The organism is Uliginosibacterium sp. 31-16 (assembly GCF_030730865.1).
In the GTDB taxonomy this organism is placed as follows: domain Bacteria; phylum Pseudomonadota; class Gammaproteobacteria; order Burkholderiales; family Rhodocyclaceae; genus Uliginosibacterium.
The window spans coordinates 795598-852390 of record NZ_JAVALZ010000002.1 but is presented as its reverse complement, the minus strand read 5'-3'; the positions used below and the strand labels follow the sequence as shown (position 1 = coordinate 852390).

Annotated in this window: 52 protein-coding genes, 1 pseudogene and 2 riboswitches (1 of these 55 only partly in view); of the genes and pseudogenes, 23 read left to right on the top strand and 30 right to left on the bottom strand. The window is 59.9% G+C overall.

The window, feature by feature from the left end; genetic code table 11:
* The first annotated feature begins 16 nt into the window (after positions 1-16).
* Positions 17-844 (top strand): serine hydrolase, encoded by an 828-nt coding sequence (locus Q9Q94_RS11640; protein WP_305980228.1) that lies wholly within the window; start codon positions 17-19, stop codon positions 842-844.
* Positions 845-1022: 178 nt separating this feature from the next.
* Here the strand turns inward: Q9Q94_RS11640 and Q9Q94_RS11635 are convergent, their stop codons facing one another.
* The 4 genes from Q9Q94_RS11635 to Q9Q94_RS11620 all read right to left on the bottom strand — a co-directional run bounded on the left by Q9Q94_RS11635 (position 1023) and on the right by Q9Q94_RS11620 (position 4293).
* The gene (locus Q9Q94_RS11635; protein ID WP_305980227.1) at positions 1023-1613 is read right to left on the bottom strand and encodes a disulfide bond formation protein B; all 591 of its coding nucleotides are present in this window, start codon (positions 1611-1613) and stop codon (positions 1023-1025) included.
* Positions 1614-1694: 81 nt separating this feature from the next.
* On the bottom strand, positions 1695-2906 hold the full coding sequence (locus Q9Q94_RS11630) for a 4Fe-4S binding protein (protein WP_305980226.1): 1212 nt from the start codon (positions 2904-2906) through the stop codon (positions 1695-1697).
* Positions 2907-2993: 87 nt separating this feature from the next.
* Positions 2994-3578 carry an EF-hand domain-containing protein gene (locus tag Q9Q94_RS11625; protein ID WP_305980225.1) on the bottom strand — a complete coding sequence of 195 codons (585 nt, stop codon included), beginning with the start codon at positions 3576-3578 and terminating at the stop codon, positions 2994-2996.
* A gap of 112 nt (positions 3579-3690) precedes the next feature.
* Positions 3691-4293 (bottom strand): TetR/AcrR family transcriptional regulator, encoded by a 603-nt coding sequence (locus Q9Q94_RS11620; RefSeq protein WP_305980224.1) that lies wholly within the window; start codon positions 4291-4293, stop codon positions 3691-3693.
* 128 nt (positions 4294-4421) lie between these two features.
* Here Q9Q94_RS11620 and Q9Q94_RS11615 point away from each other — a divergent pair, with 128 nt between their 5' ends.
* From Q9Q94_RS11615 to Q9Q94_RS11600, 4 genes are all read left to right on the top strand, one after another.
* On the top strand, positions 4422-5186 hold the full coding sequence (locus tag Q9Q94_RS11615) for an electron transfer flavoprotein subunit beta/FixA family protein (RefSeq protein WP_305980223.1): 765 nt from the start codon (positions 4422-4424) through the stop codon (positions 5184-5186).
* The gene (locus Q9Q94_RS11610; RefSeq protein WP_305980222.1) at positions 5183-6121 is read left to right on the top strand and encodes an electron transfer flavoprotein subunit alpha/FixB family protein; all 939 of its coding nucleotides are present in this window, start codon (positions 5183-5185) and stop codon (positions 6119-6121) included. Before Q9Q94_RS11615 ends, Q9Q94_RS11610 begins: the two co-directional genes overlap by 4 nt.
* Positions 6118-6420, top strand: coding sequence for a hypothetical protein (locus Q9Q94_RS11605; RefSeq protein WP_305980221.1), 303 nt, complete (start codon positions 6118-6120; stop codon positions 6418-6420). Before Q9Q94_RS11610 ends, Q9Q94_RS11605 begins: the two co-directional genes overlap by 4 nt.
* A gap of 75 nt (positions 6421-6495) precedes the next feature.
* On the top strand, positions 6496-7344 hold the full coding sequence (locus Q9Q94_RS11600) for an HD-GYP domain-containing protein (RefSeq protein ID WP_305980220.1): 849 nt from the start codon (positions 6496-6498) through the stop codon (positions 7342-7344).
* A gap of 78 nt (positions 7345-7422) precedes the next feature.
* On the opposite strand, the gene Q9Q94_RS11595 is transcribed toward Q9Q94_RS11600, so the two are convergent.
* Positions 7423-7725, bottom strand: coding sequence for a hypothetical protein (locus tag Q9Q94_RS11595; protein WP_305980219.1), 303 nt, complete (start codon positions 7723-7725; stop codon positions 7423-7425).
* A 154-nt stretch (positions 7726-7879) separates the two neighbouring features.
* On the opposite strand from Q9Q94_RS11595, the gene Q9Q94_RS11590 reads away from it, so the two are divergent.
* Complete coding sequence (locus Q9Q94_RS11590) at positions 7880-8044, top strand: LiaI-LiaF-like domain-containing protein (protein ID WP_305980218.1); 165 nt, start codon at positions 7880-7882, stop codon at positions 8042-8044.
* Positions 8045-8157: 113 nt separating this feature from the next.
* On the opposite strand, the gene Q9Q94_RS11585 is transcribed toward Q9Q94_RS11590, so the two are convergent.
* Both Q9Q94_RS11585 and Q9Q94_RS11580 read right to left on the bottom strand, forming a co-directional pair.
* The gene (locus Q9Q94_RS11585; RefSeq protein ID WP_305980217.1) at positions 8158-9648 is read right to left on the bottom strand and encodes an ATP-binding protein; all 1491 of its coding nucleotides are present in this window, start codon (positions 9646-9648) and stop codon (positions 8158-8160) included.
* 4 nt (positions 9649-9652) lie between these two features.
* Complete coding sequence (locus Q9Q94_RS11580) at positions 9653-10690, bottom strand: ABC transporter substrate-binding protein (RefSeq protein ID WP_305980216.1); 1038 nt, start codon at positions 10688-10690, stop codon at positions 9653-9655.
* 218 nt (positions 10691-10908) lie between these two features.
* Between Q9Q94_RS11580 and Q9Q94_RS11575 the strand changes: the two genes are divergently transcribed.
* The gene (locus Q9Q94_RS11575) at positions 10909-11676 is read left to right on the top strand and encodes a hypothetical protein (protein WP_305980215.1); all 768 of its coding nucleotides are present in this window, start codon (positions 10909-10911) and stop codon (positions 11674-11676) included.
* Positions 11677-11930: 254 nt separating this feature from the next.
* Here Q9Q94_RS11575 and Q9Q94_RS11570 read toward each other — a convergent pair whose 3' ends face one another.
* The 8 genes from Q9Q94_RS11570 to Q9Q94_RS11535 form a co-directional block, all read right to left on the bottom strand.
* On the bottom strand, positions 11931-12245 hold the full coding sequence (locus Q9Q94_RS11570) for a DUF5710 domain-containing protein (protein WP_305980214.1): 315 nt from the start codon (positions 12243-12245) through the stop codon (positions 11931-11933).
* A gap of 128 nt (positions 12246-12373) precedes the next feature.
* On the bottom strand, positions 12374-15301 hold the full coding sequence (gene gcvP / locus Q9Q94_RS11565) for an aminomethyl-transferring glycine dehydrogenase (RefSeq protein ID WP_305980213.1): 2928 nt from the start codon (positions 15299-15301) through the stop codon (positions 12374-12376).
* Between the two features lie 157 nt (positions 15302-15458).
* Complete coding sequence (locus Q9Q94_RS11560) at positions 15459-15971, bottom strand: DUF3806 domain-containing protein (protein WP_305980212.1); 513 nt, start codon at positions 15969-15971, stop codon at positions 15459-15461.
* 30 nt (positions 15972-16001) lie between these two features.
* Complete coding sequence (locus tag Q9Q94_RS11555; protein ID WP_305980211.1) at positions 16002-16169, bottom strand: hypothetical protein; 168 nt, start codon at positions 16167-16169, stop codon at positions 16002-16004.
* Between the two features lie 95 nt (positions 16170-16264).
* A complete protein-coding gene (gene gcvH, locus Q9Q94_RS11550) occupies positions 16265-16645 on the bottom strand; it encodes a glycine cleavage system protein GcvH (RefSeq protein WP_305980210.1) in 381 nt (126 codons plus the stop codon).
* A 51-nt stretch (positions 16646-16696) separates the two neighbouring features.
* A complete protein-coding gene (gcvT, locus tag Q9Q94_RS11545; RefSeq protein ID WP_305980209.1) occupies positions 16697-17794 on the bottom strand; it encodes a glycine cleavage system aminomethyltransferase GcvT in 1098 nt (365 codons plus the stop codon).
* A 47-nt stretch (positions 17795-17841) separates the two neighbouring features.
* A riboswitch (glycine riboswitch) is annotated at positions 17842-17937 on the bottom strand.
* Positions 17938-18036, bottom strand: a riboswitch (glycine riboswitch).
* Positions 17993-18151, bottom strand: a complete 159-nt coding sequence (locus tag Q9Q94_RS11540) for a hypothetical protein (RefSeq protein ID WP_305980208.1) — start codon at positions 18149-18151, stop codon at positions 17993-17995. (Overlaps the previous riboswitch by 44 nt.)
* Positions 18152-18199: 48 nt before the next feature.
* Positions 18200-19036, bottom strand: coding sequence for a CPBP family intramembrane glutamic endopeptidase (locus tag Q9Q94_RS11535; RefSeq protein WP_305980207.1), 837 nt, complete (start codon positions 19034-19036; stop codon positions 18200-18202).
* Positions 19037-19096: 60 nt separating this feature from the next.
* Here Q9Q94_RS11535 and Q9Q94_RS11530 point away from each other — a divergent pair, with 60 nt between their 5' ends.
* The 14 genes and pseudogenes from Q9Q94_RS11530 to Q9Q94_RS11465 all read left to right on the top strand — a co-directional run bounded on the left by Q9Q94_RS11530 (position 19097) and on the right by Q9Q94_RS11465 (position 34876).
* The gene (locus tag Q9Q94_RS11530; RefSeq protein ID WP_305980206.1) at positions 19097-19939 is read left to right on the top strand and encodes a 3',5'-nucleoside bisphosphate phosphatase; all 843 of its coding nucleotides are present in this window, start codon (positions 19097-19099) and stop codon (positions 19937-19939) included.
* Positions 19940-20117: 178 nt separating this feature from the next.
* A complete protein-coding gene (locus tag Q9Q94_RS11525; RefSeq protein ID WP_305980205.1) occupies positions 20118-20741 on the top strand; it encodes an L-threonylcarbamoyladenylate synthase in 624 nt (207 codons plus the stop codon).
* A 10-nt stretch (positions 20742-20751) separates the two neighbouring features.
* A complete protein-coding gene (locus Q9Q94_RS11520) occupies positions 20752-21402 on the top strand; it encodes a site-2 protease family protein (RefSeq protein ID WP_305980204.1) in 651 nt (216 codons plus the stop codon).
* A complete protein-coding gene (locus tag Q9Q94_RS11515; RefSeq protein ID WP_305980291.1) occupies positions 21399-22235 on the top strand; it encodes a ScpA family protein in 837 nt (278 codons plus the stop codon). The genes Q9Q94_RS11520 and Q9Q94_RS11515 overlap by 4 nt, the downstream gene beginning before the upstream one ends.
* 28 nt (positions 22236-22263) lie before the next feature.
* Positions 22264-22899 (top strand): SMC-Scp complex subunit ScpB, encoded by a 636-nt coding sequence (gene scpB, locus Q9Q94_RS11510; RefSeq protein ID WP_305980290.1) that lies wholly within the window; start codon positions 22264-22266, stop codon positions 22897-22899.
* Positions 22811-23929 (top strand): annotated as a pseudogene (rluB, locus tag Q9Q94_RS11505) (23S rRNA pseudouridine(2605) synthase RluB); the annotation flags it as partial. The gene scpB and the pseudogene rluB, both read left to right, overlap by 89 nt.
* 460 nt (positions 23930-24389) lie before the next feature.
* Entirely contained in the window at positions 24390-24818 is a 429-nt protein-coding gene (rimP, locus tag Q9Q94_RS11500; RefSeq protein WP_305980289.1) for a ribosome maturation factor RimP, read from the top strand.
* A 27-nt stretch (positions 24819-24845) separates the two neighbouring features.
* Positions 24846-26318: a transcription termination factor NusA gene (nusA, locus tag Q9Q94_RS11495; protein ID WP_305980203.1), complete on the top strand. Its 1473-nt coding sequence runs from the start codon at positions 24846-24848 to the stop codon at positions 26316-26318.
* An 18-nt stretch (positions 26319-26336) separates the two neighbouring features.
* On the top strand, positions 26337-29120 hold the full coding sequence (gene infB / locus Q9Q94_RS11490; protein ID WP_305980202.1) for a translation initiation factor IF-2: 2784 nt from the start codon (positions 26337-26339) through the stop codon (positions 29118-29120).
* Positions 29121-29190: 70 nt separating this feature from the next.
* Positions 29191-29598, top strand: coding sequence for a 30S ribosome-binding factor RbfA (gene rbfA, locus Q9Q94_RS11485; RefSeq protein ID WP_305980201.1), 408 nt, complete (start codon positions 29191-29193; stop codon positions 29596-29598).
* Entirely contained in the window at positions 29595-30500 is a 906-nt protein-coding gene (truB, locus tag Q9Q94_RS11480; protein WP_305980200.1) for a tRNA pseudouridine(55) synthase TruB, read from the top strand. The genes rbfA and truB overlap by 4 nt, the downstream gene beginning before the upstream one ends.
* Before the next feature lie 85 nt (positions 30501-30585).
* The gene (gene rpsO / locus Q9Q94_RS11475) at positions 30586-30855 is read left to right on the top strand and encodes a 30S ribosomal protein S15 (protein WP_305980199.1); all 270 of its coding nucleotides are present in this window, start codon (positions 30586-30588) and stop codon (positions 30853-30855) included.
* 225 nt (positions 30856-31080) lie between these two features.
* The gene (pnp, locus tag Q9Q94_RS11470; protein WP_305980198.1) at positions 31081-33201 is read left to right on the top strand and encodes a polyribonucleotide nucleotidyltransferase; all 2121 of its coding nucleotides are present in this window, start codon (positions 31081-31083) and stop codon (positions 33199-33201) included.
* Between the two features lie 139 nt (positions 33202-33340).
* The gene (locus Q9Q94_RS11465) at positions 33341-34876 is read left to right on the top strand and encodes a YiiX/YebB-like N1pC/P60 family cysteine hydrolase (protein WP_305980197.1); all 1536 of its coding nucleotides are present in this window, start codon (positions 33341-33343) and stop codon (positions 34874-34876) included.
* Positions 34877-35079: 203 nt separating this feature from the next.
* Here Q9Q94_RS11465 and Q9Q94_RS11460 read toward each other — a convergent pair whose 3' ends face one another.
* Positions 35080-36873 carry a TolC family outer membrane protein gene (locus Q9Q94_RS11460; RefSeq protein WP_305980196.1) on the bottom strand — a complete coding sequence of 598 codons (1794 nt, stop codon included), beginning with the start codon at positions 36871-36873 and terminating at the stop codon, positions 35080-35082.
* Between the two features lie 207 nt (positions 36874-37080).
* On the opposite strand from Q9Q94_RS11460, the gene Q9Q94_RS11455 reads away from it, so the two are divergent.
* Positions 37081-37764 (top strand): transglutaminase-like cysteine peptidase, encoded by a 684-nt coding sequence (locus Q9Q94_RS11455; protein WP_305980195.1) that lies wholly within the window; start codon positions 37081-37083, stop codon positions 37762-37764.
* Positions 37765-37807: 43 nt separating this feature from the next.
* A complete protein-coding gene (locus Q9Q94_RS11450) occupies positions 37808-39736 on the top strand; it encodes an EAL domain-containing protein (protein ID WP_305980194.1) in 1929 nt (642 codons plus the stop codon).
* A 92-nt stretch (positions 39737-39828) separates the two neighbouring features.
* Here Q9Q94_RS11450 and Q9Q94_RS11445 read toward each other — a convergent pair whose 3' ends face one another.
* From Q9Q94_RS11445 to Q9Q94_RS11380, 14 genes are all read right to left on the bottom strand, one after another.
* Positions 39829-40497, bottom strand: a complete 669-nt coding sequence (locus tag Q9Q94_RS11445) for an alpha/beta hydrolase (RefSeq protein ID WP_305980193.1) — start codon at positions 40495-40497, stop codon at positions 39829-39831.
* Between the two features lie 6 nt (positions 40498-40503).
* Positions 40504-40887: a GtrA family protein gene (locus Q9Q94_RS11440; protein ID WP_305980192.1), complete on the bottom strand. Its 384-nt coding sequence runs from the start codon at positions 40885-40887 to the stop codon at positions 40504-40506.
* Positions 40884-41858, bottom strand: a complete 975-nt coding sequence (locus Q9Q94_RS11435; protein ID WP_305980191.1) for a glycosyltransferase family 2 protein — start codon at positions 41856-41858, stop codon at positions 40884-40886. Before Q9Q94_RS11435 ends, Q9Q94_RS11440 begins: the two co-directional genes overlap by 4 nt.
* Positions 41855-42595, bottom strand: a complete 741-nt coding sequence (locus Q9Q94_RS11430; RefSeq protein ID WP_305980190.1) for a bifunctional 2-polyprenyl-6-hydroxyphenol methylase/3-demethylubiquinol 3-O-methyltransferase UbiG — start codon at positions 42593-42595, stop codon at positions 41855-41857. The genes Q9Q94_RS11435 and Q9Q94_RS11430 overlap by 4 nt, the downstream gene beginning before the upstream one ends.
* Positions 42592-43920 carry a glycosyltransferase family 39 protein gene (locus Q9Q94_RS11425; RefSeq protein WP_305980189.1) on the bottom strand — a complete coding sequence of 443 codons (1329 nt, stop codon included), beginning with the start codon at positions 43918-43920 and terminating at the stop codon, positions 42592-42594. Before Q9Q94_RS11425 ends, Q9Q94_RS11430 begins: the two co-directional genes overlap by 4 nt.
* Positions 43921-44100: 180 nt before the next feature.
* Entirely contained in the window at positions 44101-45222 is a 1122-nt protein-coding gene (locus Q9Q94_RS11420) for a pectinesterase family protein (protein WP_305980188.1), read from the bottom strand.
* Positions 45223-45463: 241 nt separating this feature from the next.
* Positions 45464-47536 carry a YgiQ family radical SAM protein gene (locus Q9Q94_RS11415; protein ID WP_305980288.1) on the bottom strand — a complete coding sequence of 691 codons (2073 nt, stop codon included), beginning with the start codon at positions 47534-47536 and terminating at the stop codon, positions 45464-45466.
* 303 nt (positions 47537-47839) lie between these two features.
* Positions 47840-49438 (bottom strand): malate synthase A, encoded by a 1599-nt coding sequence (gene aceB / locus Q9Q94_RS11410; protein ID WP_305980187.1) that lies wholly within the window; start codon positions 49436-49438, stop codon positions 47840-47842.
* A gap of 163 nt (positions 49439-49601) precedes the next feature.
* Complete coding sequence (locus Q9Q94_RS11405) at positions 49602-50045, bottom strand: type IV pilin protein (RefSeq protein WP_305980186.1); 444 nt, start codon at positions 50043-50045, stop codon at positions 49602-49604.
* The gene (locus Q9Q94_RS11400; RefSeq protein ID WP_305980185.1) at positions 50042-54403 is read right to left on the bottom strand and encodes a pilus assembly protein; all 4362 of its coding nucleotides are present in this window, start codon (positions 54401-54403) and stop codon (positions 50042-50044) included. The genes Q9Q94_RS11405 and Q9Q94_RS11400 overlap by 4 nt, the downstream gene beginning before the upstream one ends.
* A gap of 4 nt (positions 54404-54407) precedes the next feature.
* On the bottom strand, positions 54408-54944 hold the full coding sequence (locus Q9Q94_RS11395) for a PilX N-terminal domain-containing pilus assembly protein (protein ID WP_305980184.1): 537 nt from the start codon (positions 54942-54944) through the stop codon (positions 54408-54410).
* A 4-nt stretch (positions 54945-54948) separates the two neighbouring features.
* Positions 54949-55965: a PilW family protein gene (locus Q9Q94_RS11390; RefSeq protein WP_305980183.1), complete on the bottom strand. Its 1017-nt coding sequence runs from the start codon at positions 55963-55965 to the stop codon at positions 54949-54951.
* A complete protein-coding gene (gene pilV / locus Q9Q94_RS11385; protein ID WP_305980182.1) occupies positions 55962-56399 on the bottom strand; it encodes a type IV pilus modification protein PilV in 438 nt (145 codons plus the stop codon). The genes Q9Q94_RS11390 and pilV overlap by 4 nt, the downstream gene beginning before the upstream one ends.
* Positions 56393-56793, bottom strand: partial view of a GspH/FimT family pseudopilin gene (locus Q9Q94_RS11380; protein WP_305980181.1) — the 3' portion only. Its footprint extends 145 nt past the window's final position; the window shows 401 of its 546 coding nt (coding positions 146-546); its start codon lies off the right edge, out of view — the gene reads right to left on this strand; it ends in the stop codon at positions 56393-56395. The genes pilV and Q9Q94_RS11380 overlap by 7 nt, the downstream gene beginning before the upstream one ends.

The following is a 56793-nucleotide window of genomic DNA, read 5'->3' as shown; positions in this document are numbered from 1 at the left end:
GAAAAAAGCAGCGCCGGTGAAAGAGGCTGACTTCGATAGCCTGGGGAATCCGCTGATCAGGTCTTCCGCGTTTTACGTGCAGGACGTAAACACCGGTGAAGTCCTGCTGGAAAAAAATTCCAGTGCAGCCTTGCCGATCGCCTCAATTACCAAACTGATGACTTCCATGGTGGTACTGGATGCGCACCAGAATCTTGGTGAGGTGCTGGAAATCACCGAGGACGATGTCGACAGGATCAAGGGAACCAGTTCGCACCTCACGGTGGGGACCCGCCTGACGCGTGAAGAGCTGATGCATCTGGCCCTGATGGCGTCGGAAAACCGTGCCGCCTCAGCGCTGGCGCGCAATTACCCGGGCGGAATGCCTGCGTTTCTGGAGGCAATGAATGTCAAGACCCGTTTGCTCGGCCTTGGTGAAACCCGCTTCTATGACGGGACGGGGCTGACCAAGACCAATGTGTCGTCTGCCCGCGATCTGGCCAGCATGGTGGCTAATGCCTCGCGCTATCCACTGATCAGGGAGTTTTCCACCTCGACCGGCTATACCGCGACTCTGGCCAATGGCCGTACCCACGCCTTTCACAATACCAATGCACTGGTGAAGAGCCCGGACTGGCAGATTGATGTTCAGAAAACCGGGTATATCAGCGAGTCTGGCAAGTGTCTGGTGATGCAGGCCTGGATGGGTAACAAACCTCTGGCAATCGTTTTGCTGGATTCCTGGGGGCGTTATACCCGTCTTGGTGATGCCAATCGTATTCGCAAGTGGCTGGAGGCTTCGCTGGCCCGCCAGCAACTGGCACTGAATCGCAATACGAACTCTGCGACGGATCACGCAAACTGAGCTGATTGTCGCGATTCAGCGTTTGACTGGATCAAACCCCTGAAGGTTGCTGACTCGCAGGCGAGGTCTGATGCTTGGGACGTGGCTAGACCAGAGTCCTCTCAACTTCAAGATACCGGGCTGTGAGCTTGGCGTGTTGCAGAACGCGCCATGTGGGGGCAAACGGCGGCGGGGCCGCTTAGCTGAAGCGGCGTCTTTCCGGGGTGCGACGGAAGAGCTGCCACAAACAAACCAGAACAATCAGGCTGAAGTTGATCAAAGCCCATTCAGCAATGGTCAGGCCAAAGAGTGTCCACACGTCCTTGACGCAATCTCCCGTGCCTCTGAACAGCATGGGCAAGGCGTCCGCCAGAGGAAAGTTTCCGATCATGTATTGCAGATCAGGGCCGCACACCGTTGTTGTCGGCGGATTGTGCTGCAACCAGACCTGACGCGCGGACACACTGCCCCCCGCGATGGCTGCAGCCATGGTCAGGAAGGCGTAGAGCCGACGCATTACTCCTTGCGAGTTATGCAGGCCGGCCAGCAGGGCGATCAGACCGCAGGCCACGAAACCGTAGCGTTGCAGGATGCATAAGGGGCAGGGTTCGATACCCTTGAGATGCTGCAGGATCAGGCCGAAACCGATCAGGCTGGCGCAGTAAGCAAAGATCACGAAAAAAACGAGACGCAGCGGGTATTTCGAATACATGGCGGGCGACTTGGTAAAGGCATGCAGCCGGTGCTCTGGCGGAGGCTGGATTCTAGCCCGGTTTGCGCTTTGGGGCATGTTCCCCGGTGTGTGATCTGCGACAAAAGAAGACAGGCGTGAAGGGATTCACGCCTGTCGTGAGCTCTCGTTGAGTGCGGATCACTTCCCCTTGTTCTGCAGGCGGACAACCGCGTCGCGTACTTTCTGTGTATCAAATTCGCTTTCGCTGAGTCCGAGCAGCTTGCCGATCTCCTTGCACTTCGAGGTCGCGGGAACCTTTTGTTCCGAAATTCCGAGCTCCCGGTAGAGTTTGTCGAGTTCAAACCCGTAGCTCTTGCTGACGTCTTCCAGCGTCATGTAACCGCGGATGGCCTGTGCATCAAGCTGGCCGGCACTGGTGACGGCCGCCACGATTGACGCCGGCTGGGTGCGCCAGTAGCCGGTCAGCTGTGCGCTGCCGATCATGCCGATGAAAATTGCCAGCCCGGCCCACCCGACCATCGCCGGACGAATCTGACGTCCGGCGATAGCCGGCAGCAGAAAAGTCCTGCCTTCGTCGGCCGTACCTTTCTTGCCGGTCGGACATGTGGTGGTGCAGGTCAGGCAGCCGATGCATTCGGCGGAGCGTACAGCGTGCATGGCCATGATCGGGATATTGACCGGGCAGGTTTTCTCGCACTTGTTGCAGACCAGGCAGCCTTCACCATTGCGCTTGATGCTGAACAGTCCCAGTTTTGCCGTGAGGCCGAGAAAGGCGCCCAACGGACACAGGTATTTGCAGAACACGCGGTCAATGAACAGGCCGATTATCAGCGAGCCAAGCAGGATGCTGACGCCTGCGGAAAACTCGGCCCACACTTCGCTCCAGCCAGCAAAGCCATGTGCATAGGCGGCCCACGGATCATAAGGACGGATGATCAGGGTGCCTGTCTTCCAGGTGAACACCAGCGCCCAGACCAGCACCACGTACTTGAGCCAGCGCAGCGGGGAGTCGATGCGGGCTGGCAGCGTGATCCGGACTTTGCGGAACAGTTTTTGTCCCAGTTTGCGCGCCAGCTCCTGCAGTGTGCCGAGCGGGCAGATCCAGCCGCAGAAGTAACGGCCAAGCGTGAGTGCGAGCACGATGGTGCCAGCCAGCAGCACGAAGTCCGAGGTGTTCAGGCGCTGGATGAACTCACCGCTGCTTACGAATTTGAACAGTGCTTCCAAGCCGCCAAAGGGGCATAGTGCATCAACCGGGGCCGAGCCATCCGGTCCGCCGCCGAGGACTTGATGACGCCAGGCGGCAAAGGTGGCGAAAGCCAGAAACGCGAGTTGCACGACGAGTCTTGCCGGCTGAACCCATGGGCTGTGCTGATGATTTTTTTTCATGTCTCAACTCCCCGAAAAATGTGGATCGGTCCCTGCTGGAGTTGGAGGCGAGACTGCCCGTTCTGGCGGGCAGTCCTCCTTGAAGGATCAGCGCTTCTGCGCCGGGCAGGCGGCGCGTTCTTCGGCCGAGAGCTTGCCATCCTTGTTGGTGTCGAGTGCATCAAAGCGGCTCAGCGCGTTCGGACGGCCGATTTTCTCGGCTTCGGCGCGGGTGACGAAACCATCCTTGTCTGCGTCCCCCGTGACGCACAGACCACCTTGTCCGCGCATTCCGGTACGTTGCATGCCTGAAGAGCGGCCTCCCATGCGGGTTCCCGGGCCCATGCCTTGCCGAGGCGCGCTGGATGCGGCTTGCGGCCCGGCGCCTTGTGAGCGTCCCATGCCACGGGCGTTGCCACGCATGCTCTGGAATTCATCGGCCGTGAGCTTGCCGTCCTGATTGGTGTCGATGGCCGCAAAGCGCGTGCTCATGCGCGGCATGCCCTTTTCGGCTTCTTCTTTCGAGAGGATGCCGTCCTTGTTCGTATCCGCAGCGTGGAAACGTTCCAGCGCACGGCCTTGCGGCTGGCTGGCGGTAGCGCCTGGCACGGCTTGAGCAATGGCGGTCGCTGTAGTCAGGGTGGCGAGGCTGAGACCGGCGATTGTCAGCAGGGTCTTGAGATTGGCTTTCATGATGCACTCCTTGGTGTTTGTTGCAGGTTGAACTTCGGTACCTGCATCCTAGGTGTGGCATGACGGGAAGGTGTTTCTCCCCTGAAAGCGTGTGTAAGCGGATGTAAGTGGATTACTCCGGCCGGCGTGCTATCAGATCGGCAATAGCCGAATGGCTCTGGGCGATATCGTGTGAAATGCTGTCTTCAAACATCATCATCGACAGGCCGAATACATGCGTGAACATCAGCAGGGCCCGGGTGTGGGCTTCCTCCGCCGGATAGCCGGCGAGGCTGAACAGGCGCATCGCATTCTGCAGCCGGGCCTGATCAACGGTCTCCACGGCAGCGGCCACGAAGCTGTCGCGGCGGGCCCAATCGCGCAGAGCGAGTTCGGTGCGCATGCGTTGCTGATTGGGGGTGGTAGCGTACTGGTCAAGAATGCGCCGGATCTGGGCTGTGGCTTCGGCGGCGGGGATGGCTACCTGCAGTTCGACTTCCTGCACCCGGGCGTCGCGCCAGGCCGTTACTACCGAATTGAGAAGTGCCTGCCTATCCTTGAAATGCCAGTAGAAACTGCCTTTGGTCACGCTCAGTTTGCGCGCCAGCACCTCTACGCGCAGGCCGTCCACGCCGTCTTCAGCCAGAACGCGTGTGGCGAAATCTATCCAGGCCGTGCGATCCAGCGCGAGGCGGCCAGTGGCATTTTTCGGGGATTGGGCGGAAGGCGTGTTCATGTGTGCAAACCGGAAAAGCAGACAGGATTTGCCTGCATTATCCGGTTTCGGTGCAATCAGGCAAATCGGCGGGTTTGGCGCAGGGCTTGCAATGGCATACTTCAACGCTTGTGCAGGAGGATGAAAGCGTGAAAATTCTGGTTCCGGTCAAACGCGTGGTGGACTACCAGCTGCGCGTGCGGATACGTGAGGATGGCCGCGGCGTGGATGCTGATGGCCTGAAAATGTCGATGAACCCGTTCGATGAAATTGCGCTCGAGGAGGCCATTCGCCTGCGCGAGGCCGGTATTGCCAGGGAGCTGGTGGCGGTGTCCTGTGGTCTGGGAGCCTGTCAGGAAACCCTGCGTACGGCTCTGGCAATGGGAGCGGACCGAGCCGTGCTGATTGAAACGGATGTGCAACTGCAGCCGCTGGGTGTGGCCAAGCTGCTCAAGTGGCTGGCTTTGCGCGAGGCGCCGCAACTGGTGCTCATGGGCAAGCAGGCCATTGATGATGATGCCTGTCAGACCGCGCAGATGCTTGCTGCCATGCTTGGCTGGCCGCAGGCCACGTTCGCGTCCAAGCTGTTGATGGGAGCGGAAACGGCGACGGTGACGCGCGAGATTGATGGCGGACTGGAAACGCTGGAGCTGAGCCTGCCTGCCGTGATCAGCACTGATTTGCGGTTGAACGAGCCACGTTATGCCAGCTTGCCGAATGTGATGAAGGCCCGCCGGGCGGTGATCGAGGTGTTGCCCGCGGAAGAATTGGGGGTGGATCTGACGTCGCGTCTGAGCATCTTGCAGGTGGCGGCTCCGGCGCCACGTGCCGCAGGGCAGCGGGTGAGTTCGGTTGAGGCATTGGCGCAGTGTGTGCGGACGAAGCTGGCCGAAGCTCCAGGAGGTGCGACATGAAAGTGCTGGTAATTGCCGAACATGACAATACACACCTCAAGGCACAGACCCTGCCTGTGCTGACTGCCGCACTGCGCCTGACGTCTCGGGCCGATGTGCTGGTGATCGGCCATCGCTGCGAAGCCGTCGCCGAAGCGGCGGCAGGCCTGGATGGCGTGGCGCGTGTGCGCAAGGTTGATGCCCAGCATTACGAGCACTTTCTGGCGGAAAACCTGGCCATGGTGGTGGCACAGATGGCGGCGGCCTATACCCACGTATTCCTGCCGGCGAGTGCCTTCGGCAAGAATCTCGGCCCGCGCGTGGCGGCCATGCTCGACGTGGCACAGATCTCTGAAATCATTGACATCGTGGATGCCGAAACCTTCGTGCGTCCGACCTATGCCGGCAATGTGCTGGAAACCGTACGCAGCAGTGATCCGCTGAAACTTGTCACCGTGCGTCCGGCCGCATTCGCGCCGGTGGCCAAGGCGACTGGCATGGCGCCGATCGAGGATGCGCCGGCCGGGCCGGACATGGGGGTGAGTCGCTGGGTCGGCAATGACCTGCCGCAGAACGCGCGCCCCGAGCTGGCTACTGCGCGTGTGGTGGTGGCTGGTGGCCGGGGGCTGGGCAGTCATGACGCCTATCATCGTCTGCTGGAGCCGTTGGCCGATTGTCTGGGCGCCGCGCTGGGCGCCACACGTGCGGCGGTGGACGCCAACTACATCCCGAACGACTATCAGGTAGGCCAGACCGGCAAGGCGGTGGCCCCCGACGTTTACATCGCAGTTGGCATCTCCGGCGCGATCCAGCATGTGGCCGGCATGCGGGACGCAAAGCTGATCGTGGCGATCAACAAGGACCCGGACGCGCCGATTTTCAAGGTGGCCGATGTGGGGCTGGTGGGGGATCTGCATGAAATCCTGCCGCAGCTGACGGATGCCCTGCGCCGATGAGCGTGTTCGGATTCCGTGTCGCGGATGAGAGCCTGCACGTATTTGCCAGCCCGGCAGCGGTTTTTCAATCGTGCTCCGGCGCTGCCCTGTCGGCGCAGGACTGGCTGTTCTTCGCCGTCGATGGCAGCCCCTTGCGCCTTGAGCAAGGACTGGATGGCCGGCCCTATCTGCGTCCCTGGGCGTCCTGCTCTTCATGCAGTCTGCCGCAGATGCTGCCCTACGTGCGGGCGCTGCATGACCCGAGCGGGGCGGAAAGCCTTGCAGCTCTTTGCCAGCGCTTCGGCGCAGAGCTTGCTTGATACCATGCATCAATTCTTCATTTCTCAGATCAGCCGTGCAGGTATGATCAGAACGCAAATATTCGGGAGCCTATGATGCGTGCGCAGATGGAGCAGGAACTGATCGGGTTGTTCACGATGGCGGCAATGATCGAGGCACGGGACCCGTTCACCGTCGGGCATGCCTGGCGCGTATCGCGTTACAGCCGCCTGATCGCCGAGAACAGCGTGCAGAGCGAGGCGGTGATTGCGCAGGTGTCGATCGCCGGCTTCCTGCATGATCTGGGCAAGATCGGCATCTCGGATGCCGTACTGACCCGGCCCGAGCGCCTGATCGAATCCGAGTATGAAATCGTCAAGGAACATGCGGCGGTTGGCGCACGCCTGCTGGCCGGGCATCCGTTGGCAGACATGCTGGCCGGGGTGATCCGTCATCACCATGAGCATTTCGATGGTTCGGGCTATCCGGACGGCCTGGCTGGTCTGGACATTCCGCTGGCCGCGCGCATCGTTTCGGTGTGCGACGCCTTTGACGCGATGACCAGTGCCCGCCCATGGCGCCGTGCCATGCCGCTGGAAAAGGCGCTGGAAATCATCGAGGCCGGCTACGGACAGCAGTTCGATCAGGACTTCGCCGAACGTCTGGTGCGGTTGGCGCGTTCCGGTTCCCTGAGCCACATCCTCGGGCATTCCGATCTGGGGGTGCCGGTGCAGGAGTGTCCGGGCTGCGGCCCCTGTGTCACGGTGTTTCGCACTCATGTACAGGGTGACAAGGTGTACTGCCGCTCGTGCGCCAATGAATTCATGGTGGAACGTCAGGCTGGCGCATTGCGCATCGTTGCGACCGGCTCGAAAGGGCGGCCATCTGTGGCGGTGCCCGAGCCGGATGCCGAACTCATCTCGCGCCTGATCCTTGATGCACTGGGTCATTTGCCCGCTGCTTGAAACCACACGAAAAAATGCTTCCCCTGCGTGAGCGGGGGAAGCAAATCTGACGTGAGGAGACAGCAGTAAAACGGGAATTCAGGAGCGGGCGCCGAAGCGGTAACGCTCCGTTTGGGTGCCGGATTCAACCGTCTGTGCGCTTTTCTGGGTCACAAACGCTTGCGGATTTTCGATGTTGCCGGATTTGATCCAGCCCAGACGGTTGCGGATATCCAGCGAGTTGCTGACGAGATCAAGATCTTCGCAATCCTCCGCCACATCGAGCACCTGGCAGGCATAGACCGGATCGGAGAAGAAGCGTTGGGTGTTCAGCACGACTCCTTTTTCCTGGCGCAGGCGGATCTTGATGCGGGCGATGAGCTGCAGAACAACGGCGTCCATGGGGAACCCTCGTGAATGGTGACAAGGCTGTTTAGCAAGCCTTGTGCCCAGCCGCCTTCACGAGGGCATTACGTTTCAAGGAGCGGGCAGAACTTGTTCGCTGAGTCGGTGGCTGGCACAGTACAGCCCTTCAATTTTGTACAGAGGAACCGGAATGTCGCGCGTCGGATCAATCGTGTTGTTGCTGGTGGGGGTGGCTTTTTTGCTCAACAACCTGGGTGTGGTGCGCTTCAGCCAGATCGGCGGTCTGGTGCATACTTGGTGGCCGCTGATCCTGATTCTGGTGGGGATTCTCGGTCTGGTGGGCAAGCGCAAATAGATCAGGCTGAAGAGCCGCATCTGGCGGGCTTCTTCGGCATGCCATGCTGAAGGGGCTTGCTGGTTCTTTCTGAGCGGGCAGGGTGGGTGGAGAAGCCCGCCAGATGCGGTTCTTCAGGCGGCTTCTGTCGCGGGACTGTTCTGCTCGACAGGGCGTAGGCGCGCGGTGAACCAGAAAGTGGCGCCGTGCTGCAGCGAGCTGTCCACGCCGACTTCGCCGCCCATGGCTTCGGCCAGCTGCTTGACGATGGACAGGCCCAGGCCCGTGCCGCTGCGGCGCTGGGCATCGGCACTGGCTACCTGCACGAAGGGTTCAAACAGCAGCGAGAGCTTGGCCGGGTCAATGCCGATACCGGTATCGGTGACCGAGAAGGTGATGTGCTGGTGGGCCGGCATCACATCCAGATGCACGCTGCCCTGTTCGGTAAATTTGATCGCGTTGCTGATCAGGTTGGTCAGCATCTGCATCAGCCGCGGACCGTCACCGATCAGGCGTTCCGGAATCTCCTCGGCGACCTGCCAGGTCAGGGACAGCTTCTTGCTGTGGGCAAAGTCTTCCTGCAAGGTGATGATGTCTTCAACCAGCTGGCGCAGATCGAATTCGGCGTTGAGCAGATCCAGCTTGCCGGATTCGATCTTGGCGAAGGCCAGGATGTCATTGATGATACCCAGCAGCCACTGTCCGGCCTTGTGCACGTTGAGCGAGTAGCGTTGCTGCTTCTCCGTCAGCGACGTGCCGCGCAGCAACTCGTTCATGGAAAGGATGGCGTGCATGGGCGTGCGCAGGTCGTGGCTCATCGCCGCGAGGAAGTCCGACTTCATGCGGTTGGCTTTGTCTGACGTGTCGCGTGCTTCGATCAGCTCGCGCTCGCGCTCTTCCATTTTGCCCAGCAACTGATTGAAACCGTCGACCAGCAGACCGATTTCGTCATCCTGCTGAGGCGGGACGCGTACTGAATAATCGCCGGGGTGATCCCTGACATGGGTGACCGTGCGTACCAGGGCGGAAATCGGTTTGATGACCTGATGGCGCAGGAAGGCAAACAGCACCAGCAAGCCCAGGGCGCCGACGCAGGCGCCCACTCCGCCACCCAGCAGCAGCATGTGCACCACGGCGTCATCAACCAGGCTGCGCGGGAAGGCCACGATCACGCTGGCCACCCGGCTGCTGCTGGCATTCAGAACAGGTTCCAGCACCACATATTCGCCGTCGATGGGGCGGGCCGGTGCAGTCTCGCCTTGCTGCATGGCTTTCATCAGGATCGGCGACTCAAGCTTGTGCCCGGCGTGCTGAGGGCGGCTGTCGAAGAGGATCGTGCCATCCGTCCTGACCACCTGGGTGTAGCTCATGCCGGGGTAGCTGCGCACGGACTCCGAGCACTGTTCGTCGAAGCCGACAATATCCTCGATCGCGATACCCAGATTGGTGATGCGTTCGAGCTGAACCGTCAGGCCGCGTGCCACGGCGCTGGAGCGTGACTGCAGGGTATTGACCTGTTGCGAAACGAAAAACAGGGTGGCTGCCAACGCAATCATGCCAGTGGTGACGACAATCACCACGGCGGCACTGAAAATGATCTTGCTGCGCAGCCCCGACTTCAGCATTGCGTTATTTGTTCCACTCGTAGGTCGTCACGATCTGGGCCGACAGCAACTGGGTTGAGCGCGGGGTGATGCCCAGCAGCCTGGCGCGCTCCAGATTGATGACCGGCACTCCCTTGGTCGTGGCGACGATGGGCAGGGTGGCCGGTTTCTGATGCCTGACCAGAATTGCCCGCGCCAGTTTGCCTGCGCCAAGACCCTGTTCGAAGGCTGATACGGTAACACCAGTCAGCGTGCCATGCAGCATCCGGTCATCCCAGAACGACATGTCCGGCACCTTGCTGTTCTCGGTCAGCCAGCGCTGCAGCTGCGGATAGGGGACATCAGCCCCTTTGGCGTCCTTGAAATTGAAGTTGCCAAGAATGAGGTAGGCATCTGCCTTGTTCGGGTTTTCCAGCGCCAGACGCTGGAAGTCGGCATAAGCCAGGGGCTGATCCACGCCGACCAGTTCAAAGTCCGGCCGGTCGCGCACGATGCTGCGAATCCGCCCGATCACCTGCGGCCAGTAGGCGGCATTGTCCGAGAAAACCTGGATGCGCTTCACGCCAGGCTTGAGTGCCTGCATCAGGTGGATGGTTTCGAGGATGTGTTCGCGCTCAAGTACCCCGGTGATGTTCGATGCACCCTGGATGCCGAGCTCTTCTGCCGTGCGGTTGACGCCGCTGAACACAAAGGGAATCGGGCTGTTCACATAGTGTTTCGTCACCAGCGAGATCGCATCATCGTCCGAGGTGTAGACCAGATCCGGCTTCCAGTCCGCGATCAGCTGGCGTGCCTTGCGGGCATTGCGCTCCTGTTCTTCCTTCGAACTCTGGCGCTTGGTGTCGAGCTGGAAAACCTGATAATCCGCCTTCACATCCGTCCCCAGCCCCGCCTTGAAACCGTCGAACTGACCGTCCGTCCAGCGATAGGGGGAGTTGAAACTCATGATGTGCAGGATGCGCAGGGGCCGATTTGCTCCGCGGTTCTCCTGTGCGCTGGCAGGCATCGCAAGCGTCAGCAGGTTGAACAGCAGACCCAGCAGTAGTGCGGCACGAATGATCACGTCAAAGCTCCGTAGAGATGCAGGCCGGTTTGGCAGAGCGATGATAAATACGCGAAACCGCAGGCATTGGGAACCGGCCTGAAGTCCATTGACAGCCGTGTTTGATGCAGATCGTTTTTTGCGGGCGCCGGGTTTTCGCAGCAAGACCGTAAAGGGATGCCTGCCTGGCGCTGGAATGCGGCAAAATGGCGGCCTTCAGATTTTTGCCGGGATTCTCCATGGCTGCCGATACGACCCAACAAACCCTGCCCGCCGACCCGATGGCCGATCTTGCCCCGCGCGATGTGCAGTTGCAGGCCGCACGCCTTGTACATGAGGCTTTTGCCGCAGCACTGCGCCTGAGCGCCGATGGCGAGGGCAAGCAACTCGAAGATGCGCTGGCACGTCTGGCCAGCCACCTGCGCGAATGGTCGCGGATGGCCACGACCGAAGCGGCTCACCTGCGCATGGCCTTGCTGCTGTCCGGGCTGGACCAGTGGGGGCTGGCCTACAGCAAGGCCTTTGGCGCGGCCACGCTGGCCGGCTTGTCGGCGATTCTGGCAGACCTGCGCGACAGCATGGACCTAGCCGAAGAAGGCGCTTGCCAGCATTTTCTCGACGCACTGCATGCGGATGAAACGGCCGCGCTGGAATTCAAGATCGCCTTCCGTCGCGAGCTGCACCTTTCGCTGTGGCACACCATGATTGCAGCCGAAAACCGCGAGCAGGCCGAAGTGCTGCTCAAACTTCTCGGCGGCATGCTGCTGGCGCTGAATCGTGCCATGCCCAATCTGGGCTGGCGCCTTGTGGCCGACGCCTCGGCCTCGATCCAGATCCGCTGCCTGCAGCATGGTCTGGCCGCCAGCGGGCTGGAACAGGAAATGACCGAAAACCTGTTTGCCGGACTGCAGGCCGAGCTGCCTGAGGCCGAGCGCGAGCTGGTCAATCAGCTCGCTGCTGAAGCCGTCAGCGCCTGGCAGGAAGCGCGTCGCTCGACGCAGCACTGAACACAGGCCTGCCTGCGAAGCCGCCTGTGACGGGCGTCTTCGGGCGGGCTGTTCTTATACCCCTGCCTGGAAAGGCTCTTCAGCATGCCTTGCTGCAGAGCAAGGCTGCATGCGGCTTTGCGAGCAGATCGAAACGCTGTTTCGTAACTTTGCGCCGTGACTCAGTTTTGTAACTCGGCTTTGTGACTCAGCTTTGTGACTCAGTTTCGTGAACTCCCCGGCCCGATTACGCATTGATCGTCGTCCGCGCCAGATCAGCGTGAAAAGGCCGTGGCGCGACAGGTGTCACACACCTCCCAAGGCAGGCAATCGCACACGCGCGGCAGCTCCCGGTACTGGCTGCCGATAATCAGCACACCTTCGCTGGATGCGGGTTTTGCCGCCGGACGGGCTGCCGTGGCGCCGGAAGAGGGCGCGGCCGCGTCGCGCAGCGTCGGGCTCCACTTCGCGAAGGGCGCCATGTCTGCCTTGTCGACCACGTACCACAGCTTGTTCGCCGCATCCCAGCGCGCCCCCAGCTTCTTCGCTGCATCCTTCTCGGCGAACGGAACCTTCAGGTCGAATCTCATGGTGTGACAGGGATAAATGGGGAGGCGGGATGATACGGGACGCCGGGTGGATTCACTACGAATTTGCGCCGCCCAAGGAAATGGCCACGCATTGCGTGGCCATTTTCAAATCAGCACCAGAGCCTCGACTAGCCCTCGTAGTCAGCCATCGGCACACAAGCGCAGAACAGGTTGCGGTCGCCGTACACATCGTCGATACGGTTCACGCTGGGCCAGAACTTGTTCTCGCGCACCCAAGGCAGCGGGAAGACGGCTTCGTCGCGGCTGTAGGGGCGCGTCCAGTCATTGCTGATCACGTCGGTCTGCGTGTGCGGCGCGTTTTTCAACGGGTTGTTGTCGGCCGGCAGCGCACCGGTTTCGATGCGGCGGATTTCCTCGCGGATCGCTACCATCGCGGCGATGAAGCGGTCCAGCTCGGCCTTGGATTCCGACTCGGTTGGCTCCACCATGATCGTGCCGGTCACCGGGAAGCTCATGGTCGGTGCGTGGAAGCCGTAGTCCATCAGGCGCTTGGCGATGTCGACCTCGGTGATGCCGGTCGCCGCCTTGATCGGGCGGATATCCAGAATGCACTCGTGGGCCACCCGGCCGTGCGTGCCGGTGTACAGCACCGGGTAGTGGGCGTCCAGCGCGCGGGCCACGTAGTTGGCATTCAGGATGGCGATCTCGGTGGCACGCTTGAGGCCCGTGCCGCCCATCATGCGAATGTACATCCAGCTGATGGGCAGAATGGAAGCAGACCCGAAAGGCGCTGCGGAGACTGCGCCTTGCCCGGAATGCGCGCGGCCTTCCTTGCCTGTCGCAGAAACAACGTGGTCGGCCATGAAGGGCGCCAGGTGCGCGGCCAGACCGATCGGGCCCATGCCGGGGCCGCCGCCGCCGTGTGGGATACAGAAGGTCTTGTGCAGGTTCATGTGGCTCACGTCCGCACCAATCGTGGCGGGCGAGGTGAGGCCGACCTGAGCGTTCAGATTGGCACCATCCATGTATACCTGAGCACCGGCTGCATGCACCAGTGCACAGATTTCCTTGATGGCTTCCTCGAATACGCCGTGGGTGGAGGGGTAGGTGATCATCAGCGCAGCCAGACGATCCTTGTGCTGCTCGATCCTGGTTTTGAGGTCAGCGACTTCGACGTTGCCGCTGTCATCACAGGCCACGACCACCACTTCCAGCCCGCACATCTGCGCGGTGGCCGGGTTGGTGCCGTGGGCGGATTTGGGGATCAGGCAGATGTTGCGGTGTGCTTCGCCACGTGCGGCGTGGTAACGGCGGATTGCCACCAGCCCGGCGTATTCGCCTTGCGCGCCGGAGTTGGGCTGCATGCAGATGGCCGGGAAGCCGGTCACCGCGCGCAGATAGTCGGCCAGACCTTCGATCATTTCGAGGTAGCCCGTCACCTGCTCGCGCGGGGCGAAGGGGTGAATGCGGCCGAACTCGGGCCAGGTCACCGGAATCATTTCGCTGGTGGCGTTGAGCTTCATGGTGCAGGAACCGAGGCTGATCATCGAGTGATCAAGCGCCAGATCCTTGTTCTGCAGCTTCTTCAGATAGCGCAGCATCTCGTGCTCGGTGTGATGCGTGTTAAACACCGGGTGGCTGAGGATGGCGCTGCTGCGCACGAGGCTGGTGGGGATGCTGATTGGCAGGGTGGCGTCCAGCGTGTCGATGTCGTGCGCAGCGAAGGGCTTGGCCAGCTCGCACACATTCGCCAGCTTGCCGGCTTCGGCAAACACGTTGAGCAGCGCCAGTACGTCTTCGCGCGTTGTCGTCTCGTCAAAGCTCAGGCCCAGCACCGAGGGGGAAACCTGGCGCAGGTTGTAGCCCGCGGCCAGGGCCGCTTGCAGGATGCTGGCGGTCTGCGTGCCGGTGGCGACATCCAGCGAATCGAAGAAGGATTTGGTGACCAGCTTGAAGCCGGTGCGGGTAATGCCCGCGGCCAGGATCGCGGCCAGGCGGTTGATGCGTCCGGCGATGGTCTTCAGACCCACCGGGCCGTGATACACGGCGTACATGCCGGCCATGTTGGCGAGCAGGACCTGCGAGGTGCAGATGTTGGAATTGGCCTTCTCGCGGCGGATGTGCTGTTCGCGGGTCTGCAGGGCCATGCGCAGCGCGGTCTTGCCGGCGACATCCTTCGATACGCCGATGATCCGTCCCGCCATGCTGCGGGCATTCGACTCGTGAGTGGCAAAGAAGGCGGCGTGCGGGCCGCCGAAGCCCATCGGCACGCCGAAGCGCTGGCCCGAGCCGAAGGCGATGTCCGCGCCCATCTCGCCCGGGCTTTTGAGCAGCACCAGGGCCATCAGGTCGGTGGCCATGGCCACGGCGGCGCCACGCGCCTTGGCGGCGGCGATCAGCGCGCTGTAGTCGGCGATCTCGCCAGTCACGTTCGGGTATTGCAGCAGCACGCCGAAGGCATCCTGATCCGCCGCCTGGGCGGCCGGCGCAATCAGCAGCTCAAAGCCGAAGTATTCGGCGCGAGTCTTCACCACGTCGATGCTCTGCGGGAAACAGGCGGCGTCGACGAAGAACACATTGGATTTGGATTTCGACATGCGTCGCGCCATGGTCATGGCTTCGGCGGCGGCGGTGGCTTCGTCCAGCAGCGAGGCGTTGGCCAGTTCCATGCCGGTCAGGTCGCAAACCATCTGCTGCCAGTTCAGCAGCGCTTCCAGACGGCCCTGGGCAATCTCCGCCTGGTAAGGCGTGTAGGCCGTGTACCAGCCCGGATTCTCCAGCACATTGCGCAGGATGACGGCGGGGGTGAGCGTGTCGTAGTAACCCATGCCGATCAGCGAACGCACGATATGGTTCTTGCTTGCAATCTCTTTCAGCGCGGCCAGGGCCTCGTGTTCCGGTGTCGGCGCGGCGATCGGCAGTGGCTGCGCCAGACGGATTGTCGCGGGCACGGTCTGGCCGATCAGACCATCGACGCTGGGGGCACCGATGGCGGCCAGCATGGCGGCGATTTCGACTTCATTCGAGCCGATGTGGCGCTCGATGAAGGTGTCGCGGGCTTCGAGCTGGGTGAGAGATTGGGGCTGTTGGGGCATGGTTTTCTCTGTGGTGCGTTTGGGTTTGTAGGGCGTCAATCGCCCGAAGGGCATTGCGCCGGATTGGAGTGATTACATGCGGCGCAATGCGCTTCGCTTCGATTGCGCCCTACGTTTTGGCCATGATGCCAAGGAGCTGAAGTCGTTGAGGACGTGGCTATTTCACACCTTGTTTTTTCAAGCTTTCAATTTGGTCGGTTATTCCATTGAATAAAGCAAAAACATCAACAGATTCTCCGCGCGATACTCGTTTAAGAATCATGCTTGCGGGGAAAATAATGATTGAGGTTTTCGGTATTCTGAGTGCTAAGTCTCGGCCTTTCGCGTCTTCGACGACGATCCATTCCATGTGCAGTTTTTGGGCAAAAGCGTCGCCTAGGATCACTCCCATGCATTCAAATGCATGAGTTTGATCGGGCTTGAATACCTTCTGATCGAGTAACGCTCTAAGCAGACCTAGCTTCCCCGCTGCGGTTTTATAGTTTTCTTTTGAGCGGTCGTCTCCGAGGTATTTCTCTAAAGTTTGGCGTTGCTGCGCGAGAAATGTTTTATCGGTAGAGTTAAGAGCAGATATTTTTTGGTCGGTGGCGGACATGGAGGGTAACGCGACGAAGAAAAGTAGGGGAAGTAGTACGCAGCGAATAAGCATGACAAAGACGTCTTTCTTCATGGATTTTTAACGACCTCTCGAAAATGCGTTCTACGGATTCCGCCTGAATCGCAGTACCACAAACCCCAGCCACACTCCGATCAGCAAGGCCGTAAGCCACTTGCCGCGCGTCAGCACGAGCATGGCAAGACACATGCTCGTGGCGACGATGGCGTATTTCAGCAGTTCGTTGATCGGATCGCGGTCAGGTTTGGGCATGGGGTTTTGCCGTCATTCCGGCGAAGGCCGGAATCCAGGGGTTTTAAAAGTCGCTGGATCCCGGCCTTCGCCGGGATGACGCCAGTTGTGGGACATCAGGCGTCAATCGCTTCTGCGTAACCTGCAGCATCCAGCAGCGCGTCGATGTCGTCCAGGTTTGCCGGCTTGATCTTGAACAGCCAGGCGCCGTAGGGGTCGCTGTTGACGCTGTCCGGCGCGTCGGTGACGGGGGCGTTGGCTTCGATGATCTCGCCGGCGACCGGGGCGTAGATGTCGGAGGCGGCCTTGACCGACTCGACCACGGCGACTTCCTCACCGGCCTTCACCACGCGACCGGCTTCCGGCAGCTCGAGGAAGACGATGTCGCCGAGCGCGCCCTGGGCGTGGTCGGTGATGCCGATGGTCAGGGTGTTGTCGGGTTCCTTGCGGATCCATTCGTGGGATTCGGTGTAGCGCAGGTTGGCGGGGATGCTCATGTCTTGCTCCTTGGATTGATCTTGTTTGGAAATGACGAAGTGGGTAATGAATCAGTTTGCTGCCTGAACCAGAATCTTGCCTTTGCGCACGAAGGACATTTTCGTCACGCGCGCTTTGAGCCGCTTGCCGCGAACTTCAACCTCGACCGTATCGCCCAGCGCTACGCCGACGGGCACGCGGGCGAAGGCGATGGAAGCGTTCATGCTCGGGGCGAAGCTGCCGCTGGTGGTTTCACCGGCGCCGTGCGCGGTGAACACTGGCATGTGGCTGCGCAAAACGCCACGGTCTTCAAGCAGCAGGCCAACAAGTTGTTGCGTGGGTGGATGGGCTTCGAGTGCTGCACGGCCGATGAAGTCGCGGCCGGCGGCGAGATCCACCGTCCAGGCCAGGCCGGATTCCAGCGGGCCGACGCTCTCGTCCATATCCAGCCCGTAGAGGTTCATGCCGGCTTCGAGCCTCAAGGTGTCGCGTGCCCCCAGCCCGATGGGCGCGACGCCCTGGGCGGCCAGCGCGTTCCAGATGTCGAGGGCGCGGCCGGCCGGGAAGATCAGCTCGAAGCCGGACTCGCCGGTGTAGCCGGTGCTGCAGAGCATGAGCTCGCCGAAGCGTGCGGCCTGGAAGTATTTCAGATGCGAGGAAGCCGTTTCGGAACCGGGCAGGGCGGCCCAGACTTTGGCCTGAGCGTTCGGGCCTTGCACGGCGATGATGGCCAGATCGCGGCGCGGGTTGATCGTTACATTCCCGCCGCCGGGCAGTTTGCCAGCCTGCTGGCGCATCCAGGCGACGTCCTTGTCGGCGGTGCCGGCGTTCACCACGATGCGGTAATCATCCGTGGCGAAGAAATACACGATCAGGTCGTCGAGGATGCCAGCGTCTTCACGCAGCATGCAGGAGTACAGCGCCTTGCCCGGTTCGGTCAGCTTGGCGACGTTGTTGGCGAGCAGCTTCTGCAAGAAGGCTTGCGCACCCGCGCCGCTGATGTCGATCGGCAGCATGTGCGAGACATCGAACATGCCGGCGTCGGCGCGGACCTGCTTGTGCTCTTCGAGCTGCGAGCCGTAATGGATGGGCATGTCCCAGCCGGCGAAATCGACGATCCTGGCGCCGGCGGCGAGGTGTGCGGGGTAGAGCGGAGTCTGCTTGGCCATGTTTCTCTCAGGGGCAAATGAAAAAGGGCTGAGAGCACTGTGTGCTTCAGCCCCCATCTGTCCTTGATACCTGAGAGATTGGAAAGCCGTGCTTTCCGTGCCCCTTCGGTGGGTACCCGATGGGTACCACTCTCCAGATTTGTCGTTTTCGTTCGGTCCTTTTGCCTGAGCGTTCCCGGGGGGTTGCGCCTTCGGCGGTCAGCGTCGTTTTGCGATAGCGGACTCTCTCCCGAACGAGCGGCGAATGTAACCTGCCTTGGCGGCGAACTCAAGCAGTGAAAAATACCCTGGATGGCTGCCTGAAGAGGCGCGTGCAGACTTGGCCTGCGTGATGCCTGTCTGGAGAAGCTTGCGCATGGAGGGTCTGCGGATGGGGTGGGCGGAGATGCCCGCTGGATGCGGCTCTCAGGCCAGCGGGCTGTGCAGCAGGGTAAGCGTCAGCGCGTTAAGCGCAAAGTGGGCGCAGATCGCACGCGGCAAGGCATTTTCGCGAGCGGCCATCAGCCCGTAGAAAATGCCGGCCAGGGTGGCCATGGCGGCGAAGGGCAGTCCCCAAGGCAGATGCACCAGACCGAAGAGCAGGGCGCTCAGGCCAACGGCGATGGCGAAGGCTTGCGGGCGAGGCGCCAGTAGCCGCTGCAGGCCACGCTGGAGCAGGCCACGAAAGAAAACCTCTTCGGCAAATACGCTGAGGAAGAGGTTGCCGGCCAGCCAGATCAGGCCGCCCGGCAGCCAGTGCGGATCGATGCGGGCCTGTCCGCTCAGTAGCGCCAGCACTAGAAGAAGTGCGCAGCCCGGCAGCAAGGCCAGCCAGCGCGCGGGGGAGGGCGAAGCCTTGGGTGGAGCCGGCAAGACCCACAGCAGGAGCAGCGCGGCGAGGCCCTTGTCGAGTTGCCACTGCAGAACATGACTGCTGTCGCGGCCGAAGTCTTGCGTCCATAAATAAGGCGTGAAGCCGGGGAGCCAGTGCAGGGCGGCGGCCAGGGCCCACAGGGCGAGCAGACCCAGACCGAGATGGCGCGCCCAGTCCGGGCACGGTGCCGTGGCGAGCCGCAGGCGCAAGAGCAGCAAGGCCGGCAGCAGGGATGCAAGCGCGACGTTCGTCAGCAGACCGGCGCTCAGGGCGAGCGGAATGATCAGCGCACCGAATGCCAGGCTGGCGCGGCGTGCGCGCGGGAACAGGCCCAGCGACAGGGCTGCAAACAGACAACAAAAACTGGCAAGAGAGGCAATCGGATGCATGGCAGGGCGCAGCTTGCGCACAGATCGGCGGAGGGGCAAGGCAGGCGTTAAACTGTAGGGATGAAACCTAGCCTCAATGCCGATCTGCACTGCCACTCCACCGTCTCCGACGGTTTGCTCAGCCCTGTGGACGTGGTTCGGCGCGCCCATGCCAATGGCGTGAACCTGCTCGCCCTGACCGATCACGATGAAACCGGTGGGCTTGCCGCCGCACGTGCCGAAGCCGATGTGCTTGGGCTGCGCTTCGTGAATGGCGTGGAAATTTCGGTATCGGTCGGGGATCAGACCGTGCATATCGTCGGCTTGGGCTTCGATGCTTCGAATGCCGCGCTGCTGGCCGGTCTGCAGCAGGTACGCAGTGGCCGCGACGAGCGCGCGCAGCGCATGAGCGAGGGGCTGGAGAAGATAGGCATCCGTGGCGTGCTGGAAGGCGCGCAACGCTACGTGGGCAATCCGGCGCTGGTCAGCCGGGCGCATTTCGCCCGTTATCTGGTCGAGATCGGAATTGCACGCGACATGCCCAATGTCTTCGATCACTATCTGGTGCGTGGCAAGCCGGGCTTTGTCGAGCATGAGTGGGCGAGTCTGGAAGAGGCTCTGGGCTGGATTCACGGTGCGGGCGGCATTGCGGTGATTGCGCATCCGGGGCGTACGCGCTTGTCCAAGGCCGAAATGCTCAAGCTGTTTGACCAGTTCAAGGCCTTGGGGGGCGAGGCCATCGAAGTAGTGTCCGGCTCGCAGGCGGGTGACGAGGCGCTGGAATACGCCCGCGTGGCGCGGCGTTACGGTTTTCTCGCGTCGCGCGCCTCGGACTTTCACGGCCCCGGCGAAAGCCCGGTGGATCTGGGCAAGGCCGAGATCCTGCCGCCTGACCTGACCCCCGTCTGGGAGCGTTTGGTGTAAGGTGCCGCCTTCCGGGAGCCTCGCAAAACTCTGATTTCGTCGCGATACTGCGTTGCTCAAGAAAAATTGTTCCTGACATATCAAACATATGCGGCGTCCCAATTTTTCTTTCGCGCCTTGTCTTGCTTAGAACGCGAAGTTTTTCGAGGCTCCCTTTTACTGCAAACCGTCCACGACCATGGCCCAGTTTTTTGAAATTCACCCCGAGTACCCGCAGCCGCGCCTGATTCGTCAGGCGGCGGAAATCCTGCGCAAGGGCGGCTTGATTGCCGTGCCAACCGATTGCGCGTATTCACTGGTCGGGCTCACGGGAGATGCGGCCGTGCTGGACCGTATCCGGCGTATCCGTGGCGTCGATGAGCGGCATCATTTCACGCTGATGTGTCGCGATCTGTCGGAAATCGCCAATTTCGCACGCGTGGACAACGCCCAATATCGTCTGCTCAAGGCCACTACGCCTGGTGCCTATACCTTCATTCTGGAAGGCACCAAGGAACTGCCGCGCCGCGTGCTGCACCCCAAGCGCAAGACCATCGGTCTGCGCGTGCCGGAACATCCTGTGGTCAGCGCGCTGCTGGCCGAACTTGGCGAGCCGCTGCTGTCATCGACCCTGCTGCTGCCAGACGAAGACGAGCCGCTCAACGACGTCGACGATATCCGCGAGCGCCTCGACCATCTGGTTGAACTGGTGATTGAGGCTGGTGGTGCTGGCTACGAGGCGACCACCGTGGTGGATCTGACTTCGGGTGCGCCGGAACTGGTCCGCGCGGGCAAGGGCGGGCTGGGGCCGCTGGGCCTGTAAAATGGGCGGCATGCAGAACCTCATCTACGATGTTGCCATCTGGGCAATCCCGGTCGTGCTGGCGATTACCCTGCACGAGGCTGCGCATGGTTACGTGGCGCGCCTGTTTGGCGACCCGACGGCGCATCTGATGGGGCGCATCACGCTGAATCCGCTCAAGCACATTGACCCGCTTGGTACCCTGCTGATTCCGGGCGGCATCGTGTTGATGAATGCGATGACGGGGGCCAGCTTTCCTCCATTCGGCTGGGCCAAGCCGGTGCCGGTGGATTTCGGGCGCTTGCGCAAACCCAAGGCTGACATGCTGTGGGTGGCCGCCGCCGGGCCGGCAAGCAATCTCCTGCAGGCCATCGTGTGGGCGGGCCTGATCGGTTTCCTGATTCGCGTGCAGGCGTCGCTGGACTCTTTCTGGTTTGATCTGGCCAAGCGCGGCATGCAAGTCAATGTGATGCTGATGTTGCTGAACCTGATCCCGATCCCTCCTCTTGATGGCGGCCGGATTGCGGTGAGCTTGCTGCCGATGCGTCAGGCTCTGGTGTGGTCGCGGATTGAGCCTTATGGGTTTTTCATCCTGATAGGTTTGTTGTACGTTCATGTACTCGATTATCTCTACGTGTACGTGGGTATTCCGATCATGCAATTTCTTGTCGGTTGGCTCTGACCGTGGTCGCGGAGGATATCCTGGGGCCCGTGCAGGGCGAGCTGGTGCTTGCCCGTATTCATGGCCAGCCGTTGCTGGAAATGCCGACGGATCTGTACATTCCGCCGGATGCGCTGGAGGTGTTCCTCGATACTTTCGAGGGGCCGCTGGATCTGTTGCTGTACCTGATCCGCCGGGCGAATCTCAACATCCTAGATATTCCGATGGCGCCGCTGACGCTGCAGTACCTGGCTTATGTCGAGGCAATGCGGGCGAGCAATCTTGAGTTGGCGTCCGATTACCTGCTGATGGCCGCGACCCTGCTGGACATCAAGTCGCGCCTGCTTCTGCCCAGACCTCCGCGGGAGAAGGCGGAGGACGGCGAGGAGGATCCGCGGGCCGAACTGGTGCGCCGCTTGATGGAATATGAGCGGATCAAGCGCAGCGCAGCGCTGATCAATTCGATTCCGCGCGTCGAGCGCGATTTCGAATGGGTTACGGTGCATGTGGCAGAGAAGACGGTCGAGCGTCTGCCTGATGTGAGTTTGGTGGATCTGCAGACGGCCTGGCTGACGTTGCTGCAGAGAGCGAAATTGAATCAGCACCACCGCATTCATCGCGAGGAGCTGTCGGTACGCGAACACATGACACAGATCCTGCGCCGGCTGCAAGGTGCCGGGGATGTGGTTTTCGAAGACCTGTTCGAATTGACGCATGGTGTTTCCAGCCTTGTCGTGGGCTTTCTGGCGGTGTTGGAACTGGTGAAGGAGCGTTTGTTGCAGGTGACGCAGAATGCTCCGATGGAAGCGATTTATGTCCGACTCAATGAATCAACAAACCGCGATGCAGCCTGATGGCGAGATAGAACAGACGGACGCTCCGATGACTTCGATCGAGGCGGGGATTGACGTTGCGCTGGCCAAGCAGGTGCTTGAAGCCGCCCTGCTGTCGACGACCGAGCCGGTCAGCAATGCCGTCTTGCGGCGACTGTTCGAACCGGATATCGGTGCAGACATGATTTGCCGCCTGCTCACGGATCTGCAGCAGGATTGGCACGGGCGCAGCGCCGAGCTGGTGCGGCTGGCCAGTGGCTGGCGTTTTCAGACCCGGGCTGATCTGCAGCTGTATCTGGATCGCCTGAAAGAGACCCGTGCGCCACGCTATTCGCGCGCAGTGCTGGAAACCTTGGCCATCATCGTGTATCGTCAGCCCGTTACCCGCGGCGATATAGAAGACATCCGCGGGGTCACGGTATCCAGCCAGATCGTAAAGTTGCTGGAAACCCGCGGTTGGATCGATACGATTGGTCACCGCGACACACCGGGCCGCCCGGCCCTGTATGCCACCACGAAGCAATTCTTGGATGATCTCGGCCTGCGCAGCCTGTCTGAGCTGCCGCCTTTGGCCGAGCTAGAAGGAGTATTGGATCTTGTCGACACCGCCGAAGCCGCGTCGTCCACGCCCGCAGAACAACCCGAACCGTCCGGCACAGCCGGGGGGCAACAGGTCACGCAATAACCGCCCGACGGGCCGTCGTCCGATGGCTGCCGCGCCGTCTGTGCCGGACATCGATTTTGATTCGCCCGACTTCATCGAGGGGGAGCACGATGGCCAGCTGGCTTTCCTGAGCGTCCTCGACAAGCCTGCGCGCCCCGAGTTTGAGGGCGGTAGTGCACGACGTGGCCGCTGGGGCGCAGCTCCGGACGAAATGGCTGGGCGCAAGGGTACAACCGTCATTGATGCGCCGAACGAGCGCATCCAGAAGGTGCTGGCTCAGGCCGGTTACGCTTCTCGCCGCGAACTCGAAGAGTGGATCGTGGCTGGCCGCGTCAGCGTGAACGGAGAGCCGTCTTTTCTTGGTCAGAAGATTGGTCCGGGGGATCGGGTCAAAGTAAATGGCAAGCTGGTGAATCTGCGTTTTGCCGCCGAGCAGCAGAAGCGCGGTTCGCGCGTGCTTGTGTATCACAAGCCTGAAGGTGAGATTGTTTCCAAGGACGACCCGGAAGGCCGGCCGAGCGTGTTTGACCGCCTGCCGGCGATCAACAAGGGGCGCTGGATCGCCATTGGCCGCCTGGATTTCAACACCTCCGGCCTGCTGCTGTTTACCGACGATGGCGAGTTGGCCAACCGCATGATGCACCCGCGCTATGAAATCGAGCGCGAATATGCGGTGCGGTTGATGGGCGAGCTGACCGATGAGCAAAAGCAGCAGCTGACTGACGGAATTGTTCTGGAAGATGGCCCGGCCAAATTCGCGACATTGCGCGATGAAGGTGGAGAAGGTGCCAACCACTGGTATCGCGTAACGCTGTCTGAAGGGCGCAATCGTGAGGTTCGTCGCATGTTCGAGGCGATTGGCCTGACGGTCAGCCGTCTGATGCGGGTACGTTACGGACAGGTTGAATTGCCCAGTCGCCTCAAGCGCGGCATGTATGAAGAAATGCAACCCGAGCAAGTGGCTTTGCTGACCGGCAAGCCGCCCGAGAAACGCCAGCAGCGTCCCGGCGATAAACGTCCGCCGAAGGGGCCGCGCAGTACCCGGCCGCACGTCCGGCAGGCCGAGCCGCGTCCAGAGGGAGTGGCGGCAGGTGAAGGAGCGCGGCCAGAAGGCGCCCGTCAGGGGCGTGGCAGGAATCGTCGGAATGGCAATCGCCCGCGTACGGCTCCGGAGGGGATGCAGGCTGATGCGCCACGTCCCGAAAGTGCTCGTGCAGAAGGTATGCCCGTGGACACGGGGGGCGAGAAACCGGCCGGGGCGCCGCGTCGTCGTCGCCCGCGCGGGCCGCGTCGCAGCAAGCCGGCGACTCCGGAGAACGCATGAAAAAGTGCGGCACGGGACGGAAAATCGTCTCGTGCTGCTCGTTCAGACAGGTCTTGGCATGCTGTGGCGATTTACTGTAGTGGCGCAGCGTGCTAGAATCCATGTGTTTTGTTGATTCCGGTCGGGCTGTTCCCGGCTTGGGTGATCGAGATGGGCTTTGTGCCCATTTTTTATTTGTGGCGCCGGAATGGATCTAGTACAGGTAGTGGAGCAGACGCTCAGTGGTATGGGCTATGAGCTGGTTGATGTCGAGATGTCCCCGAAAGGGCGGCTTCTGCGCATTTTTATCGATATCGAACGTGGCATCAATGTGGATGATTGCTCCATTGTGAGCAGGCAGCTGCAGCATGTGTTCGAGGTTGAACAGTTCGACTATGACCGCCTGGAAATTTCTTCGCCGGGGCTGGATCGCCCGCTCAAGAAAGCTGCGGATTTTGAGCGTTTTGCGGGCCAGCAGGCTCAGGTTCGGCTCCGTTTGCCGATTGGTAATCAACGCAATTTTGCAGGGGTTCTGGGTGGCTTGCGCGATGGCGCAGTGTTGCTGCAGGCCGAAAAAGGTGAGCTCGCTTTGCCACTGGATCAAGTGGAAAAAGCGCGCCTGGTTCCGAAATTTTGATGAATTCGCTTTCAGGGGATTGAAACAATGAGCCGCGAAGTTTTGCTGCTTGTCGATGCACTGGCACGTGAGAAAAACGTTGCCAAGGATATCGTCTTTATGGCGCTGGAGATGGCGCTGGCTTCTGCCACCAAGAAGCGGATTCACGATGAAGCTGACGTGCGAGTGTCTATCAATCGCGAGACGGGGGACTATGAGTCCTACCGGCGCTGGTTGGTGATGCTGGATGCTGAAGTTGAGAACGATGAAGCCCAGATGGGCTTGATTGATGCTCGCGAGCAGTTTCCGGACATCGAGGTTGGTGAGTACGTGGAAGAACCGTTGGAGCCGATCGATTTTGGTCGTATCGGCGCTCAGGCCGCCAAGCAGGTGATCCTGCAGAAAATCCGTGATGCGGAGCGCGAACAGATCCTGAATGACTTCCTGGATCGTGGCGAGCATCTGGCGACAGGTAGTGTCAAACGCATGGAGCGTGGCAATGCCATTGTCGAAGTTGGTCGTCTGGAAGCTGTTTTGCCGCGTGATCAGCAGATTCCTAAAGAAAATCTGCGCGTGGGCGATCGCGTGCGTGCTTATCTGTTGCGTGTTGATCGCGGTGCCCGCGGTCCGCAGCTGATTCTTTCGCGTAGCGCCCCGGATTTCATTTCCCGTCTCTTCGAACTCGAAGTGCCGGAGATGGAGGATGGTCTGCTGGAGATCAAGGCTGCAGCACGTGACCCTGGCATGCGCGCCAAGATTGCGGTCAAGGCCAATGATGCCCGTATCGATCCGATCGGAACCTGCGTCGGCTTGCGTGGCTCCCGCGTGACGGCCGTGCGTAACGAGCTGGGTGGCGAGAACGTGGATATCGTGCTGTGGTCCCCTGAGCCAGCACAATTCGTGATTAACGCGCTTGCTCCGGCAGAGGTCAGCTCGATTGTTGTGGATGAAGAAACCCACAGCATGGATGTGGTGGTGGATGAGAGCAATCTGGCCATGGCAATTGGCCGTGGCGGCCAGAACGTCAAGCTCGCGACCGAGCTGACGGGCTGGAATATCAATCTGATGACCGAAGCTGCGGCGGCACAGAAGAGCGAAGAAGAACAGGGGCGTCTGCGCGCGCTGTTCTGCGAGAAGCTTGATGTGGATGACGAAGTCGCCGACATCCTGATCGAGGAAGGTTTTTCCTCGCTGGAAGAGGTTGCCTATGTGCCAATCGCTGAAATGCTTGAAATTGAGGCTTTCGACGAAGATACGGTCAATGAATTGCGTCAGCGTGCCCGTAACGTGTTGCTGACCGAAGCCATCGTGAACGAGGAGCAACTTGAAGGTGTTGCCGATGACCTGCTCAGTCTCGATGGAATGGAAAAAGCGCTGGCAGCCAAGCTGGCTCAAGGGGGCGTGAAAACCCGCGACGATCTGGCTGATCTTGCGGTGGATGAACTGGTGGAACTCGGCGGTATCGATGAAGCCCGTGCCAAGGATCTGATTACCAAGGCGCGTGCGCACTGGTTCGAGTAAGCGGGGAGAGAGCACACAATGGCGCAAATGAGCGTGGCGGAGTTTGCCACGGAACTGAAAATGCCGACCCCGGCGCTGCTCGAGCAATTCGAGAAAGCCGGTGTGGCAAAGTCTGGTCCGAGTGATGCAGTCAGTGAGCAGGACAAGGCTCGACTGCTGGAGTACCTGCGCAAGTCGCATGGTGAAACAACCGGCAAGTCCAAGATTACCCTGACGCGTAAGCAGACGACCGAGATCAAGGCGGCTGATGCGACGGGTAAGGCTCGTACGATTCAGGTGGAAGTGCGCAAAAAGCGGACTTTTGTCAAACGCGACGAATCCGAAGGAACGTCCGAAGTGGTCTCGGAGGAGTTGGAGCCCGCTACAGCAGAATTTGTCGCTGAGGAATCAATGGAGATTCCGGTTGCTGTTGAGCCGGAAGTGGTGCTTGAGGTGGTTCCTGAACCTGAGCCTGAGCCGATCATCCAGCCCGAGCCGGTCATTGAGCCGGAACCGATTGTCGAACCTGAACCGGTCATTGAGCCGGAGCCTGTTCCTGAGCCGGAAGCGGTGATTGCGCCAGAGGTTAAAGAGCCTGCTCCCGTGGTTGAGGCCGCCCCGAGAGTGGAGACCGCTCGCGAACGTGAGGAGCGTCGGCATCGCGAGTTGCTGGCGCATCAGGCCGCAGAAAAGCGGGCCAAGGAAGCGCAGATCGTCGCTCGCAAGCTGGCGGAGGAAGTTGCTGCTCGCAAGGCCGTGGAAGCCAAGGCCAAGGCCGAGGCGGACGCCGCTGCGGCTGCAGCAGCCAAGGCCAAGAGCGAGAGCGCTCGCAAGGACGGCACTCTCCATAAACCGGCCAAAGCCGCTGAGGCGCCCAAGAAGTCTGCACAGCCTGCGCGTGCGCCTGGTTGGCAGGATGACGCCAAGAAACGTGGCGCTGCACTCAAGACCCGTGGTGACACTGCTGGCGGCGCCGGCGGTTGGCGCGGTGGTCCGCGTGGCGGTTCGCGTCATGGCGGGCGTCATGGCGGTGATACGGGAACCCAATTCCAGGTCCCGACTGAGCCGGTCGTCCGTGAAGTGCATGTGCCGGAAACCATTTCAGTCTCTGATCTTGCCCACAAAATGGCCGTGAAGGCGACTGAAGTCATCAAGAAAATGATGATGCTGGGCCAGATGGTGACCATCAATCAGGTGCTTGATCAGGAAACCGCGATGATCATCGTGGAGGAAATGGGGCATCAGGCGGTGGCGGCCAAGCTCGATGATCCGGAAGCATTCCTGATCGAGGGTGAGAGCAAGGATGTCAAACAGGAGCATCGCGCGCCGGTTGTGACCATCATGGGTCACGTCGACCATGGCAAGACCTCGCTGCTTGACTACATCCGTCGCACCAAGGTTGCTGCGGGCGAGGCTGGCGGTATTACCCAGCACATCGGGGCTTACCATGTGGAAACTCCGCGTGGAATGATCTGTTTCCTGGATACGCCAGGTCACGAAGCCTTTACCGCAATGCGTGCCCGTGGCGCCAAGGCCACCGATATCGTGATTCTGGTTGTGGCTGCCGATGACGGCGTAATGCCGCAGACCAAGGAAGCCATCCATCACGCCAAAGCGGCAGGGGTACCCATTGTTGTTGCGGTGAACAAGATCGACAAGCCAGAAGCCAACCCTGAGCGCGTCAAGCAGGAGCTGGTTGCTGAAGGCGTGGTGCCGGAAGAGTATGGTGGTGATTCGCCGTTCTGCCCGGTGTCCGCGAAGACGGGCGCAGGCATTGACGAGATGCTTGAAAACATCCTGCTGCAAGCCGAGGTGCTGGAACTGACGGCGGCGGTTGATGCGCCGGCCAAGGGTTTGATCATTGAAGCGCGCCTCGACAAGGGGCGTGGTCCGGTGGCGACCATGCTGGTACAGAGCGGCACCTTGCGGCGTGGGGATGTTGTGTTGGCAGGCGCAGCCTTCGGTAAGGTGCGTGCGATGCTGGACGAGAACGGCAAGCCGATCAATGAGGCGGGGCCTTCCATTCCGGTGGAAATCCTTGGTCTTTCTGAAGTCCCGTCGGCCGGTGATGAAGTCATGGGGATGACTGACGAGCGCAAGGCGCGTGAAATTGCCCTGTTCCGGCAGGGTAAATACCGTGACGTGAAACTGGCCAAGCAGCAGGCGGCCAAGCTCGAAACCCTGATGGATCAGATGAAGGAAGGCGAAGTCAAGTCGCTGCACCTGATCGTCAAGGCTGACGTGCAGGGTTCGCAGGAGGCGCTGGTGCAGTCCTTGCAGAAACTGTCTACCGACGAAGTCCGGGTCAATGTGATCCATGCGGCGGTGGGGGGCATTTCCGAGTCCGACGTCAATCTGGCGCAGGCTTCGCAGGCTGTCATCATTGGCTTCAATACGCGTGCTGACGCCAACTCGCGCAAGCTGGCCGAGAATTTCGGTGTCGATATCCGCTACTACAACATCATTTATGATGCTGTGGATGAGGTTAAGTCTGCTTTGTCTGGCATGCTGGCGCCCGAAAAACGCGAACAGATCATTGGTTCGGTCGAGATTCGGCAGGTTATCGTCATCTCCAAGGTCGGGACCATCGCGGGTTGTTATGTGCTGGACGGTATCGTCAAGCGCAATTCGCGAGTTCGTCTGCTGCGCAATAACGTCGTCCAGTTTGATGGCGAACTTGAATCGCTCAAGCGGTTCAAGGATGACGTCAAAGAGGTCAAGGCAAATTACGAGTGTGGTTTGTCACTGAAGAACTACAACGATGTGCAGGAAGGTGATCAACTGGAAGTCTATGAAATCCAGGAAATCGCTCGCAGCCTGTAAGTGTTGTTGACGGCAGTAGTGCCAACGGGCCCTGTGGGGCCCGTTTGCGTTACATGCTCAGGAGAATGGAATGCCTAAAGAGTTTTCACGCGGAGCCCGGGTGGCCGAGCAAATCAAGCGCGAGCTTGCTGAATTGATCCGGCTTGAAGTGAAGGACCCGCGAGTGGGTTTCATTTCTCTGACGGATGTTGAGCTGACTCCAGACTATGCGCATGCCAAGGTTTTCTTCACCTCCATGTATGGGGAGGAGGGGCTGGACGAGATTCTGGCCGGGTTGAACAGGGCCAGTGGTTTCCTGCGCCGTGAGTTGCGTCGCAGGGTGCGTGTTCATACCACGCCAGAGTTGCACTTTGCATATGACCGTTCCGTTGTGGAAGGCAGTCGTCTTTCAGCACTGATTGACAAAGCCGTTGCAGAAGACAAGGCTTTGCGCGGCGATGATGATGCGCCAGATGCAACGGAAGAGCCGCAGGCATGAGCCAGCCGCCGGTTCGCAAACGCTGGCAGATCGTCGATGGCGTGCTTCTGCTCGACAAGCCGGGTGGTTTGAGTTCCAACGATGCGTTGCAGAAGGCACGGCGGCTGTTTTCGGCGGCCAAGGCTGGGCATACCGGCACGCTGGATCCGATGGCTACCGGGCTTTTGCCTCTGTGCTTTGGCGAAGCTACGAAATTTTCTAATCGGCTGCTTGAGGCGGACAAGACCTACGTGGCTACTCTGCGTCTTGGTGTGACTACGACGACTGGGGATGCTGAAGGCGCCGTGCTCGAGGAGCGTCCGGTCAGTGTTGACGCTGCTGCCATTCGTGCTGCGTGTGCCGGCTTTCTTGGCGAAATCGAGCAGGTGCCTCCGATGTATTCGGCACTCAAACATCAGGGCAAAGCTCTGTATGAGTATGCGCGCCAGGGGGTTGAAATCGAGCGTGCGGCACGCCAGGTTACGATTCATTCACTGAACGTAACGAAGGTGGATGGCGTTGCGGTGGATGTCGTCGTGCGCTGCAGTAAAGGTACGTATATCCGGACTCTGGCTGAGGACATCGGTGTGGTTCTGGGCTGTGGTGCCCACTTGACCGCTCTTCGGCGCACTTCGATTGGCAGTCTGGATATTGGGGATGCTTTAAGTCTGGAGCAGATTGCCGCGATTGCCGAGGATGCACGCCGCCCCTTGCTGGCAGAACCGGATGCGTTGCTGGCCCATCTGCCGGCAGTTCTGCTGGATGCCGAAGCGCGCCGTGTATTTCTGCATGGGCAGACGGTGCCGGTCGCAGCTGCGCCAGGCGAGGCGCGGGTTTATGGTCCGGAGTTCCTGGGGCTTGGACTGGTTGCGGCAGACGGCAGTATCAAGCCGGTGCGGCTGATCGCGTTTGCAGGCAACTGACACAGATTAAGCGCTTGTGTTTGGCGCTGATTTTCCCGTATAATCGCGGGCTTACCAAAAGCACAAACCTGAAGAGATACAAAGAATGACTATTGCTACCGCACAAAAGGCGCAGATCGTTGCTGATTTTCAGCGTGCTCCGGGTGATACCGGTTCTCCTGAAGTTCAGGTTGCGCTCCTGACCGCCCGCATCAATGGTCTGACCGACCACTTCAAGGCCAACGTCAAGGATCACCATTCCCGTCGTGGTCTGCTCATGATGGTGAGCCAGCGTCGCAAGCTGCTGGACTACTACAAGAGCAAGAACCTGCAGGGTTACCGTGCCCTGATCGAGCGTCTCGGCCTGCGCAAGTAATGCAGTTTGGGGTTTGCTCGCAGCGCGGAGGAATTCTGCGCTGAGATCAGAAAAGCCGGCGGGCCGAAGGGGCTTGGCCGGCTTTGTCTTAACTGTGCCCCCGGACTCGCGCAGCTCGTGGCTGCTCTGCCACACCATTTTCATTCAGTAGTGTCTGTCTTGCCCACTGCATGATGCAGTCGGGAAAATCGCTTCGTGTGAAGCGCATCCAGAAAGGATAAATCCGTGCCTACCGCAATCAAGAAAAGCTTCCAGTACGGCCAGCATACCGTGACCCTTGAAACCGGCGAGATGGCTCGCCAGGCTCACGGCGCTGTCATCTGCACCATCGACGATACCGTGGTGCTCGCCACTGTCGTTGCCGCCAAAGATCCCAAGCCCGGCCAGGATTTCTTCCCGCTGACCGTTGATTACATGGAGAAGTTCTACGCTGCCGGTCGTATCCCGGGGGGCTTCTTCAAGCGCGAAGGTCGTCCGACCGAGAAGGAAACGCTGACCTCGCGTCTGATCGACCGTCCGATTCGCCCCCTGTTCCCGGACGGTTACTACAACGAAGTGCAGGTCGTGGCGACCGTGCTGTCGCAGAACCCGGAAGTGGATGGCGACATCCCGGCGATGATTGCTGCTTCCGCTGCACTGGCCATTTCCGGCGTGCCTTTCAACGGCCCGATTGGTGCAGCCCGCGTGGGTTACATCGATGGTCAGTACATTCTGAACCCCACCACCACCCAACTGGCCAGCAGCCAGATGGATCTGGTCGTGGCCGGTACCGAAGTCGGCGTGCTGATGGTTGAGTCCGAAGCCCTGCAACTGTCTGAAGAAATCATGCTGGGTGCTGTAGTGTTCGGTCACCAGCAGATCCAGACAGCCATTCAGGCCATCAATGAACTGGTCGAAGTCGCTGGCAAGCCGGAAGTCGAATTCGTCGCCCCGGCCAAGAACGAAGCCCTGATCGCCAAGGTCAAGGAAGTTGCCCAGGCTGATCTGGAAGCCGCGTTCAGCACCACCAGCAAGTCCGTGCGCAGCGGTCTGCTGAAGGATGCCACCAAGAAGGCCGTCACGGCTCTGGTGACCGGCGAAGAAGGTGCGCCGAAGGAAAACGAAGTCAAGAACGTGATCTTCGAACTGGAATCCGCGATTGTCCGCAACCGCATTCTGGACGGTCAGCCGCGTATTGACGGTCGCGATACCCGCACCGTGCGCCCGATCAGCATTCGCACTGGCGTGCTGCCGCGTACCCACGGCTCGGCCCTGTTTACCCGTGGCGAAACTCAGGCGCTGGTCGTGACCACGCTGGGCACCGGCCGCGATGAGCAGATCATCGACGCCATCGCTGGTGAGTACAAGGAGCGTTACATGCTCCACTACAACTTCCCGCCGTACTCGGTTGGCGAAACCGGCCGCGTCGGTGCGCCGAAGCGTCGCGAAATCGGCCACGGCCGTCTGGCCAAGCGCGCCATTGCGGCTGTGCTGCCGGATGCCAAGGAATTTGGCTACACCATCCGCGTCGTGTCGGAAATCATGGAGTCCAACGGTTCTTCCTCGATGGCTTCGGTGTGCGGCGGTTCGCTGTCGCTGATGGATGCTGGCGTGCCGCTGAAGGCGCCGGTGGCCGGTATCGCCATGGGCCTGATCAAGGACGGCGGTCGTTTCGCCGTGCTGACCGACATCCTCGGCGATGAAGATCACCTTGGCGACATGGACTTCAAGGTAGCCGGTACCCGTGAAGGCGTGACTGCGCTGCAGATGGACCTGAAGATCGACTCGATCTCCCCGGCCATCATGAACAAGGCGCTGGATCAGGCCAAGGAAGGCCGTCTGCACATCCTCGAAAAGATGGATGAAGCACTGAACGGCACCAAGGAACTGTCTGCCTTCGCTCCGCGCATGACCTCGTTCAAGATCAACCCCGAGAAGATCCGTGATGTGATCGGCAAGGGCGGCGCCGTGATCCGTGCGCTGACCGAAGAAACCGGCTGCGTCATCGATATTCAGGACGACGGCACTGTCACCATCTCGTCGGTGGATCAGGCCAAGTCCGACGAATGCAAGCGTCGTATCGATCAGATCACTGCCGAAGTTGAAATCGGCAAGGTCTACGAAGGTCCGGTGCTGCGCATTCTGGACTTCGGTGCGATCGTGAACATCATGCCGGGCCGTGACGGTCTGTTGCATGTATCGCAAATCGCCAAGGAGCGCGTCAACAACGTGGGCGACTACCTCAAGGAAGGTCAGGTCGTGCGCGTGAAGGTGCTCGAGACCGACGAAAAAGGTCGCGTCAAGCTGTCGATGAAAGCACTGCTGACCGAAGAGGCTCCGGCCGCTCCGGCACCGGCAGCCGAGTAATCGGAAGCTGCTGCAACAAAAAAGGACGCTGCGGCGTCCTTTTTTGTTGCCCTGCTTCATCTCCGTCTGCCTGGGCGGCAATGCTGCGCTGCACTCGATGTGGCACAATCCGGTCGAAATTCCCCGGGAGAGTCTGAGCATGTCTGTGGTCTTGCGTCGTACCCTGTGTGTTGCCCTGTTGTTGGTCAGCAGCCTCAGTCAGGCCGGTCTTCTGCCAACGGACGTTATGGCGCCGAAAGCCTGTCAGGCTCACCTGCAGGAGTTCCATGCTGCGGCAGGCCTGGAGGCGCGTCAGGTGGCCATGCGGGATGAGTTGCAGGCCTATACGCGGCTGGCTGAGGAATCCTTGGCCATGCGTGCGCGGGCGATTGCGCTCTATCAGCACTTGCAGGAGCGCATGAAGCGCAAGGAGCCTTTCAGCGGACGCGACATGCAGCGCCTGAACGAAGGTTCTGCAGAGTTGCTGAGCCAGCGTGCCGCCTTGCTCCAGATCGCCGAAGCTCACGAATGCTGGCTGGAGGGCAGCAACGCGGATGTCCGTGCGGAGCAGGAGCTGCGGGCTGCGGGAGTCAGCATGTCCTTGTCGGCTGCCTTGCTTCTTTACGACAACTATCTGACGGCGATTTCGCTGTATCGCGACAACGCAGCCCTGCGTCAGCAACTCAACAAATCAGATGCCACGCTGGCGCGCAAAACCGGCGAGCTCAATGCGATTGCCGAGGGCTTCACCTCGGCGGACAAGCGCCGTCGCGTGCGTCGCGCGATCAACTGGTATGAGCAGCAGGCACGTCCCCTGGGGAGCGTGCCGCTGGAAGGGTATGCCTATGTTGCCCAGCTGATCGAGCAAAGTCCTTCACTGAAAATGGTGCGCAGTGCTTCACCGGTGCGTTATATCGGACGGCATGCCGAGCTGTTCGGCCTGATCACGCTGGATTCGTTGCGTGGTGTGGGGCGCGAAGGCAGCAATCTTTCCAGCCTGTTGTTTGGCAACACGGTCGGTCTGGTCGAGATGCGCCGGGGCAAGCTCTATGAGCGCCCGGAAATTCAGGGCACTGTCACACGGGCCTTGCAGGCCGGCGATATCCTGCTTGAGAAAACCCCGTTTCGCCTGACCGACAATTTCATTCCGGGACATTGGGGGCATGCCGCGATCTGGGTGGGGACGGAAGGTGAATTGCGCGATCTGGGCATCTGGGAGCACCCGCTGGTGCGGCCTCATCAGCAACAGGTGCGCGAGGGGCGCGGGGTGATCGAGGCGCTGCGCTCGGGGGTCGAGATGAATACCGCACGGCATTTCCTGAATGTCGATGACCTCGCCGTCCTGCGTCATGCCGCACTTGAACCGACCGCGCGCGCCGGCATCGTGCTGCAAGCCTTCAGTCATGTGGGCAAGCCATACGACTTCAATTTCGATGTCGAAAGCACGGATCGGATCTTCTGCTCCAAACTGGTCTATCTGGCTTATGGCGATCTGGACTGGCCAACCTCACGCATGCTCGGGCGCGTCACCATCAGCCCGGACAACGTCGCCCAGCGTGCCATCGGCAGTGGCCCGCTGAACGTGGCGCTGCTCTACCACGATGGCGCCGAAGTGCCGGTCAATAATGCCCGCTCGCGCATGGAGCAACTGCTGCAGCCGCAGAAGCAGGCGCGCTTGTCCAGTCTCATCCGGTAGGCTGTTCGGAGAGCCGCATGTGGCGGGCCTCTTCAGCAGGTCTTCCAGCAGAGCAAGGGTCGGCGTACCTGAGCGGGCAGGGTACCTGAAGAGGCCCGCTGGAATCGGGTCTTCAGGTCATGGCATGGCGCGGGTCTGATGATTGCTGCTGTTATTGCCATCAAAAAAGGCGCCTGCGGGCGCCTTTTTTGCCGTCTGGCCGATCAACTGGCCGAGGATTTTTTCGGTGCAATTTCCTGGATGATTTTCCAGCCCGTCGTTTCGTGTTTGAGTACGAGGCGCTTGGTGATGTCGTCCTTGAAATCCGACGAGCGATAGCGTTGCTTGAAATTCACTTCGCAGCTATCCGCCGACAGTTGTTTGATTTCCAGATTCTTCAGCTCGACTGAAATGTTCTCCTTTTCCAAGCGCTGGGCGCGGAAACTGCGCCAGTCTTCGCGGTCTGTACGGGTCAGAGGCTGGAAATTGTCGGAGTAGTAGCCCAGGTATTTCTTCAGATCCCTGGCAGACCAGGCGGCCGCCCAGTCATGTGCGGCAAATTCACACTGCTGGGGCAGCGTCGGTGCGGCCGCTGCAGGAGCCTGCGGTGCCGGCACGGGAGGTTTGAGCGTCGGGCGTGAGGCCATTGCGCCAGCCAGATCGAGTTCGACAGGTGGCGGCATGTCCGGACTGCACTGGGCCACCGTGTCTTGCAGCTCGCCTTCGTCGGTATCCGGCGTAGCGGCGCTGGCAGGAGCCAGCCCCAGACCCGGCAGCAGGCGGTGGGTGACTGCGAGCACCTGATATTCGGCCTGTTTCAGGTCGTACTGGGCATTGGTGTAAGCGCGGCGGGCCTGAAACAGCTCGTTTTCCGTGTCGAGTAGATCAAGCAGGGTGCGCTGGCCGATGTCGAATTGCTGGCGGTATGCGTCGCGGGCTTTTTCGGTGGAAATCAGGTGCTGGTTCAGATAGCGCAGTTGCTCACGCTGTTTGCGCACGTTGTTGACCGCGATCGTGGTGGTCTGACGGATGTCGCGACAGGATTTCTCGCGCCCGTCGATGGCTGCGTTGTACAGCTCCTTGGCCTGCTGGATGCGGGCGCTGTCGGCACCGCCACGATACAGGTTGTAGTTCATGACGATCTGGGCCACACCATTCTGGTAATTGCCATCAACGCCGGAACGGTTGCGTTCGACGCCAGTGGAGGCGCGGAATTCAACGGTCGGTGCATTGGCGGCGCGGCGCACGTCGGTCTGGGCGCGGGCCGAGCGCAGATTGGACACTGCGGCCATGAAGCCGGGGTTGTTGCGCAGGGCTTCGGTGAGCACTTGCTTGTCTTCAGGCATCTGCTTGGTCAGGTCGGGCGCTTCGGCGAGGACCGGCGGAGCCTCGCCGACGATACGCTCGAAGCGGGCGCCAACGTCATGCAGATTGCTGGTGTCCGTGAGCCAGTTGGACTGGGCCAGGGCCAGACGCCCTCCCGCCTGCTCCAAATCGACGCGACGGCCGACACCAGCTTGCACGCGAGTGCTGATCTGATCGTACAACTCTTTGTGAATGGCCCAGTTGTCCTTGGCCAGCTCCGATTGCTGGCGATAGCGTTGCACGTCCAGATAGGCGCGGGCTGATTCGTAAGCAATGTCGTCGGCTGTTTGCAGCAGCTCGTAATAGCGCGTGGCCTTGGCGAAGCCCAGACGCTTGATGTCGTTGCGGGTCGCGCCGCCATCGAACAGCAATTGGCGCAGCTGCAGGGCGGCGCCCGGGTGGTTGAAGTAGTTGCTGCTGCCGGGCGCCGGATCATAGCGCTCACGACCGGCATAGCCCTCCAGATCCAGACGCGGACGCAGGCCGCCGCGAGCGGCTTGCTGTTCGTTGCTGGAGGCGTTGTATTCGTGCAGGCGAAGCTGGACATCGGGACTGCGGGCCAAGGCGCGTTCGGTGACTTCATTGAGCGTCGCAGCGTGCAGATTGCTGCCGATCAGAGCCAGGGAGAAAGCGAGCGTCTTGTATGCGTGCATAGGGTGAAATCCTGTTCCGGGCCTGCCTTATATGTGCGGGGCAGGGGTTCAGTGGTTCTTGTTGGTGCCGATAGTTATCGAGGGGGCCGGACTGGAATCAATTCTATTCTGGCAGCGTGGCTTTGTCCTATGTCAAACGTCGGGAATTGTGTCGGAATGGGGCTGGCAAACAACTATTTCACGGTTTCCGGCTGAAAGAGATCGCGTGTGAGGTTTCGTCTCTGGAAGATCAAGGATATGCGCTGGCGTTCAGTGGCCCTGATGCTGTTGTTGGGGGTCTCGCTGGCGGGCGCAGCCGTGGCCCCGGAACGCATGTTGCAGGCCATCACCGCACGCTTTGGCGACCGCGGGGCGCAGGGGTTCCGCGACTGGCGCGAAATGCTGGCGCAGACCGCTGCGCTGCCGGAAGCCGAGAAGCTGCGACGGGTGAACGAATTCTTTGGCCGGCACATGCGATTCCTGCCTGACGCCAGCGTGTGGCGGCAGGTGGATTACTGGGCCACGCCGCTGGAATCTCTGGGGCAGGGAGCAGGCGATTGCGAGGATTTTGTGATCGCCAAGTATTTCAGCCTGATCGAGCTGGGGGTGGATCGCAGCAAGCTGCGCTGGATCTACGTGGTCGCCACGATTGGCGTGCCCGGCAGCGGGGTGACGGAGCCCCACATGGTGCTGGGGTACTATGCCACGCCGGGGGCCGAGCCACTGGTGCTCGACAATCTGACCACCAGCATCCTGCCGGCTTCACGGCGGCCCGATCTGGCCCCGGTGTTCAGCTTCAACAGCGACGGGATCTGGAAGCAGGGCGCTGCGACCGCCTCAGGTTCGGTCAACCAGCTCTCGTTATGGCGCGAGCTGATGCGAAAAATGAAAGAAGAAGGTTATGAGCCTTGAACATCTCTGCCCAATGGCGCACATGCGCCGGGAGGATTGAACCATGTCCCTGCTTACCCGTTTGTGGCTGAGTGTGCTGGTGGCAATGCTGCTGGCCTTGTCCGGCAGCTTCGCCCTCAGCGTGCTGACCGCGCGCAATTATCTGGCCCAGCAACTGTTCGCCCAGGCCAGTGACAGTGCGACCTCGCTGGCTTTGTCGATGTCGCAGCAGCACAAGGATGCGGCGATGCGCGAACTGCTGGTCAGCGCGCTGTTCGACTCCGGGCATTTCGAGTCGATCCGGTATTTCGATGTGGAGGGCACGCTGCAGGTAGAGCGTCTGACGACTGCGCCCGCTTCCTCTGCGCCGGTCTGGTTTGTGGCCCTGGTTCCGCTGGATGCAGCACCGGGCGAGGCGCTGGTGTCGGATGGCTGGCGTCAGGCCGGCAAGGTCGAGGTGCGGGCAAGCGCCCGCTATGCCTACGCCGAATTGTGGAGCGGCACACTCAAGCTGGCGCTGACCCAGGGCGGCATCGGTCTGTTGCTGTGCGTGGTCGTGGCGCTGCTGATGCGCTGGACCCAGAAACCCCTGCGTGCGATTGTCGAGCAGGCGGTGGCGATCGGATTTCGCCGTTTCGTCATGCTGCCGGAGCCGGATGTGCCCGAGCTGCGTGTGGTCGGGCGAGCGATGAATTCGATGGTCGGGCGGGTGCAGGCCATGTTTGCCGAGCAGGCCTCGCGCATCGAGCAACTGCGCAATGATGCCAACCGTGATGCGCTGACCCGCATGCCCAACCGCAGCCTGTTCATGGGCAGCCTGCGCGAGGCGCTGCACGACGAGCAGGCTGCGCCCGGCGGCGCGCTGGTGGTGGCGCGGGTGCTCGACCTGGCTGGCGTGAACCGGCGTATCGGCCGCGAGCGCACCGACATCCTGATCCAGGCCTGTGCCAGTCTGCTGGGTGACGTGGTGCGCCAGCACGATGAATCGGCCACCATTGGCCGTCTGAACGGGGCCGAGTTCGGTGTCCTGCTGCCCGAACTGGATGGCGCTGGAACCCAGCGGCTGTGCCAGCAGCTGCTCGAAGGCTTTGACCGCTTGTACCGCCAGGAATATGTGGATCGTGAGCCGGTCGCCGCGATTGGCTGGACACTCTATCGGCGTGGCGAAGATCTGGGCGGCGTGTTGCTGCGCCTGGATGCCTGCCTGATGCAGGCCGAATCTGCCCAGCCGCCGCTGGCCGGGAACGCCGGAGAAACGCCGCACACGGCGGCGCGCAGCGACGAGTGGCGCAGCCGCATCGAGATGGCGCTGGCTACGCGCGCATTCCGTCTGGCCTTCTTCCCCGTGCTGCGCGTGGACGGTGCGCTGTTGCATCGCGAAGCCATGCTGCGCATGCTCGACGTGGAGGGTGTGCCGATCACGGCCGGTCAGTTCATGCCGGTGGCCAGTCGGCTGGGCATGACGGCACGGCTGGATCTGCTGACGCTTGAGTCGGCCATGATCCATCTGGATGAGGAGTCGGGCGATATTGCGGTGAATCTGTCGCCGCTGTCGCTGGCCGACCCCTCCTTCCTGCCTGGGGTGCGAGCCATCCTGGGCAGCGCCGGGCGGCGTGCGCCACGCCTGTGGGTAGAGCTGTCCGAGCGTGGAATTGGCGAAACCGGCGGACTGGATGCATTGACCGATTTCGCGGCGCTGCTCAGCCAGCATGGCTGCAAGCTGGGGATCGAGCACTTCGGCCGGCACTTCTCGGCCATGCCTCGCCTGCATGCCCTGAGCGTGGATTATCTGAAGCTCGATGGCGCTTTCGTGGCCGAGATCGAGAGCAACGAAGGCAATCAGCGCTTCGTCAAAGCCGTGGTCGATGTGGCGCGCAGCCTCGAAATCCAGGTCATTGCCGAGCGCGTGGCAAGCGAAGCCGAGTGGCAGACCCTGTCCGCACTGGGCGTAGCGGGGGTAACCGGCCCGGCGGTGACGGCACGAAAGACTTGAAACTATAGCCGCCTGAAGAGCCGCATGTGGCGGACTTCTTCAGGCTGCCATGCCTGAAACCAAGGCAGGGCGCGGCTATTCAGGCAGATGCCTTACAGAGGCCCGTCCTGTGCGGCATCCAGCTGCACGCGCAAAAAATCCAGCGCATCCTTGAGCATGGCCGGGCTGATCGTGTGGCCAGCGCCATACTCCTTGAAACCCAGCTTCACTCCCAGCTCGGCAAACAGTGCGCAGGCCGCCACGGATTCGGCGTACGGCACCATCTCATCCTGCGTGCCGTGCTGGATCAGCAGGGTCAGATGATTCATCGCCTCGGCAGGTGCGGCAAACGGTGCACTGGCTGCGAGCAGGCGCCCGGCAATGCTCACCACCGAGCGCAGATGGCGCGGGGCGGTGAGCGCCAGTGCCAGTGCCATCGCGCCGCCCTGGCTGAAGCCGAGGATGTGCACCTGATGCGGGTCCGCCCCCAGCGCCATCACGGCATCGTTGATCGCCTGAATCAGCCACAGGCGACTGGCTTCGATTTCCGCCTCGTCGAAGATTGAGCCTTGCGCCGTCTCCGTGCGCTCGTACCAGCGGTAATAGCCCGGCGCCATCTCATGTGGTGCACGCAGGCTGATGACCATGAAGCGCGGGTCGAAATACTGCGCCAGCTCGAACAGATTCTCCTCGTTGGCGCCCTTGCCGTGCAGCAGCACCAGCAGGGGCGGACGGTGGCTGGGAGGTGTGGCGGGACGGCGCAGGTGGTAGCTGAAATTCATGTGTGTTCAGGCGTGGGGAAACACGAACAGGCGATTCAGGACATAACCGACAATGGAAACGATCACGACTGAAGCGGCAACGCCGAGAAGGTAGTGCTGATTCAGCAGGAGCGCGATTTTTACGCAGCTCCAGGAGATCGTCAGACCGACGAGCGACACGGCCAGGAAGCGCGGGTAGCGCGTGCGGTCGCCCTGCATGCTGGCGAAGGTCCAGCGGCTGTTGACCAGATAGGAGAACAGGTTGGCGCACAGGAAGGCGCCAACGTTGCCACGCGCCGGCTGCCAGTGCAGCCGCTCGACCAGCAGCAGCACGACGGCCATGTGCGCGCCGGTATTCGCGACGCCGACCAGGCAGAAGCGCACAAAGCGCCCGAACTCGGCTTGGATCATTCGGAGGCCTTACCTCCACGTGACTGCACAGAGCGGATCACGAAGGGCGGGCGACGCTTGCTTTCCAGATAGACGCGCCCCAGATATTCGCCGATGACCCCGAGGCCGATGAGCTGCAGGCCGGACATGAACAGCATGACTGTCAGCAGCGAAGCATAGCCGGGCACATCAATGCCCTGGATCGCCGTGCGCAGAATGATGAACGCGCCATAACCAAAGGAAGCCAGGGCGACCAGGATGCCCACATAGGTCCAGATCTTGAGCGGAGCGGTCGAGAACGAGGTGATCCCTTCTACGGCGAGGTTCCACAGCTTCCAGCCAGAGAACTTGGTTTCGCCGAATTCGCGCTCGGGGCGCACGTAGTCGATGCTGGTGGTACGAAATCCGGCCCAGGCGAACAGACCCTTCATGAATCGACGACTCTCTGGCAGGCTGGCCACCACCTCAACCACACGACGATCCATCAGACGGAAGTCACCCACGTTGTCGGGAATCTTGACCTCGGACAGGCGATTCATCACGCGGTAGAAACCGGCCGCCGACTGGCGTTTAAGGAAGCCGTCGCTGCTGCGGTCGGAGCGGCGGGCCAGCACGACTTCAAAGCCTTCTTCCCATTTTTCCAGCATGGCCGCGATCATTTCGGGCGGGTCTTGCAGATCGGCATCCAGGGGGATCACCGCGTCACCACTGGCCTGCGAGAGGCCGGCTGAAAGCGCTGCTTCCTTGCCGAAATTGCGCGACAAGTCGACCACGATCAGTTCAAAGTTGGCGGGGCTGGCCGCATGCAGTTTGGCCAGCGTCGCGTCACGGCTGCCATCATTGACGGCAACCAGTTCCCAGTCGTAGCGCTGTGAATCCACAACACCATCAATCGCCGCCAGCGTGTTGTCGACATTGGGTTCTTCGTTGTAGAAGGGGATGACAAGCGAAATGCGGCGGCGGGTGCCGGCGGGGACGTTACGAGAAGTCATGACTGTTTGGCTTCCAGAATGGCCAGCAGCGAAATGCCGAATGGCAGCGATGCGCGGCGGACGAAATGCCTTTCCGCGCCGAAAATATGGCTCATGGCTTTATTGATGAGCGCTCCCGGAATTGCAGTGCCGCTGGCCGTGGGGTTGCCTGTCAGGCGATCCTTGATGCGGGCTGCGATTGCGAGCGGAAACAGCAATGTATTGAAGTGTGAAAGCCGGGTAGCGTGAAGGCCCGCGCGTTCAATCTTGAGTTTCAGGTTTGCCGCGGTGTAGCGGCGGATGTGATGCAGATGCACATCATGTGAGCTCCACATCCACGGGTTGGCGGGCACCGTAATGATGATCCGGCCATTAGGCTTCAGGAGCGGGCCAAGAGCGTTCAATGTTTCCTGATCTTCCTGGATGTGTTCAAGCACGTCAAACAGGCAGATGAGGTCGAATTTCTCTCCGTTATAAGGAATCTGGTCCGGGCAGCGCCCCGCCTTGATGGTGAAGCGCCCGCCGGTTTTGCCGATGGCGATCTCGCGTGCAACCTCATCGAGCTCCATGGCGCAGGTCTGTCCGAATCCGGAAAGCATTTCAAGATTGCCGCCGGTGCCAGAGCCTATTTCCAGAATCCGTGATTCTGGCGGAAGCTGAAGCTGGCTGATCAGGGTCGATGTGATCGCCCGGCGACCAACGAACCACCAGTGTCTGGCTTCGGTTTCGGCCATTTCGATATAGGCTTGTGGATTCATGTCAGAGAAACCTCGGCATCTTTTTTTGGTATGGGTGTTGCGGTTTGCAGACCTTGTGGCCGGAAGCTGCCGGCCAGCAAAAGCAGCTGTGCGATCAGCAGTCCTTCAAAGGGTTTGCGGTAGCGCCCTTCATTGACGACGACCAGTCCCAACCCCTGCAAAACGAACCACAGCACGATCATCGAAGGCAGCAAGCGTTCGCGCTGCCGACGCCACAGCGATACGGTCAGCAGCACTCCGGCGAGGCTCATGGGGGCCCAGATCCAGCGCAACTGGTGGTTGATCTCGCCGATCAGGCGTTCGCGGTTGGTGTCGGGCCAGGATTCGGAGAAAAACAGGAAGATCAGATTTTCCTTGGTGAGCCAGAGATAACGTGGCAGATCAAGATCAAGCTTGGCCTTTTCGGTATCCCAGTCCTCCGCGCCTTTGTCCATGTCGATCTTGAAGCGTGCAATGCCTTCGCGGCTGGTGTGCCAGTCCGAGAGCGGAGCGAACGGACGTGCGCCCATGGAGGGTGAGCCGAAACCATAGCCCCAACCGGCTCCCTGACGCTTGAATTCAATGTTGATTTCGAAGCCGCCCGAGCGGGCATACAGTGCATTCAGGCCACCAATGCCATGTGGGGCAACCAGATGGGCGCGATCCAGGCTGCGCACGGTGAGCGGACCAAAAACAACGGCAAGCAGCACAAGTGAGACCGCTGCGCGGCGAACCCGGTCACCTTGGGCCATCCATAGCCAGACCAGCGCCAGCAAACCCAGTGGCAAACAGATCGAACGGGTCAGGCCGGCCAGCGTCCACAGGATGGCCGCGGCGACAAAGGCTTGCAGGGTGGGCTTGCGACGGCAGCGCCAGGTGGCCCACAAGGCTGCGCCGAGCAGCGGCAGCATCAGGGTTTCCTGCATGAAATAGCTGTAGATGGCCGTCCATGATGGCAGCCAGGCCAGAATTGCCCAGCCGAGCAAGGCGAGATTGCGGGAAGGCAGCAATTCACGCAGGAATCTGTACCAGAGCCAGGGCGTGAGCAGCGACAGGGCCGCCGTATAAAAACCGATCAGCTTCGGGATGCCCAGGGTCAGCTTGGCCAGAATGCCGATATAGAGCTGGTACAGGATGGGGTCCATCAGGGCGATCGGATCGTCGCGTCGGGCGTCGATGCCCTGTACCCAGTGGCGCTCAGGGTCACTCCAGATGTGATCCATCGGGTTGTAGGCAAACACGACCCAGATGCGGTAGCAGCAGCCCAGTACGATCAGTTGCCAAAGTACGAAGGGGATGAACGGGCGTACGCGATCCATCATTTCGCGCATTTTCGGGTACAGCACAGGTTTGCTCCTCGATCTTTAATTTTATTTGTGGGCAATGATAACGGCAGCCAATGAGGATTGGCGTTGGGTGCAGTGCCGCATGTAAGGGATTTCGGTGTTTTGGTTGTATCAATGTCACCGACACGAAAAAGCCCGGAGGATTGGCCTCCGGGCTTTGGGGAAGAAAAACAGCAAGGATCAGTTGCCGCTGCCCGTTCCGGTGTTGTTGTACTCGCTGAAGCGGGCTGTAGAGCTGCTGTAGGCCACGCCATTGGTGCCCGGCCCCCACGGAGCGGTCTTGCGTACGTGCGCGCCGATCGCCGTCTCGCGAATCACCAACTGACCCTTGGCGCCGGACTCAGCCCAGTTGCGGCCCAGATAGACCACGTTGCTGGGCGAGCCGCCGGCGTAGTTCAGCGTGCTGCTGATCACGAGGAAGCCGTAGCTGTTCGACGACTGGGTGCTTGGCGCGAAGATGTAGCTGGCGGCCGAGGCGCCCAGCCGTGTGGCGTTGTACTGGATCGTGCAGCCGTAGAACGCGGCGGTGCCGTGGCCGAAGATGAAGTCGGTGTCACCCTGGATGAAACTGGCCTTGAAGAAAGCACGGTTGGTGGTCGAGTAGCTGTAGGAACCGATGTACAGGGTGTCCTGATTGCCGATGACCTGCACGTTCTCGAAAATGGCTTTGTCACCACGGACCGACAGCGCCAGTGCGGACTGGTTGCTGCCGCTGTAGGTGCCTTCGGTGTAGCTGTTCTTGAAGGTCAGGTTGCGGGCGCGGAAATCCGTGGCAGCCACGTTGAAGGTGGCGCTGCTGGAGGTGCCGATGGTCGTGGCGGAACTGTTGCTGGTGCAGGCATGTGTGGCCGAGCCCGAGGACTTGGGGGTCAGATTCGAGTTGCCGTAGTAGATCACCGTGTTGGCCGCCGTGGCGTCCAGACCGTACAGGGTGATCGGCGGCGCGGAACTGGGCACGCAGACCACTTCCTTGTAGCTGCCGGCCTTCACGCTGATGTATTTGCGCGCTGTGCCGCCGGCCTTGACGGCGGCGTTGATGGCGGCCTGGATGGTGGTGTAGCTGGCGCTGCCGTCGGTGGCCACCTTGTAATTCGCGGTGAAGCCGCTGATGGCGCCTACGCCGCTGGAGGGGTCCCAGCTGCCGCCGTTCGACATGTATTTGGCGACGGTGTAGCTGGCCGCCTGACTGCTGGTGAGTTGCGGCCGGGCGGTGGTGCTGCTGACGGCGCTGGCCGGCAGGCTGAGCAGGGCGCAGGTGGCAAGGGTTATCGCCACACCGGCACGGGTGTAGATATGTTGCATTGAATGTCTCCAATCCATTATTGGTGGTTGTCCGGTCTCTTGAGAGACTCTGTTCCGCAGGTGCGGTAGTCGGATTGTAGTCTTGCGACCGGTAACATCAAGAGGCTTTCATGCCCTTTCGTGACGGATTTGTGGATTGGCGGGGGCGGGGCGATTTGATCCGCTGCGGGCATGCGCCCGGCAGCGGATTTGCCGGAAGACTTTCCCGCCGGATCAGGGCTGCTTCGATACGGAGGCGGGCTTAGCCCTTGCGCTTATGGGGTGCTCGAACAGCCGCCTGTGACGGCGTTCTGCGGGCATTGCTGCCGGAGACGCCCGCCGGACGCGGCTTCGCAGCATGCATGGCTGAAGACGCCCACGGCACAAGGTGCTGCGGGCTGTTGCCGATCAGATCACGGCGCCCGATTTCGTTCAGGAACTCGCGCAGCAGTTCATGGTTTTCCGGGTCGTGATAGCGCAACAGCGCCTTGTGCAGCTTGCGCTGTTTTGCCAGACGCGGGGTTTCCACATCTTCCGAATCCTGGCTCACGCGGCGCAGCGGATTCTTGCGCGAGTAATACATGGCCGTGGCCATCGCCAGCGGCGTGGGCGTGAAAGCCTGGACCTGATCCGGGCGGAAGTTGTTGGCCTTCAGCCACAGCGCCAGATTCAGCATGTCCTGATCTGCTGTGCCGGGATGGGCGGCGATGAAGTAGGGCACCAGATGCTGGGTCTTGCCGGCTTCCTTTGAATACTTGTCGAACATCTTGCGGAAGCGCTCGAAAGTGCCGATGCCCGGCTTCATCATCTTCGACAGCGGGCCTTCCTCGGTGTGCTCCGGGGCGATCTTCAGGAGACCGCTTACGTGATGCGTAACGAGTTCCTTCACGTACTCCGGCGAGAGCACCGCCAGGTCGTATCTCAATCCCGAGCCGATGCTGATCTTCTTCACGCCGGGAATCGCGCGTGCCTTGCGATAGAGCTGAATCAGCGATTCGTGGCTGGTATTGAGGTTCTCGCATACGCCCGGATAGACGCAGGACAGACGCCGGCAGGAGGACTCGATTTTCGGGTCCTTGCAGGCCATGCGGTACATGTTGGCGGTCGGCCCGCCCAGGTCCGAGATATGCCCCTTGAATTCCGGGATCTTGTCGCGGATCTCTTCGATTTCCTTGATAATCGACTCGTGCGAGCGGCTCTGGATGATGCGGCCCTCGTGCTCGGTGATCGAGCAGAAGGTGCAGCCGCCGAAGCAGCCGCGCATGATGTTGATCGAGAAGCGGATCATCTCCCAGGCCGGAATGCGCGCTTTGCCGTAGCTTGGGTGCGGGGCGCGGGCGAAGGGCGCGTCGAAGACGTAATCCATCTCTTCGGTGGAGAGCGGAATCGGTGGTGGATTCAGCCACACATCGCGCTCGCCATGCGTCTGGCGCAGCGCGCGGGCGTTGCCCGGATTGGATTCAAGGTGGAACACGCGCGAGTTGTGGGCGTAGAGCACGCGGTCTTCGACAATGGCTTCATAGCTCGCCAGGCGCACCACGGTCTTGGCGCGAGCCGCCTTGCGGGCTGCGACGCGGGCGGCGGCGGGCACGATCTGCACCGGCAGCGAGCCATCGGCGTTCGGTGCCGTTGCGGTCTGCTGCGGCTCCATGGCGTAAGGGTCGGGATGTGGATCGACGCGGCCAGGCTTGTCCAGACTCAGCGAATCGATCTCGCTCCATTCCGCGTCGGGCAGCCAGTCGCGCTTGACCATGAAAGCCGTGCCGCGCAGATCGCGGATTTCGCTGATGGCTTCGCCGGCCGCCAGGCGATGCGAGAGCTCGACCAGCGCGCGCTCGGCGTTGCCGAAGATCAGCAGGTCGGCTTTCGAATCCGGCAGCACGGAGCGGCGCACCTTGTCGCTCCAGTAGTCGTAATGGGCGATGCGGCGCAGGCTGGCTTCGATGCTGCCGATGATCACCGGCACGCCGGGAAAGGCTTCGCGGGCGCGCTGGGCGTAGACCGTGACGGCACGATCCGGGCGCTTGGCGGGTGCGGCATCCGGCGTGTAGGCGTCGTCCGAGCGCGGTTTGCGATCCGCCGTGTAGCGGTTGATCATCGAATCCATATTGCCGGCGGTCACGCCGAAGTAGAGATTCGGTTTGCCCAGTGCCCGGAAAGCTTCGGCCGAGTGCCAGTCCGGCTGACTGATGATGCCCACGCGAAAGCCCTGCGCCTCCAGCAGCCGCCCGACGATGGCCATGCCAAAGCTGGGGTGGTCGATGTACGCGTCGCCGGTGACGATGATGATGTCGCAACTGTCCCAGCCGAGCTTGTCCATCTCGGCCCGAGTCATCGGGAAGAAGGGCGCGGGTTTGAGTTTTGGCCGGTGGCGGGGCCAGCTCGCGAGGGGGCGGGGATCGGTTGAGGAGGTCTGCATCAGGACTGGATTCTACCGGCTAATCCTCCTGATCAAGCCACGGTGCTGGCGTGGGTATCTGGTCGACAGGCGCGAAGGCGGCTAGCCCGGTCTGCTGACGTGGGCCGAAGAGCCGCATCGGGTGGCGTTCTGCAGGGGCCGTGCTCTGCAGCCCGCCTCCAGCAAGGGTCTTCAAGGAGCATGCCTGAAGATGTCCGTTGGAAGCGGGCCTGCAGTCCCTTAATGCATGGCCTCGTACAAAGGCAGCGTCAGGAATTCAACGTAGTCTTCGCTCAGGGACATCGTTTCAAAAATCCGTGCTGCCTGTTCGTAACTGGCGATGCTTTCACCCTGTGCGGTAACAGTGCTGCAGACATTGGCCAGCTCTTCCGGGATGAGTTTGCGCACCAGCGCGGCATCGACCTTGCGCCCGTCCTCCAGCACGCCCTTGGGGGAGCGCACCCATTGCCACACCTGTGAGCGGCTGATCTCGGCGGTGGCCGCATCTTCCATCAGGTTGTGGATCGGCACGCAGCCATTGCCGGCCAGCCAGGCCCCCAGATAATGGATGCCGACATTGATGTTGTTGCGCAATCCCGCTTCGGTGATCGGCTGTTCGGGCTGGAAATTCAGCAGGTCGGCTGCGCCATACACATCGTCGCGCTGCTTGTCCCACTGATTCGGCCGCTCACCCAGCACCTTGACGAATTCTTCCAGGGCAATCGGCACCAGGCCGGGATGGGCGACCCAGCCGCCATCGAAGCCGTCATTGGCGTCCCGCGTCTTGTCGGCACGCACACCGGCCATGGCTTTGTCGTTGGCTTCCGGATCATTCTTGATCGGGATCAGCGCGGCCATGCCGCCAATCGCCGGAGCGCCGCGCTTGTGACAGGCGCGTACCAGTGACAGCGCGTAGGCGCGCATGAAGGGTACATTCATGGTGATCGCACCACGATTGGCGAGGCAGAAGTCCTTGTTGTTCTTGAACTTCTTGATGCACGAGAAAATGTAATCCCAGCGTCCGGCGTTCAGCCCCGCGCTGTGCTCGCGCAGTTCATACAGGATCTCTTCCATCTCGAAGGCGGCGAGGATGGTTTCGATCAGTACCGTAGCCTTGATCGTGCCGCGTGGAATACCCAGCTCGTCCTGCGCCATGCAGAAGATATCGTTCCACAGGCGTGCTTCCAGATGGCTTTCCATCTTTGGCAGATAAAAGAAGGGGCCAGCGCCGCGTGCCATCTGCTCCTTGGCGTTATGGAAGAAAAACAGCGCGAAATCGAAGATGCCACCGGAGACGCGCTGGCCGTCGATCAGTACATGCTTCTCGTCCAGATGCCAGCCGCGCGGGCGCACCTGCAGCGTGGCGATCCGTTCATTCAGACGGTATTCCTTGCCCGCTTCGTTCGTATAGCTGATCGTGCGGCGAATCGCCTCAAACAGATTGATCTGTCCCTGTACCTGATTGAACCAGTTTGGCGAATTCGAATCCTCGAAATCCGTCATGTACGAATCCGCGCCTGAATTGAAGGCGTTGATGATCATCTTGCGCTCCACCGGCCCGGTGATTTCCGTGCGGCGGCGATGCAGGGCCGCCGGGAGCGGAGCAATACGCCAGTCGCCAGCGCGGATCGCCTTGGTTTCGGGCAGAAAATCCGGCATCTCGCCGGCGTCGATCCGCGCCTGACGCGTCGTGCGCGCTGCCAGCAGGGCTTGGCGTTGCGGCTCGAAAGCCCGATGCAGCTTCGTTACCAGCGCCAGAGCATCCGCGGTGAGAATGTGTTCAAAGCCAGGGTGAATCGGGGCGTTGATCTGAATGTGGGCGGGCAGGGCGAGCGACATGGGAAGTCTCCGGGGAAAAGAGGGGCGTGTGCTGCAGTGCAGTGTAGCCGGCTTCCCCCTGGACGGAAATCTGCTGAAACCCTCTATGTCGAAAGGTAGATGTAAAAACGCCAGAGGCAAGCTCTGGCGTCGAAGGAAGTGCAAGGACAGCGTTTTTCGCGGGCTATTTCTGCCAACAAGCTGCCGCCGTGGCTCCGCTTGCCGCACCCGTGATGTTTTGCTGCCCCAGCTGGTTCAAAGTCAGTGTTCCGCATTTATCCGCTATCTGACCACCCTGAGGGACCGCCTGGATAGTGAAAGAATTTGCTGTAGGAGAGCCCGCGACGAAAGAAATCGAATAGGCCGCAGTTCCTCCTGATTTTGGAGACTGAGTCGATGGCAGACTGACGGCTGCTCCGCTGGACGTGGTGCTGTAGCTGTTTGCCTCGGTGAAATTTCTTTCCAGAAATTGCGCCGCTTCCAGCAAAACTGTCTTTGCATCGCCACGTTTGCCCCGCAGGATGTATTCCTGATAGCTGGGGTAAGCAACCGCCGCCAGAATACCCACGATAGCAACCGTGATCATCAACTCAATCAACGTGAAGCCTGCTGCTGTTTCCCTCATCATTTGATTTGTCTCCAGGCTGCCATCAGACGAGCAGCCTTGATTTTGAGGCTCTCAACTCCGCCGTCACTTGGCTTGAGCAGATATTTCTGCGTATCAGTCCGGGTTGTAGCCGGAGCTCCACCAAAGCCGAAACGAACTCCGCTGACCGGTTGGCTCCCGCCACCAAAATTGTCTGCCGTAGTGAAGGAACCATCCTTGTTCAGATCAAAGAAGGGGCTGCTCAGTGCAGATCCGGTCTTGTAGTCAAGGGCCAAGACCCAGCTTGAGCCTCCGCCGTCGCAACCATCGCTGCTGGGTACAAAGGTTGTGAAGAGGGCGGTGTTTCCGGAGAGAAGCGGGGTCGATAGGACACGCTCCCCGACTGCCACTGTTGTACCGGAAGACGTCAGGTTTACCAGGTCAAGGTACCAGCCTTTCTTGCTTGCAAAATCAACGGTCTTGTTTGAGGTCTCGCGGATTTCCCAATCATAGCTAGCCTTTGTGTCGGCATTGGTGAACGTGCCTGAAGTTTGCTTGGTGATCTTCTGTTCGACAAGATCGCTTCGGACAATGGAAGGATTGCTGGCCAGATTGTCCAGGACTCCATACAGACTTTGAGTCGTCACATCACCGTGGTCTGTGTCGGTGTAGTACTTGCCGGTACCGAAGAGCACCATCAACCCGCTGTTGGGGCCGACATCAACTTGCGGTGCTGCAGTAATGGGTTGCGCTGTCGAACTCGCATTGGTCGCAGTGAAGACCTTGCTTGAAGTCCAGGCTGTCGGGCAGTTGCCGCCGTTGTTTGAAACATTGAATCTCCACATCCGACCTTTAAGATCGCCCGCGTAGATGTATTGCGCGGTGCCTGCGTCAGACAGGATGACTGTCGGCGAACCCAAACCGTTGTCGGTTGAAGTCTCAGAAGCGTCGGCGGAAAGCATGCAGTAGTCCTGACCTGCATCCCAGCCATTCGCGTCAGTCAAACTTGCATCCAGATAGACGATGAACAGCTTTGCCTTGCCGCTGGAAGAGTCCGGGCCATTGCCGGTAACGACAGCCCAGCGTCCATTGGCCATCTTTGTGATGATGGGGCGGTTGAGGGTGTAACCCAGTTCGGCATTGGTGAACTCCCAGGTGATCTTGCTGCTGTCGAAAGACGCAGGATCGTTCGTTACATCGAGCGCGAACAGTGATTTGCCACCCGCGCCTGTCGACCCGATCAAATAAGACTTCCATGCCTTCGCTCCCGATGGACCCATGTAAGCATCGCCATAGTGCAGGGGACCATCGACGAAGTATTTGTGATTGGATGCGTAGTTCGTTGCAGCCAGGTTTTTCAGATTCGAGATCACGCCATCCGGAATGAAGGCAAACAATTCTGCGCCTGTTGCTGCATTCAGGGCGTGCAGCATGCCGTCGTTAGCGCCGACATAGACGGTTTGCGCCCCGGCTTTCTTTGCCTTCAGATAGGCAAGATAGGTGCTTGTCCCGCCTTCGCTTCCGGGTAACCTGTCATAGCCGAAATCAACACCTCCGCCATAAGTCGGATCTGAATTCACGATATCGCCGAGTAAACCGCTGCGTTTGCGGTAATTGACGCCTTCATTACTTTGGTCGCCACGCAGATAGGCAACCAGGTTGGTCTGGTTCGTGCTGGTAATAGTTGTTGTGCCAAACGCCGGCGCTTGTCCGAGGCGGGTGATCTGATCCGCATGCAGGTTGGCATATTCAAAAGGAGTCCCTGTTGCCGTATAGGTGGTGGCCGGGGATGTCTTATGCATTTTCCACGTAAAGATCTTGCGATCTGAAGGGGCTGGAATCTGCGTCGAGGCCGTCCATGCCTGGGCTCCTAGGGTGCCGTTGCTATTGATCTTGAATGCACGCAGTTCCCCCGTCCAGTCTTCCGCATTGAAGCTGGCCTGATAAACACGGGTTTCCGAGTTCAGGCGCGTTGTGTTCAGAGACAGCAGCGTAGAGGACGCTGCCCGTTTGACGACTTCATTGAAGGCCTTGTCCAGTTCTTCATACAGTTTTGCTGGATTGGTCACCAGATAGTAATTGTCGGGAGTACCATTGCCATCGGCATCCCATTCCGTACTACCGTCAAGTTTTCCATCCTTGTTTGCATCATTGAAACCACCATACTTGGCTGCGTACCAGAGTGGATCGTGGGGTATAAATGTTGCAGCGGAAGATCCGCCGGTAAATGTTCGGGTTGAAGTTAAGGGAAGGGCGCTGCTTGGATGTTGGGGGACATCCAGAAAATAATTGACGTCTGCCGGATTGCCGCCGTCGTCACGGTCCTTAACGACTAGATACACACCATCCGCATTAGTTCCCGAGATGACATATCCCATGTGCTGAAGAATGCCACCGTATGCATAATCCGAGCTGACCTTGACTTCGACTGTTTTATCCGCCAGCAGTGATATCTTGTAGGTGGCAATGGCGTCCATATCATGATCGGCGCCTTGTTCAACGTCTTCAAAATTGATTTTGAATTCGTAGTACGGGCGTCCGCCATTTACGGTTGAGTCCTGATTCGATGAGTCGGTATTTTTGATGACGTCAATATAGAAATCAACCAGCTGGTTTGTTGGCTGGAAGCTTCCCTTTGTGCTGGAAATCCCGGAGCCCCCAACTGATTTTGAAAACGGGATGACTGTAACGTATTTCCCGGAGCCGACAGGAATGCTGACGCGAGGCAGTGGTGAGGCCATGGCGACAGAAAATGTCTGAACCTTCTGATCGCCTGTTATGGCATTAACGTCATTGATGCGCGCCCATTGCGCGACGCCTGCCGAATAATAGGAGCCTTCTTTTGTTGGCTCTTCCGGAGCTAGTCCCCGGATGCTGCTGAATCCGTTGACGACCTTCCCGGTAGGGGCGCTGTCTTTGGTGGCGCCGGACTGCCCGACAAAGTATGAGCCTCCTTTGGTCAAACCTTCAGCGGCCCAGATGGCATCTACTTCGTTACTCACATTCAGGGTTGAGAACGTGTCTGAAAAACCGCTGGCCAGAAAATTGCTGTTTGCGCCCGGAATTTCGTCGGAGTCGAACGATGGATAAATGTCGCTGATCGCCAGCATGAATGGCTTTGCACAAGTCTTGGCTCCGCCGCCACCGGTGGCTACTGACTTGTAAGGGTCCTTCCAGGTCGCGACAGGGAGCTTCAAGGTGCTCTCTTCGCCTGCATTGACTGTGGTAAGAAAATTCGCGGTTGGGGTCTTGCCTGCAAAGTAGCGAACGGCTTCATACATCATTTCGCCAAGCGGATTCCCCCACATCTGGCATTCACCGCTGTTGATGGCGCGTGTGGTGATCCAGCCGCAGGTATATTCGTTGCTGCCGCCGAATCCGGTGACTTTCAATCTGTTGATGGCGTTTACAATTGCTGCATCGTTGTCGTTTTGCAGCTTGAATTGTCCTGTTCCTGCATCAATTTCGTCAGTGAAACTCCCTACATTTTTCCTTAAAACTCCCCCTGATTTGTTTTTGCTGTAACTTCCAGTGAGCAAGCCGAAATGCATGCTGTCTGTTTCGCCATATTTTTGCAGGAGGCCAGTTGGCTTGTTACTGCCGCTGGAATATTTTGTACATACAGAATCCAGCAAGCCTGAAACACATACTTGAACACGCACGATATGATCGGTGAGTGTGCCTGTACAAGTCTGGTTTGTGCCTCCAATGGTGGCGCAATCTGATCCTCCCACGGGCCGCTCTTTGGAAAGCCACTCCCAGACGCGGTTGGATGAGTTCGTACGCAGACGTAAAAGAGGGTCTGTCTTGCCAAGCAGGGTCAGGTTTGCGAAGAGGTGACGCTTGCCAGAGGTAGGCTGGCTGAGGGGCGTGTATTTGGTGATGTCATAGCCGTTGACTGCCGTACTCGTATATTCTTTTCCCCAGGCATGGGCGTCCTGGGGAATGAAGGAGCGCTGCAGTACGGTTTCGGTTGCCGTGTCTGAATAACGATAGCCGCCGTACAGGACACGGCGCAGCGCATCCATGCGCGACGTGGTCAGGTAATTGAGAAAGTTCCCGCTCCAGGCTCCAGAGCACTCCATGTTTGTAGTGGTACTCTTGGGCTCAAAGCGGCTATTTGTAGTGCTGTAGTTGTAGCAGATCTTTGAATCAAAATAACCAAGATATTCCATGCTTGGTTTGAAACCAATCTCAGGTATTCCGTCTCCGTCAAGATCTGATGCGTCATTGTAAGCTTCGTAATAAAGCTTGTGATCGCGCTGCATGACCAGCATCATCAATGGAGGTGCGCTGGTTCCGAGGAAAAGAGGTTTTTGGGATGGAGCCGCAGCAACCAATCCGCAAACCGAAAATAGGGAAAGTGCTAAAAAAGATGTGATTTTGTTTGGGGTTTTCATTTGCTCAGTCCTCCTGAACAATCGTGCCTTGCACGATGGTTTCCGAGCGGTTTGATGCGCCGGATGAAATTGCAGTTACGCGATATGCGCGTTTTGCGCGTTCCCCGGCTTTCCAGACGCCGGTTGTTGCTGGGATTGTTTCCACTACATACTTCGGAGCAGACGTCACTCCGTTGGCTTTTGTAGCGGTCAAGGCTGCAGTTGTCCAATCAAAACTCTCTGACCAGAATTTGAATTCTGAGATGTTGTTGCCGCTTCCATCCGTAAATGTGGTGATCTGTTGGTTATAGCCTGTAGCCGATCCGTCATATGCTTTTCCTGCCAGATCTGTTTTGAATGCTTCGCGCAGGGCGCCTTCTGCGGATTGGAATGCAATGTTGCTGTCGCGCATATTCCCCGCCATGCGTTCTTCAAGAGTTGATGTTCGCATGGCTGTAATGCCCAGCATGGTCAGCAATAACAAAACAATCAGACCAACCAGTAGTGCTGCTCCGCGTTCCTTTCTTTGATAAAGGGGAGTGTGAGTTTGAATGATATTCATGGTGTTATCCTGCCCTGTTGCGCAGTGCGATTGTGGTCGTGACTTCCCGACGTAGCCTTCTATCGGTGGCAGTACCAAGAGAATTGCTCTGTGCTGCGGTTGCGACAAAATCTTCTGCGGAAATATGAGTCAACGTGATGCGTATGCTTACGACCTTGGGCCACAACGATCCGCTTTCGGCATCCGCGGCGGTAACATATCTGTCTGCTGCGAAGTCGTCGTTGTCATCAATTCCGTACGAAATTTGCATTCCGTCGATGCCTTCCACTAGTTCTTGTGACGTTCCATCCGAGCTGCGCAGGACGAAAAGGGACGGAAGACCACTGGCGTTATTGCTAACGTAATAAACTTTTGTGCTGATTTTTCTTAATTCGCCGTTTATGAACGTGTTCGACAGATCTGTTGTTGAATTGCCTGGTGTTTGGGATCCGGTGATGTGTGAAATCGTGTCTGTGCCCGATGCGGTTGCAACTGACGTTGCCTGAAAAACCGTCGCAGAGCGGCAATTACTAGCCAACAGAACATCTCCCGCTGATATACCGCTTTTTTCACTGACAACCAGATCTGCAGATGCCGAGGCGTGCGCTGTTACGGGACCACCGCCTTCATCAATCGAACGGATTACAAGGATGTCGCGTCCGCCCAGTGGGGCGGTTATAGCCGCGTCCGGGGTTGTATTCCATGCGGTTGATGTACTTGCCTCGTATCCGGAGACTGGGACTGAAAAGTTCCACAACAGCGCATTCGGGGTGGTCAGGGCATTACTGAAATTGACATCCTGACCGGCGCAGCCGTAGAAGGCGGTTTGTCGGACGTCCCGTGAAATGAGGTCAAAAGCGATTCTGACGCTCTCTTGCAAGCGGGCAAGATTGTCATTGGTTCTAAATGTCTGTTTGGACGATACGTAAACGGCACTGACTGCCGCTAGTACAATCAAACCAAGGACCATAGAGACCATCAATTCAATGAGTGTCAGTCCAAGTGAGTTTTTGGGGCGGGTGGTTCGCAGGTTGTTTTTCATAGACGACTTCTCACGGAAAAGCTGTTGCTGGGGGCTCCGCTCTTACTCTCATCCCATGCAATCGTAATTGTTACTTCTCCGGTGACTGCGGAAACGTCGATGGAGCCGTCACCGGAGGGAAGGCGGGCGGCTATCTCTGTTAACCAATTGCTTATATCGGTCTCCGCAGTAGAGGTTCCTGTAGGTACTGCATCCCCCAGTGCTCTGTCGTAATTTTCTGCGATGGCGGCTGTTCTGTTGGCTCGCATGGCATCGGCAATGCTATAAGCCAGAATAGAAGCATGAGACCTGTCCATGGCAACCTTGTTGCTCGACAAGCCGGTAATTTGAAGGGCGGAAAACCCCAAAATCCCTAGAGACATCACCACCATTGCGACAAGTACTTCAACAAGCGTCGCGCCACGCTGCTTGGTTTTTTTTTGTGAAATCAGCATGATTTCTTTCCTGTAGAAGCTCTGCCTGTCATGTTCAGGACGGTTTGCCTGCCTTCTGAGAGGTTGGAAGCGCAAGTCCCGAAGCTGGCTCCGCCGGTTTTTGCATTGGCCGCGTCAACACCTTCTGCTTGGCCGGTACGGCCAAAGACGACACCTCGGGCATTGCCTGCTGCTGGCGACAGGGTGACGTTTGAGGGAAGGGCAGTGAATGTTCGCAAGACGTCTTCCGTGTTGTCTTTTGTATTGTTTCCGTTCGAGTCGACGAAAACAATCCAGCCTTGAGCCCACGAGCTTCCGGCGCTGCAGTCAGGAGCGGCACTTGCCGCGTCCGCGGTGTTGCAGACCATGACTGGGGTGCCTCTCATAACGGCTTCTGAACGCGCATACATTGTGG

Bases quoted from the DNA above. Each gene is read 5' to 3' on its own strand.
- aceB (WP_305980187.1), bottom strand. From the start codon at position 49,438: ATGTCGCTCGCCCTGCCCGCCCACATTCAGATCAACGCCCCGATTCAC.
- gcvH (WP_305980210.1), bottom strand. From the start codon at position 16,645: ATGAGCATCCCCGCCAACCTGCGCTACACCGAATCCCACGAATGGATC.
- Q9Q94_RS11635 (WP_305980227.1), bottom strand. From the start codon at position 1,613: ATGCCCCAAAGCGCAAACCGGGCTAGAATCCAGCCTCCGCCAGAGCAC.
- Q9Q94_RS11430 (WP_305980190.1), bottom strand. From the start codon at position 42,595: ATGAATCCACAAGCCTATATCGAAATGGCCGAAACCGAAGCCAGACAC.
- Q9Q94_RS11445 (WP_305980193.1), bottom strand. From the start codon at position 40,497: ATGAATTTCAGCTACCACCTGCGCCGTCCCGCCACACCTCCCAGCCAC.
- Q9Q94_RS11630 (WP_305980226.1), bottom strand. From the start codon at position 2,906: ATGAAAAAAAATCATCAGCACAGCCCATGGGTTCAGCCGGCAAGACTC.
- Q9Q94_RS11400 (WP_305980185.1), bottom strand. From the start codon at position 54,403: ATGAAAACCCCAAACAAAATCACATCTTTTTTAGCACTTTCCCTATTT.
- Q9Q94_RS11405 (WP_305980186.1), bottom strand. From the start codon at position 50,045: ATGATGAGGGAAACAGCAGCAGGCTTCACGTTGATTGAGTTGATGATC.
- rimP (WP_305980289.1), top strand. From the start codon at position 24,390: ATGGATCTAGTACAGGTAGTGGAGCAGACGCTCAGTGGTATGGGCTAT.
- Q9Q94_RS11540 (WP_305980208.1), bottom strand. From the start codon at position 18,151: ATGCGCAAGCTTCTCCAGACAGGCATCACGCAGGCCAAGTCTGCACGC.
- Q9Q94_RS11625 (WP_305980225.1), bottom strand. From the start codon at position 3,578: ATGAAAGCCAATCTCAAGACCCTGCTGACAATCGCCGGTCTCAGCCTC.
- nusA (WP_305980203.1), top strand. From the start codon at position 24,846: ATGAGCCGCGAAGTTTTGCTGCTTGTCGATGCACTGGCACGTGAGAAA.
- Q9Q94_RS11560 (WP_305980212.1), bottom strand. From the start codon at position 15,971: ATGAAGAAAGACGTCTTTGTCATGCTTATTCGCTGCGTACTACTTCCC.
- Q9Q94_RS11600 (WP_305980220.1), top strand. From the start codon at position 6,496: ATGCGTGCGCAGATGGAGCAGGAACTGATCGGGTTGTTCACGATGGCG.
- Q9Q94_RS11525 (WP_305980205.1), top strand. From the start codon at position 20,118: ATGGCCCAGTTTTTTGAAATTCACCCCGAGTACCCGCAGCCGCGCCTG.
- Q9Q94_RS11605 (WP_305980221.1), top strand. From the start codon at position 6,118: ATGAGCGTGTTCGGATTCCGTGTCGCGGATGAGAGCCTGCACGTATTT.
- Q9Q94_RS11555 (WP_305980211.1), bottom strand. From the start codon at position 16,169: ATGCCCAAACCTGACCGCGATCCGATCAACGAACTGCTGAAATACGCC.
- Q9Q94_RS11535 (WP_305980207.1), bottom strand. From the start codon at position 19,036: ATGCATCCGATTGCCTCTCTTGCCAGTTTTTGTTGTCTGTTTGCAGCC.
- Q9Q94_RS11460 (WP_305980196.1), bottom strand. From the start codon at position 36,873: ATGCACGCATACAAGACGCTCGCTTTCTCCCTGGCTCTGATCGGCAGC.
- gcvT (WP_305980209.1), bottom strand. From the start codon at position 17,794: ATGGCCAAGCAGACTCCGCTCTACCCCGCACACCTCGCCGCCGGCGCC.
- Q9Q94_RS11395 (WP_305980184.1), bottom strand. From the start codon at position 54,944: ATGAATATCATTCAAACTCACACTCCCCTTTATCAAAGAAAGGAACGC.
- gcvP (WP_305980213.1), bottom strand. From the start codon at position 15,301: ATGCCCCAACAGCCCCAATCTCTCACCCAGCTCGAAGCCCGCGACACC.
- Q9Q94_RS11620 (WP_305980224.1), bottom strand. From the start codon at position 4,293: ATGAACACGCCTTCCGCCCAATCCCCGAAAAATGCCACTGGCCGCCTC.
- Q9Q94_RS11520 (WP_305980204.1), top strand. From the start codon at position 20,752: ATGCAGAACCTCATCTACGATGTTGCCATCTGGGCAATCCCGGTCGTG.
- Q9Q94_RS11610 (WP_305980222.1), top strand. From the start codon at position 5,183: ATGAAAGTGCTGGTAATTGCCGAACATGACAATACACACCTCAAGGCA.
- Q9Q94_RS11420 (WP_305980188.1), bottom strand. From the start codon at position 45,222: ATGCAACATATCTACACCCGTGCCGGTGTGGCGATAACCCTTGCCACC.
- Q9Q94_RS11570 (WP_305980214.1), bottom strand. From the start codon at position 12,245: ATGAGATTCGACCTGAAGGTTCCGTTCGCCGAGAAGGATGCAGCGAAG.
- Q9Q94_RS11450 (WP_305980194.1), top strand. From the start codon at position 37,808: ATGTCCCTGCTTACCCGTTTGTGGCTGAGTGTGCTGGTGGCAATGCTG.
- Q9Q94_RS11465 (WP_305980197.1), top strand. From the start codon at position 33,341: ATGTCTGTGGTCTTGCGTCGTACCCTGTGTGTTGCCCTGTTGTTGGTC.
- Q9Q94_RS11530 (WP_305980206.1), top strand. From the start codon at position 19,097: ATGAAACCTAGCCTCAATGCCGATCTGCACTGCCACTCCACCGTCTCC.
- rbfA (WP_305980201.1), top strand. From the start codon at position 29,191: ATGCCTAAAGAGTTTTCACGCGGAGCCCGGGTGGCCGAGCAAATCAAG.
- truB (WP_305980200.1), top strand. From the start codon at position 29,595: ATGAGCCAGCCGCCGGTTCGCAAACGCTGGCAGATCGTCGATGGCGTG.
- Q9Q94_RS11390 (WP_305980183.1), bottom strand. From the start codon at position 55,965: ATGAAAAACAACCTGCGAACCACCCGCCCCAAAAACTCACTTGGACTG.
- Q9Q94_RS11435 (WP_305980191.1), bottom strand. From the start codon at position 41,858: ATGACTTCTCGTAACGTCCCCGCCGGCACCCGCCGCCGCATTTCGCTT.
- Q9Q94_RS11585 (WP_305980217.1), bottom strand. From the start codon at position 9,648: ATGCTGAAGTCGGGGCTGCGCAGCAAGATCATTTTCAGTGCCGCCGTG.
- Q9Q94_RS11590 (WP_305980218.1), top strand. From the start codon at position 7,880: ATGTCGCGCGTCGGATCAATCGTGTTGTTGCTGGTGGGGGTGGCTTTT.
- rpsO (WP_305980199.1), top strand. From the start codon at position 30,586: ATGACTATTGCTACCGCACAAAAGGCGCAGATCGTTGCTGATTTTCAG.
- Q9Q94_RS11415 (WP_305980288.1), bottom strand. From the start codon at position 47,536: ATGACTCGGGCCGAGATGGACAAGCTCGGCTGGGACAGTTGCGACATC.
- pilV (WP_305980182.1), bottom strand. From the start codon at position 56,399: ATGCTGATTTCACAAAAAAAAACCAAGCAGCGTGGCGCGACGCTTGTT.
- Q9Q94_RS11440 (WP_305980192.1), bottom strand. From the start codon at position 40,887: ATGATCCAAGCCGAGTTCGGGCGCTTTGTGCGCTTCTGCCTGGTCGGC.
- Q9Q94_RS11595 (WP_305980219.1), bottom strand. From the start codon at position 7,725: ATGGACGCCGTTGTTCTGCAGCTCATCGCCCGCATCAAGATCCGCCTG.
- Q9Q94_RS11575 (WP_305980215.1), top strand. From the start codon at position 10,909: ATGGCTGCCGATACGACCCAACAAACCCTGCCCGCCGACCCGATGGCC.
- scpB (WP_305980290.1), top strand. From the start codon at position 22,264: ATGACTTCGATCGAGGCGGGGATTGACGTTGCGCTGGCCAAGCAGGTG.
- infB (WP_305980202.1), top strand. From the start codon at position 26,337: ATGGCGCAAATGAGCGTGGCGGAGTTTGCCACGGAACTGAAAATGCCG.